This is a genomic window from Paludibacter jiangxiensis, from assembly GCF_001618385.1.
Lineage (GTDB): Bacteria > Bacteroidota > Bacteroidia > Bacteroidales > Paludibacteraceae > Microbacter > Microbacter jiangxiensis.
Window position 1 is genome coordinate 576,716 of the sequence record NZ_BDCR01000004.1, and the last position, 57,671, is coordinate 634,386.

58 protein-coding genes and 1 riboswitch (1 of these 59 cut by a window edge) are annotated in these 57,671 nt (G+C 43.3%); of the genes, 31 read left to right on the plus strand and 27 right to left on the minus strand.

The features are described 5' to 3' along the window. From PJIAN_RS12520 to PJIAN_RS12530, 3 genes are all read right to left on the minus strand, one after another. Positions 1 to 978: the 5' portion of an argininosuccinate synthase gene (locus PJIAN_RS12520; RefSeq protein ID WP_068705557.1), read on the minus strand. It extends 222 nt beyond the left edge of the window; 978 of the gene's 1,200 nt are visible here — the first part of the coding sequence; the start codon lies at positions 976 to 978; its stop codon lies off the left edge, out of view. A gap of 136 nt (positions 979 to 1,114) precedes the next feature. After that, a complete protein-coding gene (locus PJIAN_RS12525; protein ID WP_068705560.1) occupies positions 1,115 to 1,771 on the minus strand; it encodes a GNAT family N-acetyltransferase in 657 nt (218 codons plus the stop codon). A gap of 87 nt (positions 1,772 to 1,858) precedes the next feature. Continuing rightward, the gene (locus tag PJIAN_RS12530; RefSeq protein WP_068705562.1) at positions 1,859 to 2,344 is read right to left on the minus strand and encodes an arginine repressor; all 486 of its coding nucleotides are present in this window, start codon (positions 2,342 to 2,344) and stop codon (positions 1,859 to 1,861) included. Positions 2,345 to 2,587: 243 nt separating this feature from the next. Between PJIAN_RS12530 and PJIAN_RS12535 the strand changes: the two genes are divergently transcribed. From PJIAN_RS12535 to argC, 5 genes are all read left to right on the plus strand, one after another. Then, positions 2,588 to 2,923: a PadR family transcriptional regulator gene (locus PJIAN_RS12535; protein ID WP_068705569.1), complete on the plus strand. Its 336-nt coding sequence runs from the start codon at positions 2,588 to 2,590 to the stop codon at positions 2,921 to 2,923. 73 nt (positions 2,924 to 2,996) lie between these two features. Next, complete coding sequence (locus PJIAN_RS12540; protein ID WP_068705571.1) at positions 2,997 to 4,121, plus strand: PspC domain-containing protein; 1,125 nt, start codon at positions 2,997 to 2,999, stop codon at positions 4,119 to 4,121. Between the two features lie 182 nt (positions 4,122 to 4,303). Further along, positions 4,304 to 4,984, plus strand: a complete 681-nt coding sequence (gene trmD, locus PJIAN_RS12545; protein ID WP_068705573.1) for a tRNA (guanosine(37)-N1)-methyltransferase TrmD — start codon at positions 4,304 to 4,306, stop codon at positions 4,982 to 4,984. Next, entirely contained in the window at positions 4,984 to 5,265 is a 282-nt protein-coding gene (locus PJIAN_RS15090; RefSeq protein ID WP_068705575.1) for a DUF1294 domain-containing protein, read from the plus strand. The genes trmD and PJIAN_RS15090 overlap by 1 nt, the downstream gene beginning before the upstream one ends. Positions 5,266 to 5,275: 10 nt before the next feature. Continuing rightward, positions 5,276 to 6,244 carry an N-acetyl-gamma-glutamyl-phosphate reductase gene (gene argC, locus PJIAN_RS12555; RefSeq protein ID WP_068705577.1) on the plus strand — a complete coding sequence of 323 codons (969 nt, stop codon included), beginning with the start codon at positions 5,276 to 5,278 and terminating at the stop codon, positions 6,242 to 6,244. A gap of 72 nt (positions 6,245 to 6,316) precedes the next feature. Here argC and PJIAN_RS12560 read toward each other — a convergent pair whose 3' ends face one another. Further along, on the minus strand, positions 6,317 to 8,107 hold the full coding sequence (locus tag PJIAN_RS12560; protein ID WP_172795614.1) for an Ig-like domain-containing domain: 1,791 nt from the start codon (positions 8,105 to 8,107) through the stop codon (positions 6,317 to 6,319). A gap of 278 nt (positions 8,108 to 8,385) precedes the next feature. Between PJIAN_RS12560 and PJIAN_RS12565 the strand changes: the two genes are divergently transcribed. The 17 genes from PJIAN_RS12565 to PJIAN_RS12640 all read left to right on the plus strand — a co-directional run bounded on the left by PJIAN_RS12565 (position 8,386) and on the right by PJIAN_RS12640 (position 21,851). Continuing rightward, a complete protein-coding gene (locus tag PJIAN_RS12565) occupies positions 8,386 to 9,177 on the plus strand; it encodes a cell division protein FtsQ/DivIB (RefSeq protein WP_068705579.1) in 792 nt (263 codons plus the stop codon). A 26-nt stretch (positions 9,178 to 9,203) separates the two neighbouring features. Continuing rightward, the gene (gene ftsA, locus PJIAN_RS12570; RefSeq protein ID WP_068705581.1) at positions 9,204 to 10,526 is read left to right on the plus strand and encodes a cell division protein FtsA; all 1,323 of its coding nucleotides are present in this window, start codon (positions 9,204 to 9,206) and stop codon (positions 10,524 to 10,526) included. A 35-nt stretch (positions 10,527 to 10,561) separates the two neighbouring features. Continuing rightward, entirely contained in the window at positions 10,562 to 11,878 is a 1,317-nt protein-coding gene (gene ftsZ, locus PJIAN_RS12575; RefSeq protein ID WP_068705583.1) for a cell division protein FtsZ, read from the plus strand. Between the two features lie 44 nt (positions 11,879 to 11,922). Continuing rightward, a complete protein-coding gene (locus PJIAN_RS12580) occupies positions 11,923 to 12,378 on the plus strand; it encodes a GatB/YqeY domain-containing protein (RefSeq protein ID WP_068705585.1) in 456 nt (151 codons plus the stop codon). Between the two features lie 130 nt (positions 12,379 to 12,508). Then, positions 12,509 to 12,871 carry a MarR family winged helix-turn-helix transcriptional regulator gene (locus PJIAN_RS12585; RefSeq protein ID WP_068705587.1) on the plus strand — a complete coding sequence of 121 codons (363 nt, stop codon included), beginning with the start codon at positions 12,509 to 12,511 and terminating at the stop codon, positions 12,869 to 12,871. 34 nt (positions 12,872 to 12,905) lie between these two features. Continuing rightward, positions 12,906 to 13,145 (plus strand): DUF6132 family protein, encoded by a 240-nt coding sequence (locus PJIAN_RS12590; RefSeq protein ID WP_068705589.1) that lies wholly within the window; start codon positions 12,906 to 12,908, stop codon positions 13,143 to 13,145. A gap of 18 nt (positions 13,146 to 13,163) precedes the next feature. Continuing rightward, positions 13,164 to 13,646, plus strand: a complete 483-nt coding sequence (trxA, locus tag PJIAN_RS12595; protein WP_068705591.1) for a thioredoxin — start codon at positions 13,164 to 13,166, stop codon at positions 13,644 to 13,646. Positions 13,647 to 13,651: 5 nt separating this feature from the next. Beyond that, positions 13,652 to 13,840, plus strand: a complete 189-nt coding sequence (locus PJIAN_RS14815; RefSeq protein ID WP_084252407.1) for a 4Fe-4S binding protein — start codon at positions 13,652 to 13,654, stop codon at positions 13,838 to 13,840. Positions 13,841 to 13,972: 132 nt separating this feature from the next. After that, positions 13,973 to 14,473, plus strand: coding sequence for a DUF4199 domain-containing protein (locus PJIAN_RS12600; protein ID WP_068705594.1), 501 nt, complete (start codon positions 13,973 to 13,975; stop codon positions 14,471 to 14,473). Between the two features lie 36 nt (positions 14,474 to 14,509). Next, positions 14,510 to 15,463 carry a glycosyltransferase family 2 protein gene (locus PJIAN_RS12605; RefSeq protein ID WP_068705596.1) on the plus strand — a complete coding sequence of 318 codons (954 nt, stop codon included), beginning with the start codon at positions 14,510 to 14,512 and terminating at the stop codon, positions 15,461 to 15,463. Between the two features lie 86 nt (positions 15,464 to 15,549). Continuing rightward, entirely contained in the window at positions 15,550 to 16,074 is a 525-nt protein-coding gene (locus PJIAN_RS12610) for a DUF7935 family protein (protein WP_068705598.1), read from the plus strand. A 71-nt stretch (positions 16,075 to 16,145) separates the two neighbouring features. Continuing rightward, positions 16,146 to 18,155 (plus strand): hypothetical protein, encoded by a 2,010-nt coding sequence (locus tag PJIAN_RS12615; protein WP_236714405.1) that lies wholly within the window; start codon positions 16,146 to 16,148, stop codon positions 18,153 to 18,155. Positions 18,156 to 18,221: 66 nt separating this feature from the next. Continuing rightward, the gene (locus PJIAN_RS12620) at positions 18,222 to 18,740 is read left to right on the plus strand and encodes a nitroreductase family protein (RefSeq protein WP_068705602.1); all 519 of its coding nucleotides are present in this window, start codon (positions 18,222 to 18,224) and stop codon (positions 18,738 to 18,740) included. A 4-nt stretch (positions 18,741 to 18,744) separates the two neighbouring features. Further along, complete coding sequence (locus PJIAN_RS12625; RefSeq protein ID WP_068705604.1) at positions 18,745 to 19,215, plus strand: DUF6452 family protein; 471 nt, start codon at positions 18,745 to 18,747, stop codon at positions 19,213 to 19,215. Beyond that, complete coding sequence (locus PJIAN_RS12630; protein ID WP_153802567.1) at positions 19,172 to 19,918, plus strand: DUF6048 family protein; 747 nt, start codon at positions 19,172 to 19,174, stop codon at positions 19,916 to 19,918. The genes PJIAN_RS12625 and PJIAN_RS12630 overlap by 44 nt, the downstream gene beginning before the upstream one ends. Positions 19,919 to 19,932: 14 nt before the next feature. Further along, positions 19,933 to 20,826, plus strand: coding sequence for a lysophospholipid acyltransferase family protein (locus tag PJIAN_RS12635; RefSeq protein WP_068705608.1), 894 nt, complete (start codon positions 19,933 to 19,935; stop codon positions 20,824 to 20,826). Beyond that, positions 20,823 to 21,851 carry a glycosyltransferase family 2 protein gene (locus tag PJIAN_RS12640; protein ID WP_068705610.1) on the plus strand — a complete coding sequence of 343 codons (1,029 nt, stop codon included), beginning with the start codon at positions 20,823 to 20,825 and terminating at the stop codon, positions 21,849 to 21,851. The genes PJIAN_RS12635 and PJIAN_RS12640 overlap by 4 nt, the downstream gene beginning before the upstream one ends. Positions 21,852 to 21,939: 88 nt before the next feature. Here PJIAN_RS12640 and PJIAN_RS12645 read toward each other — a convergent pair whose 3' ends face one another. Then, on the minus strand, positions 21,940 to 24,525 hold the full coding sequence (locus PJIAN_RS12645) for a right-handed parallel beta-helix repeat-containing protein (RefSeq protein ID WP_068705612.1): 2,586 nt from the start codon (positions 24,523 to 24,525) through the stop codon (positions 21,940 to 21,942). Between the two features lie 444 nt (positions 24,526 to 24,969). Next, positions 24,970 to 25,770: a DUF4382 domain-containing protein gene (locus PJIAN_RS12650; protein ID WP_068705614.1), complete on the minus strand. Its 801-nt coding sequence runs from the start codon at positions 25,768 to 25,770 to the stop codon at positions 24,970 to 24,972. Positions 25,771 to 26,042: 272 nt separating this feature from the next. On the opposite strand from PJIAN_RS12650, the gene PJIAN_RS12655 reads away from it, so the two are divergent. After that, on the plus strand, positions 26,043 to 26,879 hold the full coding sequence (locus tag PJIAN_RS12655) for a polysaccharide deacetylase family protein (RefSeq protein ID WP_068705616.1): 837 nt from the start codon (positions 26,043 to 26,045) through the stop codon (positions 26,877 to 26,879). A gap of 509 nt (positions 26,880 to 27,388) precedes the next feature. Here PJIAN_RS12655 and PJIAN_RS12660 read toward each other — a convergent pair. The 4 genes from PJIAN_RS12660 to PJIAN_RS12680 form a co-directional block, all read right to left on the minus strand. Continuing rightward, entirely contained in the window at positions 27,389 to 28,063 is a 675-nt protein-coding gene (locus PJIAN_RS12660) for an NUDIX hydrolase (protein WP_068705618.1), read from the minus strand. A 147-nt stretch (positions 28,064 to 28,210) separates the two neighbouring features. After that, positions 28,211 to 29,233 carry a hypothetical protein gene (locus PJIAN_RS12665; protein ID WP_068705620.1) on the minus strand — a complete coding sequence of 341 codons (1,023 nt, stop codon included), beginning with the start codon at positions 29,231 to 29,233 and terminating at the stop codon, positions 28,211 to 28,213. A 471-nt stretch (positions 29,234 to 29,704) separates the two neighbouring features. Beyond that, a complete protein-coding gene (locus PJIAN_RS12675; protein ID WP_068705624.1) occupies positions 29,705 to 30,334 on the minus strand; it encodes a cytidylate kinase-like family protein in 630 nt (209 codons plus the stop codon). 254 nt (positions 30,335 to 30,588) lie between these two features. Continuing rightward, positions 30,589 to 32,331: an AIPR family protein gene (locus tag PJIAN_RS12680; protein ID WP_068705626.1), complete on the minus strand. Its 1,743-nt coding sequence runs from the start codon at positions 32,329 to 32,331 to the stop codon at positions 30,589 to 30,591. A gap of 525 nt (positions 32,332 to 32,856) precedes the next feature. On the opposite strand from PJIAN_RS12680, the gene nudC reads away from it, so the two are divergent. From nudC to PJIAN_RS12700, 4 genes are all read left to right on the plus strand, one after another. Beyond that, positions 32,857 to 33,690: an NAD(+) diphosphatase gene (gene nudC / locus PJIAN_RS12685; RefSeq protein WP_068705628.1), complete on the plus strand. Its 834-nt coding sequence runs from the start codon at positions 32,857 to 32,859 to the stop codon at positions 33,688 to 33,690. A gap of 138 nt (positions 33,691 to 33,828) precedes the next feature. After that, positions 33,829 to 34,914: a tryptophan--tRNA ligase gene (gene trpS, locus PJIAN_RS12690; protein ID WP_068705630.1), complete on the plus strand. Its 1,086-nt coding sequence runs from the start codon at positions 33,829 to 33,831 to the stop codon at positions 34,912 to 34,914. Positions 34,915 to 35,057: 143 nt separating this feature from the next. Next, entirely contained in the window at positions 35,058 to 35,702 is a 645-nt protein-coding gene (locus PJIAN_RS12695) for an NAD(P)H-binding protein (RefSeq protein ID WP_068705632.1), read from the plus strand. A 257-nt stretch (positions 35,703 to 35,959) separates the two neighbouring features. Next, positions 35,960 to 36,553: a flavodoxin domain-containing protein gene (locus PJIAN_RS12700; protein WP_068705634.1), complete on the plus strand. Its 594-nt coding sequence runs from the start codon at positions 35,960 to 35,962 to the stop codon at positions 36,551 to 36,553. Here the strand turns inward: PJIAN_RS12700 and cbiB are convergent. The 14 genes from cbiB to PJIAN_RS12770 all read right to left on the minus strand — a co-directional run bounded on the left by cbiB (position 36,533) and on the right by PJIAN_RS12770 (position 50,696). Continuing rightward, complete coding sequence (gene cbiB / locus PJIAN_RS12705) at positions 36,533 to 37,450, minus strand: adenosylcobinamide-phosphate synthase CbiB (protein ID WP_068705636.1); 918 nt, start codon at positions 37,448 to 37,450, stop codon at positions 36,533 to 36,535. The two genes, PJIAN_RS12700 and cbiB, sit on opposite strands and share 21 nt — an antisense overlap. A 27-nt stretch (positions 37,451 to 37,477) precedes the next feature. Further along, positions 37,478 to 38,512, minus strand: a complete 1,035-nt coding sequence (locus PJIAN_RS12710; protein WP_068705637.1) for a pyridoxal phosphate-dependent aminotransferase — start codon at positions 38,510 to 38,512, stop codon at positions 37,478 to 37,480. Continuing rightward, positions 38,509 to 39,981: a cobyric acid synthase gene (locus PJIAN_RS12715; protein ID WP_068705639.1), complete on the minus strand. Its 1,473-nt coding sequence runs from the start codon at positions 39,979 to 39,981 to the stop codon at positions 38,509 to 38,511. Before PJIAN_RS12715 ends, PJIAN_RS12710 begins: the two co-directional genes overlap by 4 nt. Positions 39,982 to 40,220: 239 nt before the next feature. Beyond that, entirely contained in the window at positions 40,221 to 41,279 is a 1,059-nt protein-coding gene (gene cobT, locus PJIAN_RS12720; RefSeq protein WP_068705641.1) for a nicotinate-nucleotide--dimethylbenzimidazole phosphoribosyltransferase, read from the minus strand. Further along, positions 41,279 to 41,812, minus strand: a complete 534-nt coding sequence (cobC, locus tag PJIAN_RS12725; protein WP_068705642.1) for an alpha-ribazole phosphatase family protein — start codon at positions 41,810 to 41,812, stop codon at positions 41,279 to 41,281. The genes cobT (PJIAN_RS12720) and cobC overlap by 1 nt, the downstream gene beginning before the upstream one ends. A 198-nt stretch (positions 41,813 to 42,010) precedes the next feature. After that, positions 42,011 to 42,775, minus strand: coding sequence for an adenosylcobinamide-GDP ribazoletransferase (locus tag PJIAN_RS12730; RefSeq protein WP_068705645.1), 765 nt, complete (start codon positions 42,773 to 42,775; stop codon positions 42,011 to 42,013). A gap of 59 nt (positions 42,776 to 42,834) precedes the next feature. After that, complete coding sequence (cobT, locus tag PJIAN_RS12735) at positions 42,835 to 43,839, minus strand: nicotinate-nucleotide--dimethylbenzimidazole phosphoribosyltransferase (RefSeq protein ID WP_068705647.1); 1,005 nt, start codon at positions 43,837 to 43,839, stop codon at positions 42,835 to 42,837. 84 nt (positions 43,840 to 43,923) lie between these two features. Beyond that, positions 43,924 to 44,439 carry a bifunctional adenosylcobinamide kinase/adenosylcobinamide-phosphate guanylyltransferase gene (cobU, locus tag PJIAN_RS12740; RefSeq protein WP_068705649.1) on the minus strand — a complete coding sequence of 172 codons (516 nt, stop codon included), beginning with the start codon at positions 44,437 to 44,439 and terminating at the stop codon, positions 43,924 to 43,926. A gap of 240 nt (positions 44,440 to 44,679) precedes the next feature. Beyond that, positions 44,680 to 45,096: a DUF4430 domain-containing protein gene (locus tag PJIAN_RS12745; protein WP_068705651.1), complete on the minus strand. Its 417-nt coding sequence runs from the start codon at positions 45,094 to 45,096 to the stop codon at positions 44,680 to 44,682. 82 nt (positions 45,097 to 45,178) lie between these two features. After that, on the minus strand, positions 45,179 to 47,311 hold the full coding sequence (locus PJIAN_RS12750; RefSeq protein ID WP_068705653.1) for a TonB-dependent receptor plug domain-containing protein: 2,133 nt from the start codon (positions 47,309 to 47,311) through the stop codon (positions 45,179 to 45,181). 129 nt (positions 47,312 to 47,440) lie between these two features. After that, positions 47,441 to 48,265, minus strand: a complete 825-nt coding sequence (locus tag PJIAN_RS12755; protein WP_068705655.1) for an ABC transporter ATP-binding protein — start codon at positions 48,263 to 48,265, stop codon at positions 47,441 to 47,443. Beyond that, positions 48,253 to 49,263: a FecCD family ABC transporter permease gene (locus PJIAN_RS12760; RefSeq protein WP_068705657.1), complete on the minus strand. Its 1,011-nt coding sequence runs from the start codon at positions 49,261 to 49,263 to the stop codon at positions 48,253 to 48,255. The genes PJIAN_RS12755 and PJIAN_RS12760 overlap by 13 nt, the downstream gene beginning before the upstream one ends. Beyond that, on the minus strand, positions 49,264 to 49,794 hold the full coding sequence (locus PJIAN_RS12765) for a cob(I)yrinic acid a,c-diamide adenosyltransferase (RefSeq protein ID WP_068705659.1): 531 nt from the start codon (positions 49,792 to 49,794) through the stop codon (positions 49,264 to 49,266). A gap of 101 nt (positions 49,795 to 49,895) precedes the next feature. Beyond that, positions 49,896 to 50,696, minus strand: coding sequence for an ABC transporter substrate-binding protein (locus PJIAN_RS12770; RefSeq protein WP_084252409.1), 801 nt, complete (start codon positions 50,694 to 50,696; stop codon positions 49,896 to 49,898). 95 nt (positions 50,697 to 50,791) lie between these two features. Next, positions 50,792 to 51,072, minus strand: a riboswitch (cobalamin riboswitch). A gap of 402 nt (positions 51,073 to 51,474) precedes the next feature. Between PJIAN_RS12770 and PJIAN_RS12775 the strand changes: the two genes are divergently transcribed. The 4 genes from PJIAN_RS12775 to PJIAN_RS12790 all read left to right on the plus strand — a co-directional run bounded on the left by PJIAN_RS12775 (position 51,475) and on the right by PJIAN_RS12790 (position 54,584). Then, positions 51,475 to 52,212, plus strand: coding sequence for a hypothetical protein (locus tag PJIAN_RS12775; RefSeq protein ID WP_068705663.1), 738 nt, complete (start codon positions 51,475 to 51,477; stop codon positions 52,210 to 52,212). A 196-nt stretch (positions 52,213 to 52,408) separates the two neighbouring features. Next, positions 52,409 to 53,122, plus strand: coding sequence for a transposase (locus PJIAN_RS12780; RefSeq protein ID WP_068705666.1), 714 nt, complete (start codon positions 52,409 to 52,411; stop codon positions 53,120 to 53,122). Positions 53,123 to 53,325: 203 nt separating this feature from the next. Then, complete coding sequence (locus tag PJIAN_RS12785; protein ID WP_439951413.1) at positions 53,326 to 54,093, plus strand: threonine/serine exporter family protein; 768 nt, start codon at positions 53,326 to 53,328, stop codon at positions 54,091 to 54,093. Continuing rightward, complete coding sequence (locus PJIAN_RS12790; protein WP_068705672.1) at positions 54,090 to 54,584, plus strand: threonine/serine exporter family protein; 495 nt, start codon at positions 54,090 to 54,092, stop codon at positions 54,582 to 54,584. The genes PJIAN_RS12785 and PJIAN_RS12790 overlap by 4 nt, the downstream gene beginning before the upstream one ends. Before the next feature lie 422 nt (positions 54,585 to 55,006). Here the strand turns inward: PJIAN_RS12790 and PJIAN_RS12795 are convergent, their stop codons facing one another. From PJIAN_RS12795 to PJIAN_RS12805, 3 genes are all read right to left on the minus strand, one after another. Continuing rightward, on the minus strand, positions 55,007 to 55,780 hold the full coding sequence (locus PJIAN_RS12795) for a class I SAM-dependent methyltransferase (protein WP_068705674.1): 774 nt from the start codon (positions 55,778 to 55,780) through the stop codon (positions 55,007 to 55,009). A 528-nt stretch (positions 55,781 to 56,308) separates the two neighbouring features. Further along, positions 56,309 to 56,887, minus strand: a complete 579-nt coding sequence (locus PJIAN_RS12800) for a hypothetical protein (RefSeq protein WP_068705676.1) — start codon at positions 56,885 to 56,887, stop codon at positions 56,309 to 56,311. A gap of 11 nt (positions 56,888 to 56,898) precedes the next feature. Further along, positions 56,899 to 57,378 (minus strand): RNA polymerase sigma factor, encoded by a 480-nt coding sequence (locus tag PJIAN_RS12805; protein WP_068705678.1) that lies wholly within the window; start codon positions 57,376 to 57,378, stop codon positions 56,899 to 56,901. Between the last annotated feature and the right edge of the window lie 293 nt (positions 57,379 to 57,671).

Below are 57,671 nucleotides of genomic sequence, written 5' to 3' on the forward strand. Positions count from 1 at the left end.
TTCCAAAAACTGCTCCATGTCACGCATTACCGGCTCAAGGTATTGAGCTTCATGCAGGAACATGCCGTACCAGGTGCCCAACTGATCTTTCCAATATTGTTGCCATTTGGTCAGAGTGTGCTTTTCCAGCATTTTATGAGCATTAATGATCAAAAGCGCACCCGCTGCTTCAAACCCCACGCGTCCTTTAATACCGATAATTGTATCTCCGATGTGCATGTCACGACCAATTCCATATGCTGCTCCGGCGGTTTCAACAGCACGAATAGCTTCGATTTTATCCTCGAAAGTCACTCCGTTTACACCACAAATTTCGCCTTTTTTGAAATCAATCGTCAGTAATTCACCATCGTTCTTTGTAATCTGACTTGGATAAGCTTCTTCAGGCAAGGTTTGATCCGATTTTAATGTTTCCTTACCTCCTACGCTGGTTCCCCATAAACCTTTGTTTATAGAGTATTCCATCTTTGTAAAATCTGCCTCATAACCGTGATCTTTCAGATAATTAATCTCATATTCACGGGTAAGGGTCATATCGCGAGTCGGAGTAATAATTTCAATTTCAGGGGCTAAAACCTGAAATGTAAGGTCAAAACGAACCTGATCGTTACCTGCACCGGTACTTCCGTGTGCTACATATTTAGCTCCAATTTTCTTTGCATATTCAATAATTGCAATTGCCTGAAAAATGCGCTCAGAACTTACCGAAATAGGATATGTACCATTACGAAGTACATTCCCGAACACCATATATTTGATGCTCTTTTCATAATATTCCTTGGTAACATCAAGCGTAGCATGAGTAGCTGCTCCAAGTTTAAAGGCACGTTCCTCAATAGTTTTCAGTTCCTTTTCAGAAAAACCTCCTGTATTTGCAATCGCAGTGTGAACTTCATAACCTTTTTCTACCGATAAATACTTGGCACAAAAGGAAGTATCCAAACCACCACTAAATGCCAAAACAACTTTTTCTTTCATTTGTTTATAATTTATTTTTTAACGGTCAAATGGAACTCCATGTTACAACATTAACATCTTGTTGGATATGCTTGAAACACGAGCGTTTCATTATAGTAATATTTTTATCGTATATTCGAAAGCGAAGGATAGTTCGTTATTCTTTTGTTTTTACGTTCACCACCTTCTTGTCGGCCTTCTTTTTGGGCTTTGGAAAAAGCTGAGAGAACACTTTTTTCCATGCACTTTGCGTTTTCTTTTCTGTTGCATGCTCTTCCGGATCATACAGCATACCTGTACACAAGCACATTTTATAGTTATTGCGCTTCAGGATATCAAAATTCACGCAAGCTTCACAACCTTTCCAAAAGGCTTCGTCATGGGTGAGTTCTGAAAAAGTCACAGGTCTGTAACCCAATTCGGAATTGATTTTCATAACCGCCAGTCCTGTTGTTAATCCAAACAATTTTGCATTTGGAAATTTTTCTCTCGACAAGTCAAACGATTTTTTCTTAATCGCTTTTGCCAATCCCTGTCCCCTGAATTTTTCAACAACAATAAGACCTGAATTAGCGACAAATTGCTTATCGCCCCAACTTTCGATGTAGCAAAAACCTGCAAACTCACCATCTTCGGTTAATGCAATTATAGCTTTTCCTTCCAATATCTTCTTTTCAATATATTCGGGCGAACGCTTAGCAATACCGGTTCCTCTTTTTGCGGCTGCTGCACTAATAGTATCCAATATAGTATTTACATACTCTAAATGGCTTTCATTGGCAACCACAATTTCAACTTTTGCTCCTTCTGACATTTTGTATTTTACATTTATAGGAATGAAACTTGATAATAACTCAGGCAGCTACAAACTGCCCTCTGTTTTTCAATGAACATTTGCTTTTTACGTCGTTTTTTCTGCTTTTATTTCAGGAAAAAGCTCTGACAATAGGGAAAGCACTTCTCGTCTGGATGATTTCTCATTAAGAGCCAGAAAAATGGTATCGTCACCCGCAATAGTTCCCAAAATCCGGTTGTCTGCATAATTATCAATACTCCAAGCCAAAGCACTGGCAAAACCGGGACTTGTTTTTATCACTCCCATTGTACCTGTAAAGTCAATAGAAAGGATGCCTCCGGGAATACGGCTTGTTGATTTTGTATTACTTTTTGCGCGGCCATACTCAACCACTTTACTCGAAAGAGAGTAACGGTAACCACTTACAGTCGGAATTTTTGCAACTTTCAGCTGCTTCAAATCACGGGACAACGTGGCCTGAGTCAAATCGAAACCACTTGTTTTCAACACATTCAGCAATTCATCCTGACTGCTGATATTGAAAGAAACGATAATCTCCTTGATTTTGTCTAAACGGTCTTTCTTTCCCATTGTGAATTTTTATTCATTTATGGGCGCAAATTTATACATAAAAAACGAGCAAAGCAAGTCCATTTATATGTTTCAAACAACATTTTGCAAAGTTTTACAATTGACCTGTTTTTCCACATAAATGAAAAAATATAGTTCTATGTATTGCAATGTACTATTTTTTGCATTATCTTTGTACTGTAAAAAGAAATCAACGGAGACACATATCACTTTATTCGATTAAAAATCAAACATTAGAACAACATGAACGCAGATAATGTAAAATCTCAAATGAGAAAAGGCATTCTTGAATATTGCATTCTGTTAATTCTGGACAAAAAGCCATCATATGCTTCAGACATTATCACAGCACTCAAAGAAGCCAAAATCATTGTAGTTGAAGGAACCCTTTATCCGTTACTCACGCGATTAAAGAATAGTGATCTGCTAGCTTATCAGTGGGAAGAATCCACGCAGGGGCCTCCCCGAAAATATTACTCACTAACAGAAAAAGGAGAACTATTCTTACTGGAACTGGAAAAAGCATGGGACGAACTATCCGAAACAATTGAGGCCATCCGTAACAATGCGAACGACTAAAGAATATTTTATCAACACAAGAATTAATTTTGCATATATAAAAAGTCAGCAAGACTAAAAAACTACCGCCATTATGAAAAAGACAATTTCTATCAATCTGAACTGTACTGTTTTCCAAATTGATGAGGATGCATATCAGGCTTTAAGTGAATATCTTGATGCTGTATCCAAGCACTTACAGGAAGAAAACGGACAGTCGGAAATTATGACTGACATTGAAGCCAGAATTGCCGAGCTCTTTACAGAACGGCTCAATAAATCAGGACAAGTGGTTACCATCGAACTCGTCAATGATATAATTGGGATAATGGGACGCCCTTCCGATTATGGAGAAGAAGAACCCGGAACGGAAGAAAAGAAAGAGTCAACTTCGACTTATTATCATTCATCCTCGAAACGCATTTACCGGGATCCCGAAAAAGCACTTTTAGGCGGTGTTTTAAGCGGATTTTCCATATACTTAGGAATTGATGTGGTATGGTTGAGAATTATTTTTGCTCTATTGGTTATTTTCGGAGTTGGAACCGTTATTCCTATCTATCTTGTCCTTTGGATTGTTATCCCCAAAGCAGAAACCACTGCTCAACGCATGGAGATGCAAGGCATTGATGTTACAATTGAAAACATAAAAGCTGAAGCCAACAAGGTAAAAGAACGGTTTCAGGATTATGTGAAACCCGAGAATATTGATAAAAAAAAAGAGCAAATCAAAGCTGAAGCCTACCGTGTAAAAGACAATGTTGAAGGATACGTACGATCAAACGAATTTCAGCACGGAGTTCAAGAGGTCGGTTCAACAGCAAACCGTGTTGCCCGGGGATTTTTCAAAGGCTTATTTGCTTTCATCGCAGGAGTTGTTGGCCTTACTGGTGCCATCATAGTTATGGGGCTGGTGATTGCATTAATACTCTCGCTTATTGAACCATCATGGTTTTTTGTCCATTTCCCGAATGAGGCTGTCAGTGCATGTTTTCTGAGTACCGGCAACATTGCTATGGTGCTTGTGGCTCTTCTGGTTTTAATCGGAGTCCCTGTCTACATGCTATTTTACATTGCCATAAAAGTGCTATCGGGCGACGCACATCTATCTTCTACTTCAAAATGGGTAGCTCTGTTGCTTTGGTTGGCCGGTCTGTTTTTATTGGTAAGCCTCAGTTCTCAATTTGCATATCTGCACTGGTTTACCGACTTACTGTAAAACACACTTTTAATCTCTTGCAACAATGCTATAAACGATCAATGAGCATTGTTGCAAGAGATTTATCTTTATAAATCAATTTGGATAGCACGTTACGCTCAAAGGCCGAATTGAAATTGCAAACTATTTAAGCAATTGCTTTCCCGTCAAAAAATCGCTATTTTTGCATCAAAATTGCAGATATGCGCATTGATATTATCACAGTCCTTCCCGAATTATTAGAAAGTCCTCTGAATCATTCTATTGTAAAACGTGCCCAAGACAACGGTTTAGTTGAAATTGTGGTACATAACCTGCGTGATTATTCGCAGGATAAGAAGCATCACCGTGTGGATGATTATGCATTTGGCGGAGGAGCCGGAATGGTAATGCAGGTGGAGCCGATTTTCAGAGCAATCACAGCACTAAAGGAAGAACGCGACTACGCCGAGATAATTTACACTTCGCCGGATGGGGAAAAATTTGCGCAACCACTGGCCAACAGGCTTTCGATGGGAGGCGATTTACTCATCTTGTGCGGACACTATAAAGGCATTGATCAACGCGTAAGAGATCACCTGATTACCAAAGAAATATCCATCGGAGACTATGTATTAACGGGTGGCGAATTGGCAGCTGCGGTGATGACCGACGCTATCGTTCGCTTAATTCCAGGCGCTATCGGAGACGAACAATCTGCCCTTTCTGATTCATTTCAGGACAACTTACTGGCGCCACCGGTTTATACAAGGCCAGCTGACTTTAATGGCTGGAAAGTGCCGGAAATTCTGCTGTCGGGACATGAAAGAAAGATTCATGAATGGCAATTTCAACAGTCCATGGAAAGAACTAAACGCCTCAGACCGGATCTACTCAACGACTAATGAGTCAATATGTTATTCTATATTTAGGGGTCGTCAATGTGCTTAGCGGCATTTTGTTTTTCTGGGATAAAAGAGCTGCAAGAAACGGGTTAAGACGTGTTCCGGAAATCCGGTTACACCTTTTTGAATTAATGGGCGGAGTGTTTATCAACTGGATACTGATGTACACTATTCGTCATAAAAACAAGAAATTCAGCTATTACGCCGTTACATATCTCCTACTCTTTCTTTGGATAGCAGTAATAATGTACCGGAAAAATATTTTTTTTATAAACGCATAATACCAACACTATGATAAAAACTGGAATAATTGGCGGTGCCGGTTACACAGCCGGAGAATTGCTCAGATTACTTATCAATCACCCGGAGGTGGAAATTACGTTTGTGCACAGCGGGAGTAATGCAGGAAATAAAATCACGGCTGTACACAGCGGTTTGCTCGGAGAAACCGATCTTGTTTTTACCGATAGTCTGGAATTGTTATCCGCGATCGACCTGCTCTTTTTCTGCACGGCACACGGTGACACAAAAAAATTCATAGACAGTCATGAATTGCCTGCAAACCTTAGAATCATTGACTTATCAACTGATTACCGGGCAAAAAGAGATGACCACGATTTTGTGTACGGACTCCCTGAACTTAACCGTGAGGCCATTATCAAAGCTCAACACATCGCCAATCCAGGATGCTTTGCTACTGCTATTCAGTTGGCTGTATTACCCTTAGCACAAAACGGCTCTTTGAACGAAGTGCATGTGAACGCCATTACGGGTTCTACAGGAGCCGGGGTTAAACCAGGTTCTACCACACACTTCAGTTGGAGAAACGACAACATTTCAGTTTACAAAGCATTCGAGCACCAACACCTTGCCGAAATAACGCAATCGATAAAGCAATTGCAATCATCATTTGACGCTCCGATTAACTTTATCCCTGTGCGCGGAGACTTTGCCAGAGGAATCTTTGCTACGGTTTATACAGAATGTGATCTTACTATCGAAGAAGCGAAAAAATTGTACAGCGATTATTATCTTGGCCATCCGTTTACCATTATTGCTGACAGCAACCCTGATTTGAAACAAGTAATCAACACCAATAAATGCGTGTTGTACCTGGAAAAGCATGGCAATAAACTGCTTATCATATCCGTAATCGACAATTTGTTGAAAGGAGCTTCAGGACAGGCTGTCCATAACATGAACCTTATTTTCGGGCTTCCCGAAAACACCGGACTTAAGCTCAAACCACTCGCTTTCTGATATTGATTATACCACATCAAAACAAACCCCGAAGAAATTTAGAAAATTCTTCGGGGTTTGTTTTGATATCCATTAGCGACTTCCGCTACTATCTTTTTCAGGCTTCTTTACAAGCTCTCTTGGCTTTTGTTTATCAAGTGGAATTTCTGTTGGATTCCAATCCTGCTCAATATCCCAATTAGCCCGCAACGTGATTTTTGACGGGAAATAATAGACCTGTTCCGGATCACGCTTCAGCTTGTAATTACCGGTATCCCAGTGCCCGTTATCATTTGCGTCGATATACATCCGCAAGTAATAATCGCCAGGGAGTAAATAACTGAATGTATTCTGGGTCGGTTTTGCTTTCAGGGTTTTGATCACTTCATCTTTACTATTCAGAAGTTCTAATACAGCATGCTCAACAAAAGGTATAAGGTTGACAATTAGAGAGGAATATTCCTCCAAAGCCCTCACTCTGAAGGCTTGCTTGTAAGTGTCGTTCACCAGACCTTTCCAGTTGGTAAACATCGCCGAATCCATCTCCAGTTTATAGTGTGTGTCAGGTTTCCATGGATACGTCATAGAATAAACAAGTCCGACATCGTCATTCCGTTTAAGATGAATGACCGCAGGCTTCCAAAGCGTATCCACCTTAACGTAGAAATGAAGCATGGATGAATCGATCTTCACCACCGGCGACTCGAATTTGAAATAAATGCGTTTATCAACATCTACATCCTGCCCCAAATCGGCGTTAATTCTCCACGTTTCAATTTTCTTCTTAGTTTCTTTCCCCGCTTTGCTGTTCGTCGTTACAGAAGTCTTTTTAGGGTGATGAAATTTGAATAAAAGAGTATCTGTGGCAGCAATCAGGTTGCCCACGGAATCCGATTTGTGATAATACAATGCCATTTTAAGCGTATCCATCCTAGCCGCAATTGTATCTTTGATCCAATAAGACAAAGTATCATTTTTTATACTACGTTGCAACAATGGAGGCTGCTTCCATTTAAAATTCAATGGTTTAAGAACCGGAAGCGTGTCATTTTTAGCACCAAAAAAGAGTGTTATCTTATCCTGGGTTAATCGTTCGCTCTTCACTAAGCGCTGACGCGAAAATTCTTCTTTGTAATAGCGCAAAACAAGCGTATCCGGCAAGAAGCGGACATAATTCACTTGCATTATGGTATCTATCTTAGCCGAGTCTGTTCGAATAGTATCGTTCCGCACATCCATTTTAAAAGATGTCTGAACGGGATTGGAATACACCGCCACACCTTCGGCTGGCTGATCAAAGAAGAAATTACCATTCTGATCATTCAAAGCAAATACCCGGTACTTTCCGTTACGAACCCCCTTGATTGAGAAAGTTCCTTTTTCACTGGTTTTTGCAACTCGCAACAATGGAATATGTGTAAACGCAGAATCGTTTACATTTTGATGAATCCCGGCAATAATATTCGCAACAGGATCAAGCGTGTGAGCATCCAGAACCGTACCAGCAATCTGCATCGTGTCAATAGACGCACCTGTTGAAAAACTAAATGCGAAATTTTTTAGGATATTCTTCTCATTATTGTCAGCCAACGATCCTCCGAAATCAATTGTGTACGTTGTATTTGCCTTGAGAGAATCGTTCAAAACAATCGACACTCTTTTGCCAATAGCTTTAATCGTTGCCGGTTCAATCTGCGCCGGAGAAACAACTACCTTTTCAGACGGATTAGTCAATTGAACTATTTCGTCAAAATAAAGATCAATATGCTTCGCTGTCACATTTGTTTGTTGCACAGCAGGGACACTTCTCAGCAAAACCGGAGGCGTAATATCCTTGGGGCCACCGGTAGGTCCCATCCCCCTGTTGGCACAAGCTATCAGCAAAACACTGAAAACTAAAACTATAAAACATCGGAAAGTATGATATCTGAATTCCATCTGAAAGGAAATGCGCATTAAATGAATTAAGACACAAAAGTACGAATGTTTTTCGATTTACGATAGCAAAACTAAAATGGAGACAACGCTCAATTACAAAAGACTTTATCTCCAAACCCGGTTTTATTTAAAATGCACCAACAATAAAAATGAGATCCATGTTGTTTTTTCTTAATATTAACATCTCTCACAATAGACTTTTTTCTATCTTTGTCTTCTATATTATGAAAATTCGCTGGAAAATAGTATTCATTTCAATCGGCTGTTTATTAGTCGTTTCCTACTTGATTTTTGCCGGAATCTCGTTTTCAGGCAGATTATCGACAGAGGTTTGTCATGGCGTACAGGTTACTGTAGAAGACAGTTCTAAAATTGGTTTTATTACCTCTAAAGAAGTATTTCGATTGCTTGAGAGCCGCAACCTAAATCTGGTCGGCCAAACGATGAAGCATATCGATATCGGAAAAATTGAACGGGAAATCAGAAAAAACCCGTACATTGATAAGGTGGATTGCTACAAAACGCTTGACGGAAATGTAAAAATCAGTGTCTGGCAACGACAGCCTATCGTACATGTGATGACGACCGAAAATTACTATTTGGACAACGATTTTCACAAGATGCCTTTTGTACCCGGATATTCAACATATGTACCTATCGTATCGGGAACTGTGAGTCAAGCATATATCCACTACAAGCTATTTCCTTTCATCCGTTTTCTTCAGGGAAATGAGTTTTGGAACGCGCAGGTGGAACAAATTTATGTACAAAACGATTCTACAGTGGAATTAGTACCCAGAGTCGGCGACTACATTATCAACTTAGGATCTGTAGACAGATATGAACAAAAGCTTGGCAAGCTGATGGAGCTTTACAACAAAGCCTTTAACACAATCGGGTGGAACCGATATTCCTATATCGACCTGCAATACAGGGACAAAGTAATTTGTTCGAAAAAATCGGACGAACCGGTACCAGTGAAGCAGGAAGTGGAAGGTAGCGAACCAATACAATAAGAATTAAGGTAAGGAAGAAAAAGAATATGGATACAAACAATATATATGTTGCTCTTAATATCGGAAGTTCCGAAATTACAGCAATGGCCGTTCAGAAAAACGAAGAGGGTCAGCTACGAATCCTGGGTGTCGAAACCGGCAATTCGGAAGGTGTCCGCTATGGGGAAATTATCAACCCCAGTAGTGCCAGCGCTGTTGTAAACCGCCTGCTAAAGCTTCTGGAAAACCGAATCGGACGTGATATCGGGCAGATATATGTAGGATTAAACGGACGTTCTCTTAAAACGCTGAAAGCATCCAACGGACGTCAGTTGAACAGCGGGGCTGAAGTTACAGACGTGCTACTTCACGAAATGATTAGTGAAGTGAAAGACGCAAAAACAGAACAAGGCGCCATTTATGAAGTCTACATGCAGGAAACCAAAGTTGATGATGAAATTGAACCATCACCAATTGGTTGTCTGTGCGAAAAGATAGTGGCAAACTACCGTGTTATATTAGGCAAACCCGAACTCAAAACCAATATTGAGCGCTGTATTGAACGAACAGGATACGGACTGGTCAACACTCCTATTCAAATTGTAACCACAGCCGACGCTCTTTTATCCAACATTGAAAAAGAGCAGGGCTGTGTATTAGTTGATTTCGGTGCTCATTGCACCTCGCTTGCTATTTTCCACCACGGTTACCTGCGTTATTTATCGGTAATTCCATTAGGCGGCAAGAATATCACTAAAGATATTACCAGTCTCGAACTACCGGAAACTATTGCCGAGCAAATAAAAATTCAGTTTGCCAATGCAATACGATCTACTGTAAATCCATCGCAACGCATCACTATAAAATCGGAAATACCAGGAATGGAGCCGAAACGGATTCCGCTTCAAACTCTGGCAATGGTTACCGAAGCACGTGCTGGCGAGATTCTGGATCTGATTTTTGTTCATATTCAAAAATCAGGATTAGCCGGACATTTGGGCGCAGGCATTATTATCACCGGGAATGCATCCAAATTGCAAAATCTGGATGCTCTTATACAACAAAAGACTCAGCTACCGGTTCGTATCGGAACGCACAATCTACATCTGGAAGATGGTACCAACGAACGTTTTTATGACATTCGTTATTCTCCTCTGATCGGAATCTTATTGTCTGCTGACATGGATTGTGCCTATCAGGAAGAAGAGAAAGCTGTTGAGACTGGCAAGCCGGAAAAACCGCAAAAGCCAGCCAAACCGCCAAAAATCAAGCGCAACAACGTTTTCAACAAAATCGGAGGCAAAGTTGCCAATAGCTTAATAAATCTATTCAGTGAAGAAGAGGAATCTTCGAACGAAAACAAAAATTAATTCTAACGAATTGAAAATCATAACTCAACAATACTATGGGACAGGACAACGACTTAATTGATTTCATCCTTCCGATGGAAACCACTTCTATCATTAAAGTAATCGGCGTAGGAGGTGGCGGAGGCAACGCGGTAAACCACATGTTTCACCGCGGCATCACCGACGTAACTTTCATTGTATGCAACACCGACAACCAGGCCCTGCAAAAGTCGCCCGTACCCATTAAGATTCAGCTTGGTGCGGAAATTACCGAAGGATTAGGTGCCGGTGGGCGTCCTGAACGCGCTAAAGATGCTGCTATGGAATCGTTAGCCGACATTGAAAAAGTGCTTAGTTCCAACACCAAAATGGTTTTTATCACTGCCGGGATGGGTGGCGGAACAGGAACCGGAGCTGCGCCAGTTGTTGCAAAGGTTGCTAAAGACATGGGCATCCTGACGGTAGGGATCGTCACTATCCCGTTTGCTTTCGAAGGAAAGAAGAAAATCGCTCAGGCGTTGGACGGTGTGGACGAAATGGCAAAATACGTTGATGCACTGCTTGTAATCAACAATGAAAAGCTCCGTTTGATCTATCCCGATCTTGAACTTTCGAATGCATTTGCTCAGGCCGATGATGTATTGACCAATGCTGCAAAAGGAATTGCCGAAATCATTACTGTTCCCGGATATATCAACGTTGACTTTGCCGACGTTTACACCATCATGAAAGAAGGCGGCGTTGCCATCATGAACACCGGTTTTGCAGAAGGTGAAAACCGTGTAAGCCGTGCAATCGAGGATGCACTTCACTCTCCACTGCTCAACAACAGCGATATACGCGGTGCAAAGAAAATATTGCTGAATGTCTACTGTTCCAACTCGAACCAAATCAAGATGGAAGAAGTGGCCGAAATCAACCGCTTCATGGAATCTACCGGTTCGGATATGGAAGTTATCTGGGGTGCAAGTTTCGAAGACGGACTGGAAGACAAGGTGAAAATTACAATTATAGCTACAGGGTTCGGCATCGATCAGATTCCCGATATGATTGGAGACAAGAATATCGAAGAACTTCATTTTGCAAAGAAATCGAAAGAACCTGAACTGGAAATAGTTCGTCCTGTTATAGCAACTGCACCCGTTGTGGAAGCGCCAAAACCGTCACCCACACCAGCACCTGTTGCAGCTCCGACCCCTACTCCTCAGGCTGAACAACAACCGCAGCCTTCTCACAAACAAATGGACAGATTCTACGGCAATACAGTAAAAAAAGACATGTCACAGTTAAGTTTCATGCTGGAAGATATTGAAAATGACGACACCTTGTCTGAAATTGAAAATACGCCTGCATATCTGCGCAAACAAAAATAATTTTAATCCGTTATACAAGGATAATAACCTGAAAAATAAACATTATGGGACTTTTTGAAAAAGTAAGTGATGACATTAAGGCTGCAATGCTTGCCAAAGAAAAAGTAAAACTGGAAGCTCTCCGTGGAATAAAAAAAGAATTCCTCGAAGCTAAAACAGCCAAAGGATCGGATGGAGAACTTACTGACGAACAGGCAGTGAAAATTCTGCAAAAGATGGTAAAACAGCGTAAGGATTCCGCTTCTATTTACACAGAGCAAGGTCGTCCTGAATTAGCTGAAACCGAACTGGCAGAAGCCACCGTTATCGAAGCTTATCTTCCACAACAAATGAGTGACGAAGAATTGACCGCTGCCATTCAGGCAATTGTAGCTCAGGTCGGTGCTACCGGACCTAAAGAAATGGGCAAAGTAATGGGCGTTGCAAGCAAACAACTGGCAGGCAAAGCTGAAGGCAGATTGATCTCTGAAAAAGTCAAGAGCATTCTCAATTCATTATAATATAAACATCTGAAATAAAACAGAATATCTAACATTGGCTATTCTGTTTTATTTTTTTATAAATATTTTCCACTGGAAATTATTTATTTTGGAAATTATCATATTATCTTTGCATCAAAATAGAAGCAAAATGAACGACACGCAAAGATCAAACTGTATATGCACCCTGCGCAATATTTACAAAGCCATAGGAGAATGTGAACAGCAGCTGATACAAGAGTTCGGATTAAATCTGAACGAAGCGATGACTCTTTGTACACTGAACAAGCAATCATTATGTGCTTCCGAGATTGCGGAAGCCGCTGGGATGCAATGTTCACAAACATCCAAAGTCATTAAGTCTCTTGAAGACAAAGGACTGCTTGAGCGTCAACTTGGTAAATCAGACAAAAGAAATATGTTCTTCGTACTGACCGAAACAGGCGACAAAGTCCAAAAACAAATAACCGGATATCAACTTTGTGTACCGGAAATACTCAAACTACTCATTTAAAGCCAAACCATTGACATTCTAAACAATATACACAATGAGACAAAAAATTCTTCAATTCATAAAAAAGAACATCCTGATAGTTGCAGGCATTGCTGTAGGGGCAATAGGAGGATTTCTTTACTGGAAGTTCGTCGGATGCTCGTCCGGACACTGCCCCATCACCAGCTCGCCGGTCAATAGCACGCTTTACGGAGCACTTATGGGAGGTCTGCTATTCAGCATGGGCAAGCCAGACAAAAAGAAAGGCAAGGAGAAAACTGAGACAACAGAATAATTTCAAACACGAATTCATATGACCCGTACATTATTATTCAGCATCATATTGGCATTCACGACACTATCGTGCAGTGCAAAAAAAGAAACAAAAACAGTAAACAACAAACAAACAGAAAATAAAATGGGAACAATAGAACTAACAAAAGCAGATTTTCTTACCAAAGTAATGGACTTCGAGAAAAATCCTAAAGATTGGGTTTTTCTGGGTAACAAACCGTGTATCATAGACTTTTATGCCAACTGGTGCGGCCCCTGCAAAATGCTTGCACCCATAATGGAAGAGCTTTCGCATGAATACGCCGGCAAAGTCGATTTTTATAAAATCAACACCGAAGAACAACAGGAGCTTGCAGCCCTGTTCGGAATACAAAGCATTCCCAGCATTCTTTTTTGCCCGATGGGAGAAAAACCGCAAATGGCAATGGGTGCGCTCCCCAAAGAGACCTTAAATCAGGCAATTAATGAAGTCTTATTAAAGAAAGCAGAAGCAGTAAAATAGAAAATATGGCGTTGGTAATCGACAGCAATCTATGTCCTCAAAACCATAGATGCCCTTTAATAAATATATGTCCTACAGGAGCCATCACTCAAACCGAATTCGGTTTACCGGTGATTGATCGTTCCAAATGCATTCAATGTGGTAAATGTGTCAGAAAATGCGGCATGGCGGCCATTTATACCGTTGCCGATTAGGATGAACCCTGCTATAACGGATTCAGCCGGCAGACGAGAAAAACCACACATATTGCAAAAAATTTTCCCTACTTTTGTACGTTAAAAAGTAGGGATTTTTTTATTTAAACGACACAGATACTGATTCAATAAATGGAACCAAGCAAAACAAAATATGCCATGCAATATGGCTTATACTTAGGAGTTTATATTTGTTTACGATTCTTTTTAGGATTAACTCACCTCGCCCTGTTCTCGGTTATATCGTTCATCATGCTGTTTGGGATACCCGTATTAATTTATTATGTTATCAAAAATTACAGGGACAAACATCTGAACGGAGCCATTAGCCTCGGCGCTGCCTGGGGGCTCGGCTGCGGACTTTATTTCTTTTCCGGAATGATAGTAGAGCTGGTTCAGTTTGTGTATTTCCGCTTTATTAATCAGGATATTCTCGCTCAAGCCGCGGAAGCTGCGAAAGTGATGTACGAAAAATTCAACGTATCAGCCGAAAACCTTAATATGCTTGACAAAATTATGCAACCTCACTTTTATGTGATAAGCGACTTTTTTGTGTCATTCATTTTGGGTGGTTGCATCATTTCACTCATCATCGCAGGTTTTGTTCAACGCAAAGCAAACCCATTTCAATAACTCATAAAAAATCACACACCATTTCGATTTTAAAATATGGATATTTCAATAATAGTACCGCTTTACAACGAAGAAGAATCGCTTCCGGAGCTGTTTGACTGGATTGCAAAAGTTATGACAAAACATAACTATAGTTACGAAATAATCTTTATCAACGACGGCAGCACCGATCATTCGTGGAAAGTAATCGAACAACTACAAAAGAAGGCACCCGATGTTGTCAAAGGCATCAAATTTCGTCGCAATTATGGCAAATCGCCGGCTCTTTTCTGCGGATTTGACATGGCTCAGGGTGATGTTGTAATCACTATGGATGCTGACTTGCAAGACAGTCCTGAAGAAATCCCCGAACTTTACGATATGATTGTCAATCAGAAATATGACCTCGTATCAGGATGGAAGAAGAAGCGTCATGACGGTACTCTGACTAAAAATATTCCTTCGAAAGTTTACAATGCTACGGCACGCAAGGTAACCGGGCTGAAACTGCACGATATGAACTGCGGTCTCAAAGCTTATCGCAACGAAGTTGTAAAAAACATTGAGGTCTATGGCGAAATGCACCGCTATATTCCTTATCTGGCGAAAGTTGCCGGATTCAAAAAAATCGGAGAAAAAGTAGTTTCACATCAGGCTCGCAAATTCGGCACTTCAAAATTCGGATTGAACCGTTTTGTGAATGGATACCTCGATCTCTTTTCTCTCTGGTTTCTGGCAAAATTCGGCAAACGTCCGATGCACTTTTTCGGCTTTTGGGGCAGCGTAATGTTTCTGCTCGGATTTATTGCAGTATTGGTTGTCGGAGGAATGAAGTGGTACGCTCTTTCAACCGGAACCCGTTCGCCGCTTGTTACTTCAACGCCTTATTTTTATCTGGCACTCACCACCATGATTTTAGGTACTCAGATGTTTCTTGCCGGATTTTTAGGCGAACTCGTATCCAGAAACTCAGCCGAGCGCAACAATTATAATATCGAAAAGACGATTTAAGAATTTGGAGGCGAAAAGCCCGCATCTTGAGGCTCAGTCTGGCCTTTGGAAAATTGTAAATCGTAAATGATTAAATCGTAAATCAGATGGACATTCTTCTCGACATACTAAAATACACTTTACCGGCAGCGCTTGTTGTATTTGCCACATATGTTGTCATTAAGCAAATGCATAACGAAAACGAAAAACATCGTCGTTACGAATTTTTGCGAACTTCGGCACAACTTATTACTCCGGCAAGGTTGCAGGCTTACGAAAGGCTCACCCTTTTCATTGAAAGAATGATTCCGGACAATCTTGTCATGAGACAACCGTGCTCAACTTTGACCGCTACGGCACTTCAAAGTCAGTTGCTCGAAATTATACGCAACGAATACGAGCACAACGTATCTCAACAACTGTATGTCGGTAACGACGTTTGGATTATGGTGAAAAATGCCAAAGAAAGCATGCTGCAACTGGTCAACAGTTGCGCGACGCGTTTGCCGGCCGGATCATCGGGTATCGCATTGGCACAACTTATTATCGAAACTTATAATGCTGCCAGCGGAACCACTCTCGACATCGCTCTCAACATGTTGAAAAAAGAGATGAATGAACGTTTAGGATAATCTTCGACCGGCATTTTAGCCGTCTCCCAAGCCTGAAAAGAATGAAAAAGAACCTGTTTAAACTAACCGTTATGGCACTGCTGACATCTGTTTCTGTAACGTCTATGGCTGCCAACTCTAAAGCTATTTCTCCCCAAACCGTTGAAGCCACAATTACCGGCATGGTTAGCAAATTTGGCAACAATGACCTGATGGTGAAAGGTGTGCGCCAGACTGCATCTTTCTGGACTTCACAGGATGGCTCCGAAGCTGATTTCACACGTTTCTGCAACGATAATTACGCATCCACACCGGAAGCAAAAAAGGCCTTATATTCAAAATTATCAACGGCATTTGAAACGCTGACCGGTGGTTACAGCACGATGGACGTTCACCTAAAGATGCCAGTTCACATTGATGGTCCTACCATTACGCCAGTCGACGAAATTTTTGCCAGCTACGATGTTGCTGCTCATTTCCAGGATGATATGTTTGCCAACAAGATTGCATTCATTACCATGTTGAATTTCCCGTTCTACTCGCTTCAGGAGAAAAATGAAGCAGGCAAGCTATGGAGCCGGGAGCAATGGGGATATGCCCGTATGGGAGACATGTTTATCGAACGTGTACCGGCAGCGTTGAATCAAAATATTTCGGCGGCCTCAATGGCCGGAGAGAACTACATTGCCGAGTACAACATCATGATGGGGCATCTTGTAAACAACAAAGGGGAGAAATTATTCCCGGCCTCGATGAAGCTGCTTAGTCACTGGAACCTGCGTGACGAACTCAAATCGGATTATGCAGACAAGAAACGCGGCCTCGAAAAACAACAAATGATCTACTCTGTAATGAAACACATTGTGGATCAGTCCATACCAGCCGACGTCATCAACAATCCGGCATACGAATGGAATCCTTACCTGAATAAGACCTGGAAAGACGGAAAAGAAGTTACACTGGCAGCTGAAGGCAACCGACGTTACAACATCCTCCTGAACCAGTTCAAGGCTCAGAAAGCAGCAGACGCCTATAGCCCACTCTACCCGACTTACATACAACGCTCATTCGATCACGGAATGGAAATTTCTTCCTCGGAGGTTGAACAGCTTTTCACATCATACCTGTCGTCGCCGCAAGTGAAAGAGGTTGCTGCCGTGATCAGCAAACGACTGGGTCGTAAACTGCAACCGTTCGACATCTGGTACGATGGTTTCAAGGCAAGAAGCGTTATCCCGGAGGATGAACTGACTGCTAAAACGCAAAAGCTATACCCGACGGCACAAGCTTATGGTGCTGACATGGAAAACATTCTGAGAAAACTGGGTTTCAGCGAAAGTGAAGCACACCGCATTGCTCAAAACGTTGCGATTGATCCGGCACGGGGATCGGGACACGCGATGGGTTCGGAATCCAAATCCGAAAAAGTACGGTTGCGTACCCGCGTGGGAGCGAACGGAATGGATTACAAAGGCTACAACATTGCCACGCATGAATTTGGACATAACGTAGAACAAACCATTAGTCTGCACGACGTTGACGATTATATGCTGCATGGCATTCCTAACACAGCTCATACCGAAGCGCTTGCCTTTGTTTTCCAAAAACGCGATTTAGACTTACTGGGGTATTCCGGTAAAGTTGAAAATCTTGAAGTACTTCAAACACTCGACACATTCTGGGATGTCTACGAAATTATGGGCGTTTCGCTTGTCGACTTGCACACATGGCAATGGCTCTATGCACATCCCGATGCTACTGCGACCGAACTGAGAGATGCCGTTGTACAATGCGCCAAAGACGTATGGAACCGATTTTATGCACCGGTACTCGGGGACGAGGACTCTCCCATTCTGGGCATTTATTCGCACATGATCAATGATCCGTTATACCTTTCAAACTATCCTTTCGGTTTCCTTATACAGTTTCAGCTGGAACAACATTTCACAAAAGAAACACTGGCTTCCGAAATAGAGAGAATCTATTCTCAGGGAAGATTTACACCCCAGATATGGATGAAAGGAGCTGTAGGTAAAGAGATTTCGACACAACCCTTACTGGATGCTACCGAAGCTGCGCTTAAAAAAGTAGCCCGTCAATAAATTGTCTTTATCAAACAGGATAAATTTTCTAACTTTGAACTTGCAACTTTTAATTTTGAACATCATATGAGCTTTATAGAATTTGCCCGCAAACGTCATTCTGTGCGTAGTTTCAAGGCACAGTCCGTAGAACAGGAAAAGATTGAATATCTGCTTGAAGCAGCACGTATCGCACCTTCTGCCGTAAATTTCCAACCGTGGAAAATGATTGTAGTAACAGACAAAGCCCTGCTTAACCAATTACAGGATTGTTATCCCCGCGAATGGTTCAGCACTGCGCCTGCATGTATCGTTGTTTGCGGCGACCACAACAGATCGTGGAAACGTTCTTCCGACGAAAAAGACTATTGCGATGTGGATGTAGCCATTGCCATCACACACCTCACTCTTGCTGCTGCCGATCAGGGATTAGGCACTTGCTGGATATGCAATTTTGATGTACGCAAATGCGTAGCCGCGCTGTCTATTCCTAAGCACATGGAACCCATCGCCATAATTCCTGTTGGCTATCCAACTGACCCTGAAGACTTAACGGAAGAAGATAAGCAACGCAAGCCTTTATCTGAATTGGTGGAATATCGTTAAGCGAATGAACAAACTGCTTTCCATAGCCTTATTTTTGCTTTTGGCCGTCGCTTATATAGCCTGTACCAACGACAACAGCTGCCACGAAAATCGTTATGTGGTGATGACTTCTAATTTTTACACAATTAAGAACGACACTACCAAAACGTTTACCGTTGACAGTATTTGGGTCAAAGGTTTGGGAAATGATTCCTTACTGTATTCTAACTCCAAGTCGGTAACGTCAATCAGCATGCCTTTGCAGAAGATGAACGATACCAGCAGGTTTGTTATCCGGTTCAACACCATTTACGATACGCTGACGGTAATTCACGCCAATATTCAGAAGTATCTGTCGCTCGAATGTGGCTGCCTGGTGACGCACAAACTGGATTCCACCAAATTATCTTACACTCAGCACAAAGTAAAACGAATAAAAGTAAAATACGATAATGTCAGCACTACTAAACGGGAAAATCTCCAGATATATTTTTAGCTTGTTGGTGCTGGTCGTTTTCACTTCTGGAGTTATGGGTCAACAAAACAAGGACCGTAAACCTCCGGTAAAGAAAGCAGCTAAAAAACCTGTAGCAAAAAAAGCGGAACCACAGCCTTTTCTAAGGGCGATATCGGTTCAGGCAGACGTTGCAGGTCCCTTTATCAGCAAATTACAAAGCTCGGGGGTATCCTATTTCGAAGCTTCCGCTGACCTGAACCTGCGCAATAAATGGTTTCCTGTATGGGAAATTGGTTATGCCAATATAAATCATGTCGCCGACGAGGGAGGCCAATATATTGCTAAGGGGATATACAACCGTATCGGTATCAACGTCAATCTTCTGAAAACTAACAATCCGAAACAAATTGCACAATCCGCCCTGTTCGTCGGACTGCGTTTTGGTTTTGCTCCCTTCAGCTATGACATCCGCAATCTTCCGATGGCAGACGAATACTGGAAAACCGGCAATGTAACAAATGCCAACGATTTGAAAGCCTCTGCAAAATGGGGTGAATTTGTTGCCGGAGTCAGACTCAATGTTCTCAAGAATATCACAATGGGCTGGAGCGGACGCCTGAAAATGGGATTGTCGACCGGCGGCCAGACCTATTCTCCCTGGTATGTTCCGGGGTATGGCATTACTGGTGGTACCGTTTGGGGCTTCTCTTACAATATCGGATATACAATACCCCTCAAATAAAGCAGAGTTAGCTGATGAAAAAACTTAGCGACACATTAGGTTATTATATTTTCTACGCATTTGCAGGAGTAATTGCCTGTTTGCCGTTGACTGTGCTTTACCTGATTTCGGATATTGCAGCATTCTTCGTTCACAGAGTTGTTCGCTACCGTCTGAACATTGTAAGAATGAATCTTCGCAATTCTTTTCCCGAAAAGAGCGATGCAGAGCTGAAATCTATCGAAAATAAATTCTATCGCCACCTTTGCGATTATGGCGTTGAATTGATAAAGATGACCCGCATTTCAGAAAAAGAGCTAGACAAGCGGATAACAATCGACAATTTCGATCTGTTTTACGAACAACTCGACAAAGGGAAAAACATCATTCTGCTTCTTGGTCATTATGGCAACTGGGACTGGCTCTCAACGCTTGAACGCCGGTTTCGCCCGGGTGTAACACTGGCAGCTGTTTACCGTCCGTTGAAAAACCCCGGCATCGACGAGCTTTTCATTAAAGCGCGGGAACGATTCGGCACACTCAATATTTCGAAGAACAACACTTTAAGAGCGATGATACGGATCAAGCAGAGCAAACAGCCTCACGTTGTGGCCATGGTCTCGGATCAAACGCCTTCCGTTAACAATCTGGAATACTGGACCAACTTTCTCCATCAGGACACCCCTGTACTTACAGGCATGGACAAAATAGCCCGACAACTTGACTTTTCAGTATATTACATTGACTGTCAGGTTGTAAAAAGAGGTTATTACAAAGCAACGTTATCGATTATTGAAAGTGATCCGGCTTCGTTGGAGCCTTATGAAATATGCGAGCGCTTTATTCGCAAAGTAGAACAAACTATACAACGTGATCCGGCATTTTACCTTTGGTCACACAAACGCTGGAAACATAAACGAGAAAAATGAAAATCAGCATTGTTATTCTGAATTATAACGGAAAACGCCACATGGAACGTTTTCTGCCGTCGGTAGTGCAGCACACCACCACCGCCGATACCGAAATTGTAATTGCAGACAATTGTTCTACAGACGATTCTATTCTGTTTTTGAAAAGCACTTACCCGCAGTTACGACTGATTCAGCTCGACAAGAATTATGGTTTTGCCGGAGGCTACAACAAAGCATTAGCTCAGATAGAAGCCGAATACTTTATTTTGCTCAATTCGGATGTGGAAGTAACGCCCGACTGGGTTGAACACTTGGAAAAAGTGATGGATGAACGCCCGGAAGTTGCAGCCTGTCAACCTAAGATAAGAGCTCTGAATGACCGAGCCCGCTTCGAACATGCGGGAGCTTGCGGCGGATTCATCGACCGGTTGGGTTACCCCTTCTGCCGTGGACGGTTATTCTCCTCTCTGGAAGAAGACAAAGGTCAATACGACACCGTACGGGAAGTTTTCTGGGCAACAGGTGCCTGCCTGTTTATTCGCTCCAAAGAATTTTTTGATGCCGGTGGCTTCGACGATACCTTTTTTGCCCACATGGAAGAGATCGACCTGTGCTGGCGTTTGAAAAGTCGCGGACGTTCTATTTTATGTATCCCGCAAAGTACTGTCTATCACCTTGGCGGTGGCAGTATGAGCGCTAAAAACAGCCGCAAAACCTATCTCAATTTTCGCAACAACTGGAGCATGTTATACAAAAACCTGACCGACGAAGAGTTGCAAAAAATTGCTTTCCCCCGCTTTGTACTCGACTATGTAGCTGCAATGCAGATGCTTTTGACAGGACAGTTCAAACACGCTTTGCAGGTTCCTAAAGCCCGAAAAGATTACAAAGCCATCCGAAAAGATCTTGCAGCCAAACGGGAAACCAACCTGCGCCTCGCAACAGTTGCCAAACCGTCGGGGATGCTCACTAAAAGTCTTTTGCGAATGTATTACCTGCAAGGCAAAAAATGCTTCAGTCAGTTGGAAAATCTCATACGGTAACTAACACAAACGCCCCGACAACCAAAAGTTGTTGGGGCGTTTCTTCTTTATTTACTCCTCTTACAGGCATTTTCCTCAATACGGACATTTAGTGAGTATTTAGGATTACTTTCCCTGTTTTTAAAGTTATTGCTCCGCTTACTAATTTATAGATATATAAAGTCTTCGGAAGGTTTGACATATCTACTTCATTGTACACATCATTGATTGGTGATTCTAAAACAACAATTCCAAGAACACTCATAATGGTCATCATTCGGTCTGCTTTGTCCGACATTTTTACGATAAGTTTATCGGCAACAGGATTAGGATAAATTGCCATACTGTCATTGATTGTCCCCGTACCGGAGGCTATGGTATTGGTCGTGTTGCCACTACTTACGTTCACGCTTAACTGAAGCGTCTCTGGTTGTTCTGCAATAGCGTCATCTATTGTCGGCACCCGAATGCTGAGAATTGTCACTCCCGCCGGAATAGTGATTGAACCGCTGCTCCAGGTTGTCCACGTACTTCCTCCGTTGGTGCTGTACTGTATCGGAGTGCCGGTATCGGTGCCAATGATAGCCGTTCCGCTGGTTAATGCGGGGGTAAAAACAACAGCCGTTGAACTGGCTTTGCTTAATGTCACATCAAAAACAAGGGGTGATCCCTCGGTAACTGTCGGACTGCTTACTGCAATGGTCGCAATAGTGGCCACATCATTATCATTGATTGTTCCCGTACCGAAGGCTGTGGTATTGGTCGTGTTGCCGCTACTAACATTCACGCTGAGCTGAAGCGTCTCTGGTTGTTCTACAATAGCGTCATCTATGGTCGGTACCCGAATGCTGAGAATCGTCACTCCCGCCGGAATAGTGATGGAACCGCTGCTCCAGGTTATCCACGTACTTCCTCCGTTGGTGCTGTACTGTATCGGAGTACCGGTATCGGTGCCGACGGTAGCCGTTCCACTGGTTAATGCGGGGGTAAAAACTACAGCAGTTGAACTGGCAATGCTTAATGTCACGTTAAAAACAAGGGGTAATCCCTCGATAGCTGTCGGGCTACTTACTGCTATGGTGGCAATAGTGGCCACATCATTATCATTGATTGTCCCCGTACCGGAGGCTGTGGTATTGGTCGTGTTGCCACTACTAACGTTCACGCTGAGCTGAAACGTTTCTGGTTGTTCGACAATAGTGTCATCTATGGTCGGTACCCGAATGCTGAGACTTGTCACTCCCGCCGGAATAGTAATGGAACCGTTGCTCCAGGTTGTCCACGTACTTCCTCCGTTGGTGCTGTACTGTATCGGAGTGCCGGTATCGGTGCCGACGGTAGCCGTTCCGCTGATTAATGCGGGGGTAAAAACAACAGCAGTTGAACTGGCTATGCTTAATGTCACATTAAAAACAAGAGATGATCCCTCGGTAACTGTCGGACTGTTTACGGCAATGGTAGATATAGCTTGTGTACTATAATATTCGAATGCTCCAATGTCATATCCGGCACCTTGAGGACGAGCGATGCCATCGTAATCATCAATAACCGTTGGAGTAAGATTTGTTCCGGCATTAATGGCTGGCGAAGTACTTTGCAGGTGAAAATTGTATTGTATACTGTCTACAAACAAAGGCGATTTGTTTGTTAAATTAGTGGCCAAAGATGAACCAACACCTATATCATAAATATTGCCGGCTTTATGATTCCAGCTTATATTGTTGGTCACGATAGCGCCAGTACTACCAGAACCGATATCGATTCCAGTGGCATTCTCTATATTGCCGCCATTATTTGCCCAAATAGTATTATTGTACACACCTGTGTTGCTGGCATTATAATCAATTTGAATGCCCCCACTATTTCCCCAAATAAGATTATTGTATGCTATATTATTTGCTCCTGACGAAAGAATTATGCCAGCGCCTCTACTCCCTACTCGGGCATTTTGGTGTATATTGTTATTGCGTACAATATTGTTTGTCGCATTCGCAGGCGCTTGCTCATTAAAAATATGAATGCCCCATCCTGCATTTTGGTATACCTCACATTTTTCAATCAGGTTATTACCGCCTGAGACATACATGCCATGATCAAAATCGGATAAGCCATTATTGTGAATTTTCAAATTGATAAATTCATTACTGCTTGATCCAGAATCTACATAAATACCATTGTTCTGGGCATTTTTCAATTCACAATTTTTTATTCTGATGTGGTTTGCCGTATTATTTGGATCATTCCCCGTATAGGTAATTTCCACCACATTGGTTGCGCCATTTACTCCATCTAAAATCAGGTTATCAAATATCAGATATCGAGTTCCTCCTGTCGGTCCCATGATGCGTATGACTTCAGTTGCACCCGCATTGGGTTGAATTGTAACACTCTCGCCCGGGTATCCTGCAATGGTAGCTGGCATTTGCCAGGAAGTTCCGCTGGGAAGGTTTACATTGTATTCATTTATTGATTCATTGTAGACGCCAGCGCGAATATAAAGTGTATCGCCGGCAGACAAACACTGAATACCTGCGGCAATCGACAATTTGGGAGACGCCTTATTTTTGGCTTGCGTACAGGAGTTTGCATCACTACCCGTCTTTGCAACGTAATAAACCGTTCCAAAAACATTAGTCGACAATAGTGATAAAAGAAAGCTGGAAATAAGTACAAAAGCACCTTTCGGGGAAATCATAATATTTATGCGAAAGAAGGGGCTATTAAAATACAATTAGAAGGGCTATGGAGATTAGCAAGATTAGTTGCTTATTATCAAGCATCTATAATTCTACTGGTTACGCCTAATTTCTAAGAGTCAGACCAACAATTCGAGAAACGCTTAGCTTGTTTTGCTAATAAAAATCTACTCTCATAAATATTTCAAATATAGTATCTTGGGGTTTCTTTTGTCATATAATAAATACATTTAATCTTCAAAGTTAAATAATTGATCATTAAGACTATTTGACAAAACACAATAAATATATTAATAAGTTATCTACTGATAGAAAATATAGTCATTCAAACACTTAGAGCTATTCATTTGGCTTCAAAACAAAAAGACCGGATGATACGTATTGGTCATAAAAAAGCCCTGAATGTGGAAACACTCAGGGCTCATAAAAACATCACCTAACTATCAATGAGTTACTTTCACTTCGCCAAGCATCGCTCTGTTGTGACCCGACAGAGTTACTGTTTTGGACAACGTGACATATCCGCTGTCAACCGGCATAAATTTAACCGTATATGAACCGGGGACAAATCCGCTTAACTTGAAATAATTCATCCGGAGGGTATCCGAAAGAGTGGAAACCGTATCCGTTCCGTTAACCACAAACACCTTGGTGAGCAATTTACGCGGTAAAATAAAACCTTCGATACTTTGCGTACATTCCATAATAAAGCCTCTCATTTTAGGAATCAGAATGTAATTTCCGCTTCTGTCTCTGATGATGGAACGTGCAATATCGAAGTCGAGCATAATACTGTAACTGCCTGTAGGAGCTACTTCTCTTGCTTTCACCACAATAGAACTGTCGCTTTTAGAAGGAATGATTAACTGTTTGGTGGTGCCATCCGACAGAACAACCGAATTACTCTTACCCAGAACAAAACGAATATGGCGTACAATTTCGCCACTTGGAATGTTGATTTTTGAAAGCAGCGCACTGTCGCCATTCGCCAACATTTTGATGTTATAGACAGCTTCGGTAAAAGTCGCATCTTTCCAGATAGAATCCTTGCCGATATACTGAATCGCTTTGACGTCAAGATTTACTGACTTATAGCGGAGCCAGGGCATATCCGGACGATGAAACATAGGATCGTCGGTCAGGTAAACTGACACAATTCTTGAGCCAGGCTCATTTATCGTATTGGTACACGATGTTACGAGCAAAGTGGCCGCAACGGCCATAAAAAATAACAATTTTTTCATACATGCTACTTTTAGATGTGTTTCACTGAAATTAAAAAACGTATCACCGGTAATAGTTTCTTAAATAACGCAGCAAATTGCGCGTGTATTGTCCCGTTTTATTCCTTCCCCATCCTATTTTTATACTATTTCAGAACATTTAGTAACTACGCTATCACTCTACCAATAAACACTTTGCATAAACACCCGGAAATCTCATAAACGAAATAAATGTGACTTTAAAAATTACCGGCAAAATCAGCTATTTTTGTCCTTCTTAAAGTCATCGCCCAATGCATAAAGTAATCCTTTCAGTTATAATAATCCTGTCCGCAGGATGTCCTTTTATCTCCTGCAATCGCAGTGCCGGTAGTAATGCACCTTCCGCTCCCCTGTCGCAGCAAAGTCAGCCGTCTCAAGACAAGACTATCAATAGTGCTTCCGAAATACTTGCAAAACAGGAAGTCCCAGTTCTTTGCTACCACCGCATTGAAGACGGGCGCAAAGATGATTACACGGTTAGTCCGGCTCAATTCGAAGCCCAGATCAGCGCGCTGGCTGACAGCGGTTACCATGCCATTTTGCCCGATCAGCTGTATGAATACCTTGCTCACAACGAAAAATTGCCCTCAAAACCGGTGATGATTACCTTTGACGATTCGCGCGTTGAACATGCCCTAATTGCGGCTCCCGTACTCGAAAAACATGGTTTCCGGGGTGTATTTTTCATCATGACTATCACCTACAACAAGAAGAACTACATGAGTAAGGACCAGATCGCACAACTGGCCAAAGCTGGTCACACGGTAGGTTTGCACACCTGGGATCATACCATGGTGACAAAATACAAGGAAGAGGCTGATTGGAAGAAGGAAGTTGCCGATCCGAAAAAAGGACTGGAAGGAATTACAGGCAAGCCTGTAGAATATTTTGCTTACCCGTATGGAATCTGGAACCATCAGGCTGCCGAAGAGTTGCATAAACAAATGAAGCTCTCGTTTACGCTGATTTCAAAACGTGATTCCGTTTATCCGCTGCAAACGGTCAGAAGAATGGTTGCTCCGGCATGGACGCCGCAGGGCTTGATAAAGGCTATGCATAAGACATTTGAGAAGAAAGAGAAAAAATAATGGCTTTTTTCTCTTTTGATATGCTGAAATTAAGTCATGCTTTGCCTGCGGCAGGCCTTCCTTTTTGGCGCAAAAAGAAAGCAAAAAACATTGACGAAAAGAACTCGTTCGCTCGGCCATGAAACATCTTCTCATCACCTAACCGTCAGTAACTCGCCTACTCTCTCTAACAGCTTTTCGTCAGTTTGGTATTCTTTTTTTATCCTTCGGATCTGGTTTTATCAGAAAATATAAAAAAATAATTCAGTTCGATTTCCATAAGTCTTTCTCATGCAGATTCGAACGGCCTTGTCCGGTGAGCCAACCAACGGTCAGCGTAAGCTAAAAAACAAGTGAAACGACGCAAAAATCGTCCTTGTTTGAAGTTTTCGACAAAAGGAGAAAACAAGTTTGGGCGATTTGCGTCGATGAACGCCAGTTTTTTGAGCGAAGCGGACTAAGCCTTGACTTTTTTGTTTACTTTTTGTGTCAAGACAAAAAGTAAAATAAACACAGCGAACAGCAGGTTATTATTGTTCATTTTTTATCTTTGCTATTTTTCGGGCTACTTCGTGGACAATGCGGGCGGTTATTCCCCAGATTACACCCTGATCGGTTTTGTAAACCAGCACTTTGTAGAGATAGTTTCCCCATGGATTTTTATAGACAGCCGGCAAGCCAAGTTCTTCCACTGGCAAGAGAACTATTTCTTTACCGCTTTTTTCATCGACAGTGGTAGGATGAACCTCGATTTTTACATTATACCGATCCGGTTGATTGTCCAAGAAATAGGTAACGGGAAGAGTAATCACCCGTTCCACCTCGCTCACGTTTACCGCAAGCTCGCCTAAGCTGACATCCGCGATGCCCACAAAGGCATCTACCGTCACACCCATAGGAGCCACCAACGTATTGATCCGACCAATGATTTCAATTTTATCTGCCGGAATCCCCATCTCTTCGTAGGTTTCGCGCAAGGCAACCTGCTCCAGCGAAGTATCGGTTTCGTCTATTTTGCCGCCCGGAAAACAAATTTCGCCGGCCTGACGAATATTGGCGGCACGCTTCTGAAAAACAAAATGATATTCACCGTTTACCGGCATGAGCAGCACCAGCACCACCGAATTGAAGTACTCTTCTTTCCCGTGAATACCTTCTTCGAAGCCCAACTGCTCTTTTATCCTGTTGAAATCTTCAATAACCATATCCGTATCATTATTCCGGTCTGGATAGTAGCTACACAGACCTATTCTTACGCTTCTCCAAATCTAGCTATTTTATGGAAGAATCGTTCCCGATTTCAGCAAAAAGAATGGTTGCCGGATGATTTTTTGGTAATCTCAACCAGTGAATTATTGATACTGAATATAAATCGGCTTGGGTTTCAGGTTGATCAGCTCCGGCGGTGTCAACATGTGATGCGGAGGATTTTTGATGTCGTTTTTGTAGAACAGTTTGAATCCGGTAAACTGAACAGGTTCACGGAAGATATACTGACGATAAGTGTCGTATTTCAGGTAAGGCGCACCCCACCCGTCCATGTTCACTACCATCTGGACTTCCTGATGGTGCTTGATTTGCTTGTAGTTGGTCACCATGCCCTGTGTAAAGCGATGCACAATCAGAATTTTTGGCGGAAGGTTGTATTGTTTGACCAGATCGGCCAGATATTCCGAGCAGTAATTGACATCTTCAGCATCGAACGTGCCAATTTTTTTACCCGGCAGACTACCATCTTTCATGGAAAATTCGGGATCGATAGCCAGATGCACGTGCGACATTTTGAGGTATTTTTCCAACAATGGCACTTCGTCTTTCAACTTACTAAGCGCCACCTGTATATCCAGAAAAACAATGGCGTTGCCCATTTTTGCGATGGTCAGCGCAGAATCAATTTGATGAGCAGGCATCCGCATACGGTATTTCCCATCTTTGCCGGGATTGCCCTGAGCCACTACCGCTATGTAGTGAATGGCCGGTATCACAGGAGTCGACGGATCGACAGCTTCCCAGGCTTTCATCTCTTTACGCAGCATTTCCCACAACGTGTCAGGAGCATATTCGCCCAACACACCCATTCGCTTTGAATAGAGATTACCATAATAAGCAATAATACGTTTATACGGCAAAATAGCTCCTTTCATGGGATAGGCCAAATGTTTCACCGGCCATCTCCCGGTAGTATCGCCATTGGCCAGCACCGCCAGTTTCTTGTTGTAAGCTATGGAGTCAACCGGTTCCTGTTTTTTCGGTGCCGCTTCCGACAAGCTATTCTTATCGGTATGGTCTGCTGCAGGAGTAGATTTACCAGACTGTGTGCATCCGCCCACCACAATTGCCGATGCCATGATAATAGAGAGGAGGTAATTTCGCATAAAAAGAGATATTCTGTTGATTAGAATGAGTGCCGGTAATATGTTCGCCAGACACAACAATACCCGCCGTGTACGCTGAATGCGATTTGCAAGACGGGTATCACTTGTCAACAAAGATAACAAGAAGTTATTTTACCTCCAAACAGGCTACGAATGAAAGAGATTCCGCATTTTAGAATTAGATAAGGGGCTTCCGCCCCTGCAACCCCGACTTCCTTTTTACCTTGACGCAAAAAGGAAGCAAAAACGTCAAGGCTATGCCCGCTTCGCTCAAAAAACCGGCGCTCGTCAAGCTAAATTGTCCAAACTTGCCCCTTCCTTGCGTCAGGAGCTTCAAACAATGGACAATTTTACGCTTGTCTCTCTTGTTTTTTGGCTCACCGGACAAGGCCGTTCCTAATCTGGCATAGCATCCTTTACAAATCCAGCATCTTTTCTTTGCCAAATCCTTAAATGCGGCACCCCCTTTACCTACGAATGAACCATTATTACATAATTGAGGATTAGTTCCACTGCATTGTCCACTCCGGTCTTGCCTGTATCAATGCAAAGATCGAACTGGCGTGCATCATGCCATTTACTACCGGTAAACGTTTCAATGTAATTCCCTCTCTCCTTATCATTTTTTTCAATCATTTCGAGAGCTTCTTTGTCGGTCATGCCGGTCTGACGGGCAATGCGATCCACACGGTAAGCTTTGTCGGCATGGAGATAAACCGTAATTACGTTGGGATGATCTTTCAGGATATAATACCCGCAACGCCCGATAATAACGGCCGCTTGTTCCCTGGCAATGTGTTGGATAATATCACTTTCTACCTTGAAGATTTCTCCCGTGGTTGTGATACGCATATCGGGAGGAAGAGGGGCATCGGATGCCAGAGCATTCAATTGAAAGAATGACTTCCAGAACGATTGAATTTTTTCATCCTTTTCGTCAATCTCTTTTTCCACAACGGAGAGTCGTTGCGCCGCCCGGCTGATAATCTCGCGATCGACATAGCGGATATTCAGCTTTTCGGCCACCTGCTGACCAATGGCTGCACCTCCGCAGCCCAACTGACGGCTAATGGTAATGATTAATGGTGTAGACGCTTTCATGGTGTGTTGCCTCCTTTCGGTTTTGTTGTCAATTTACGGTGAAAATATACAACAAAAAGAGGCAAATTATCATTGCAAACCAAATAATTATAAACGATCACGTCAATTGTCAGCATCAGAATTTACAGAACGATTGAATTAACTCAATTCGTGCATTAGCGGAGATGTTCTCCCTACTGGCGAGTTGGCTTGTTACAACTGTTAGGCTAGCAAAAGAACTCGAGGAAGGACACAGGGCTATCAGATTCCAAAACTTAATTATTAGAAGTAGATTTCTTATCATCCAAACTATCAAACAAAGAAGTTTGGATGACTGATTCGGTTCCTCTTATTTCTAATATTGTCTCTTTAATTTCTCTACAAAGATTAAAATTTTTAAAAGAAGACAAGGGGATTCTATTCACTGAGAACCGTGTATTGTAAACTATAACAAGTTTTTGACATACTTCTTTTATATCATTAGCCAACGTATTATTTATGAATTCGGCAATATTCACATTGGGGTTTAATAATAAATTTCGATGTTTGGCATATATTATATTTGAAATCAAATACATACCATTAAAACAAATATTTCTTGAATTATCATCAATTGTTTTTATATACTTCTCTATTTCGCGAAATACTTTAATTATATTAACTAGAAAAATCACATTTATATCCTTATTAAACAGAGTTTTGTAAAAGTCATCTTCCCATAATTTACCAATCTCTCGTTTTGCATAAGTTGAATAATCAACATTCTCTTGAAAACCCGCTAATGAAACAGTAGCTTCTTCAAAATAATAATTTGTTTCATTCTTTTTTTCAATCAATTCATCTCGCTTAACATGATATACCAAATTATTGAGGAAAAATTCATTTATTAATCTACTTTGTTGTTCATCTAAACTTATAAAATCTCTTTTTTCTATTCTATTCTGAGTATTACTTGCAATTGTTATATGCTTGTCAAAATCTTTCGGAGTATTCTCCAATGAAATTATCTTTACGAACACGCTCGCATTAGTTACTCTCTCCGGTTGTTTGTCAAAAGCATGTTTAATCGAACCAACAGTTTGAGCTCCATTTATAACTGATACGTCAAGAAGTTTGAACTTACCAATATCTCTTTTACCACTATTAAATGGAGACTTATTGATATGCTTACATAAGAGGACAATCCCATTATTCAAATAAAAGAAGTGTTCAGGTGTTTTAATTATTGATTTAACTATATCATAATTTACCGAATTTAACCCAATAAAACTTCTAAGGTTTTTAGAAAAAAGTCTTTTGGGATTATTTTGAGCTAATTCTGCTATACTTCCACAATTAACAGTTCCATAGTATGATTTATAGGGTTCTTCGTTTATTCCCCAATTTGACAAATCCAATTCAATATTGATTGGCTCTCCTGAAACAGAATCCTTTAGAAAATTATAAGCTTCTACAAGGCTAAATTCTTTAAAAAAAATCACTTCATCAGTATCATTTAATAACTCGATCTTATTCAATATTAAGTCTTTTATTTCACAAGCCAACATATTTCCTGAATGTATTAAAACAATCTGAATTCTAATGTTTGCAGAATAAATAGCCAATTCAATATTCTCCTTTAAACTATTCACTTTTGAATTAAACTTTGAGAAATCAAGAGCTAACAAATCATTAATACCCTCGAGAAATTTTAGTATTTCACCTTTATCTACACTGCATGTTCCTCTCTTATTAAATTTTGACTGACATATATATAATGTATTATTTTTCTTTGAATACAAAATAGCATCAATACCATTATCTTTGAAATTGTCAACTATACAATCAGATAATTCTGAATAATCTAAACCTGTTATGCTTTTCAATGCATATAAAAGATATGATTGAGTCAAACAAATATTTTCTAATTCATCTGCTGATATTTTAGGTTTTTCAATTTTAATTTGATCAAGGTTAACATGTTGAAAAACTTGATTTTCCAAAAGCGTTTTTATTCGAGAAATATGTAAAATACTCATTTTATGTTTTTTTAATATTCTATTTTAAATACATTACTTCCGAGTTGAGATTATAAATCTTATGCTACAAACTATATTACTCTCATATAACCATACTCTACCCATCCTATCGCTTAAAACAGCACTATCTATCAATTTACTCCTACTTGACATAAGATTTTAGTTATCTCTTTATCACGATTCAGCTTGTCCATACGCTAAAATTGCACAGGAGCCGAAGTAGATTAATTCAGACATCCTGCTTCTGACATTTGCTAACTACGAACAATCACCAAGCCTGTTCCATTTTCGCTTCAAATCTACAAATTTCCTTTTACAAATATCTATTTTTAGTTAATAATCTTTTCAATAACAATAAGAAACACCGTTTTCCAATCTTATTTCGGATATGCCGGAAATTTGACTTCTGTTCCTGTTAATTTCCGGTTTGCGATTACAAATTGCGCCTGCATCTTTAGAAAATAAAGCGTAAATTTGCACTCTACTCCGGGGCAATTCGTAGCCCCTGCAAATTCTATTATCAGCATGATTCAGGACATATTTCCGCACCGCTTCGATAACCATTTTGTAGCCGGCAAATCGATAGAAGACAAAGACTTCGTTCTTCATTACAAAGACAATACACTGTTACTAAAAAACGACAAAACCGGGCTTGAACTTCCGCAGAAAAAAGATTTCACCAACATCACCGACCAAACGGAAGCTACTTTTTTATTTACGCTTAACGAGGTGTCGTGTTTCCTTGTGTGGGACGCTCCTCTGGCGAAAGAATCGGACATCACCTATCAGGAGATCAATTTCTTCCGTACCGCCAGCCGGAAAGAGGTGGCCTGGGTCGGCGTGGTAGGCTATCACCTGCGCAACTGGTACGCCGAACATCGTTTTTGCGGCAAATGCGGGACAAAAACCATACACAAACCCGACGAACGGGCGATGATGTGCCCCAACTGTCACACGCTCTTCTTCCCGAAGATTTCGCCTGCCATTATCGTTGCTATAACATCCGGTGATAAAATTCTTTTGGCACATAACGCCCATTTCAAGCCCGGATGGTTCTCGCTGATTGCCGGATATGCCGATGTGGGGGAAACGCTGGAAGAGACCGTGCGCCGCGAAGTAAAAGAAGAAGTAGGACTCGATGTGAAGAACATTCGTTATTACACCAGTCAGCCTTGGCCTTTGTCGGGATCGGTAATGGTAGGTTTCACGGCCGAAGCCGACGAAAACCAGCCGATAGTGATCGATCAGAACGAAATTGCCGAAGCTGCCTGGTACACCCGCGGCAACCTGCCCGACCATCCCACCAATGTGAGCGTGGGCGGCGAGTTGATAGAGAAGTTTGAAAAGGGAGAATTGTAAAACTAAGCGGCCATTCTTCTCCGTATTTTCAGAATAATCAGTAAATTTGCCAAAGCATTCGGCAGCGTGCAGAAGCAGCCGGAATAAGACGGAATAAAAATTATAACTTCCTAAAATACAAAGAAAAACAACATCAATATGTCGGATACAGAAAAAATGGAACTGGGAACCTACGAGGCTACCGTTGAGAGAAGCAGAAAACTGGAAGAGGATTTAAGCGTACATCCCGAAAAATACCGTGTACTTACCGGCGACCGTCCTACCGGCCGTCTGCACATCGGTCACCTTTTCGGTTCGCTGCAAAACCGCGTACGCCTGCACAATCTGGGCGTTGAAACCTTTATCGTCATTGCCGATTACCAGGTGCTTACCGACCGCGATTCGTTCGATAAAATTTCCGAAAACGTCCGTCAGTTGACACTTGACTATCTGGCAGCCGGCATCGATCCTACCGACGGCAAGACCTTTATCTTCCCACACAGCTATGTACCCGAACTGAACCAGCTCTTACTTCCGTTCCTTACACTGGTATCCAACGCCGAACTCAACCGTAACCCGACGGTGAAAGAAGAGATTCAGGCTTCGGGCTTAAAGAGCATCAACGCCGGCATGTACACATATCCTGTTCATCAGGCCGCCGATATTCTGTTCTGCAAAGGGAACGTGGTACCTGTTGGAAAAGACCAGTTGCCTCACTTAGAACTGACCCGCGTAATCGCCCGTCGCTTCAACGATAAATTTGCGCCTAACAATCCCGTATTTCCGGAACCGCAACCACTCTTGAGCAAGTCACCGATGATTCTCGGTCTGGACGGCGGACAGAAGATGAGCAAAAGCCGCAACAACGCCATCATGCTGAGCGCCACCGAAGACGAAACGGCGGCTCTCATCAAAAAGGCAAAAACAGATGCAGAACGCTTCATTACCTACGAACCCGAACGTCGTCCCGAGATTGCAAATCTCTTATCGCTGATCTCGATGTGCACGGGCGAAACACCGGAAGCCATCGCAGCAAAAATCGGTAACGGAGGCGGAGGACAGCTCAAAAAAATGCTTACCGAATCGATCAACGAATACCTGCGTCCCTTCCGCCAGAAACGTATAGAACTGGAATCCAACATGGATTATGTACGTCAGGTGATACTCAACGGTGCACAAAAGGCAAGGGAAGTGGGAACCGCCACCCTCGAAGAGGTTCGCGCTGCAATGAATATGAAGATCTGATAAAACAAGATACTCGTAATGAATGCCCGGGATTTGCAAAGATTCCGGGCTTTTTGTTTGTGCGACTGCCAATTAAAAAAGAAAATGTAAATTTGTGTCGATAATTACGAAAATTTACCTCTTCAATAATCCACTCATCACTTATGAAAGCAATAGTAATCGGAGGTTCGGGAGCCACGGGAAAATATTTGGTCAGGCGACTGCTTGCCGATGACCGTTTTGACGAGATTGTGTTACTACTGCGCAAACCAGCCGCAGAGACACATCCCAAAATCAAACAGGTCATTGTCGATTTTGACAAGCTGAATGACTTTGCAGAACAGATCAATGGAGATGTGGCTTTTTCCTGCTTAGGCACCACCTTAAAGGATGCGGGAAGCAAAGAGGCGCAGTGGAAAGTGGATTACGATTACCAATATAACTTTGCTAAAATTGCCCGGCAAAATGGCATCGCAACCTTTGTACTGATGTCGGCTCAGAATGCCGATGCGAAATCGTCGTTCTTCTACAGTCGCATGAAGGGAGAACTGGAACAAAGCATCGAAGCGCTCGGATTCGACAAACTTGTAATCGTACAACCCGGCTTGCTGCTGCGTCCCGGTACAGAGCGCTTAGTGGAAAAACTATCAGTAAAGATGCTATCTGTATTCAACAAAGTTGGAATGCTAAAACAATACGCACCCACTCACGTCGATCAGGTTGCGGCGGCTATGATACAACACGCCTTGTCGGGTAGATCCGGTATCTGCAGAGTGAAGAACAAAGAGATAACAGGCCACAGAGATTAGAAAGATCAATCGTGCTGTGTATATACCAGAATAATAGAATGTCCCCTATCCAAAACAGAGCAGTTGCTCCCATAACTCCGTCCTTCAGGGCGGAGACAAAAGCCAGAGAACGTTCTATTGGCTTTAGCCTTGACGATTATAATTAAAAATACTCAGGGCTAAAGCCCATTCTTCTAGTCCAGTTTGCTACTCCGCCCTGAAGGACGGAGTTATGAATATAAGTCTGAAACAATATATTGATATAAAACCTTTACCACATGAAAAAACGCGATTTTTTAAAAGGCAGCCTGCTCACAATGGGAGCCTTGTTGCTGCCCCGAAAGATATGGGCAATGGACTTTTACCCCACAACGTCAAAAGCCGAATGGGCCGTTCTTTACGGTACCTGGTGCGGTTCATCACGCGATGCCGCCGCCTGGATTTCGGAAGGGATGAATGGCATTGCAAAAGTATTCGACGTGAGAGAAAATCCAGACTTATCGGGCTACAAATACGTGATTGTGGGCGGATCGATACGCGCCGGTAAAACCACTCCCGAACTGCAACGCTACCTGACGGAGCACAATGAACAGCTGAAAGGTAAGATAAAAGGATTGTTTGCCGTATGCGGTAATATGAAACAGCCCGTAACTCAGGTGCAGTACCAGCAACTAATCGACAACCACCTTTCCAAGTTGACGGGCGTAAGCAATGTAGCATCCAAGGTATTTCTCGGGCGCATCACCTGGGGACTGATGGATCCCGATGCGCGCAAACAGTTACAGGCTTTTAATATGGACGAATACGACAACCTGAAACGCAGCGAATGTATGGCATTCGGCAAAGAGGTGTTACGTTCCGTAGCTCCGTAACAAGACGATAACTAGCACAGCTACCGTTGCCACGGCAAAGTTGACGGCACACGCCATGCGGATATCTTTAGCCGTAATTTCGCGCTGGTTTTCGCCGATAAACGGCTTCTCCACCAAGACGCCGTGATACACGTTCGGTCCGCCGAAACGGCACTTCAGAATCCCCGCCATGGCCGATTCGGGATAACCCGAATTGGGACTGGCGTGTTTCGGTCCATACTTCAGCACAAAGGGAACTACATTCCACCGGAAGGTAACCAACAGCATCAACAGGGCGGTGATGCGCGCCGGAATAAAGTTGAACACGTCGTCGGTACGGGCGGCAAAACTGCCAAACTGCCGGTAACGCTCGCTTTTGTAGCCAATCATCGAATCGAGGGTATTCACCATCTTGTAGGCAAACATCAATGGTACGCCACCTATGGCAAAATAAAAGAGGGGCGCCACCACACCATCGCTCAGGTTTTCGGCCAGTGTTTCGAGTACAGCGGTACGAATCTGCGTAGCATTGAGTTGCGAGGTATCCCGCCCTACAATCCAGCTCAACCGTTTGCGACCAGCTTCGAGACCTTCGATACTCAGCACCTTTTCCACCTCCAACGCTTCGCCGATTAGGCTGCGGTTGGCCAACCCGTAAAAGATAAAAACGACGGCAAAAAGATAAGCCGCTACCGGATAGGGTCTCAACAATTGCTCGGCCGCATAAAAGATTGCCCACGCACCACAGACCAATAAAATAGTCAGCAAAGCTCCCTTCTGAAAGCGATACTGCCCACGATTCCAACGTTGCTCAAAAAAAGCAATGATATTTCCAAACAAACGGATGGGATGCGGCAACCGTCGCGGATCGCCCAGCAGGGCATCGAGTAGAAAAGCGGGTAAGAGAGGAGAAAGCATCAGTGAATAATGGTTAGTGGTCAATGGTTAATGATTGGCTCCTGATTCTAAAATATTCTTCATCGACCGAAACAGCTGTTCGTTCTCTTCGTCCGTTTGCACCGAAATTCGGATAGCATGATTGTCCAAACCGCGGAAGTTGGAGGCATCGCGTATCAGCAGTCCAAAATCGTTCATCAACCGTTCCTTTACTACCGCAGCTTCCAACTGTTCAGTTCGCAATAGAAAGAAGTTGCAAGGCGAAGGTGTCACGGTGATTCCCGAAAGAGATGAAAACCGTTTTTGCAGTCCTGTTGAATTGCGAAGAATATTTTCTTTGTTTTGAAAATACAAATCTTCGCGACTCGTTAAATAGATACCAACTTTCTGAGCCAGTGCATTTACCGTCCACGGAACGGAGAAGGATCGCAAGCGGGTGGCCAGTGATCGTCTCGTCACCATATATCCCAGTCGCAAGCCGGGTAAAACGTACTGCTTGGTCATCGAATGCACCACAATCAGGTTGTCAAACCGATTCACCAACCCCACTACCGACTCAAAGCCGGAACATAGTTCGCCGTAGGCTTCGTCTACCACAAAAACGGTATCGGAATTTTGCCGCAATTGCTCCTCAATTTCCTTCGCGGCATACAAACGGCCGTCGGGATTATTGGGATTACCCAGCCACACTAACTGCGGACGGACATTGCCTGCGTCATGCAACAGTTCATTGCTTTTGTAAAAAATCGTGTGATCGTGCATCCGGCAGGCATCCTCGTACTCGGCAAAAGAGGGAACCAGCACAAGTGACCGGCTCTGACGAAACGCGGCGGCAATGGTGTAAAATGCTTCCACCGAACCGTTAGTCACAAACACCTGATTTTCATCAACCTGAAGCCGTTTACCTAAAGCAATTCGCAACGTTTCCGAATCGGGTTCGGGATAGGTCGCGATCGCCTCCAACTGTGTTGCCAGAAACGACAGCAGAGCCTCCGGCACCCGACGCGCCGCGACATTCGAACTGAAATCGCTCTTTACCTTATCGCCGTAACGATGCAAATCATTACCGTGTCCCTCAATCATTCGCGCATCGTTTTATAAATGTACTCCATATCGACACAACTGCGCACATGCGCCGCCAGCTTGTCGTACTGCTCGTTTTTGAACGTAGTATAATCGGTTGTGGTTGCTTCTTTCCTTCTATACTCCGGCACCTGACGCAAAATGTAGTCGATGGTGCGGGCATTATCAAAAAAGCCGTGCAGATAGGTTCCAAAACTCCTCTCCGAAAGAAAATAGCCGTCGGCAATCCCTTTATCGGTCGTGCAAAGCGGACTGGGTATTTCAGCCTTCGTTTCGCCCATATGAATCTCGTAACCATCGCAATCGGCTTCGCTTCCCAGAAACGAGAAACGACACGCTTCGGTCTTTTTCTCTTCCGTCAACACCGTGCGCACCGGCAAAATGCCAAGACCCGGCACGGCAACAATATCACCCTCCATGCCCATCGGATCTTCAACCGAAAGACCCATCATTTGGTAACCACCACAAATACCATACACTGCTTTTCCGGCTTCGTGATGTTGCAGTACGGCCTTCGCCATTCCCGAGCGACGCAGATAACGCAAGTCGTCGATGGTGTTTTTAGAACCCGGCAACAGCACGATATCGGCCTCGTTCAATTCGTCCGGGTGCGCCGCGTAAAAGAGATTCACCTCCGGATGCAACTCCAAACGGTTGAAATCAGTAAAATTGGACATGTGACGCAATAAAACCACCGCAATATTCACCTTGCCGCCAATCTGCTTCTCTTTGCGATGTTCCAGCACCACCGAATCCTCCTGTTCGATGTGAATATCGTCAAAATAAGGAATCACGCCCACCACCGGCACCCCACTGATCTCCTCCAGCATTTTTCGTCCATCTTCAAACAAGGCAATATCACCCCTGAATTTATTGATTATAACGCCTTTAATCAGCTTGCGCTGGGCTTCGGGCAGGAGCTTGATGCTGCCGTAGACACTGGCAAACACCCCACCCCGGTCGATATCGGCAATCAGATAGGTAGGCGCGTCCAGCGTCTCGGCAACCCGCATGTTGGTAATGTCGCGATCCCAGAGATTCATCTCCGAAATACTCCCCGCACCTTCAATTACCAACGGATTGTACTCCGCCAAAAGCTGGTTACAGGCGGCCATCGCTTGGTCGAAAAGCTCCAGACGGTCGGTTTTGTTGAAATATTGAAAAGCCGACTGATTTCCAATTGGTTTACCGTTCAATACCACCTGCGAAGAGGTATGGTTGGTAGGCTTGAGAAGTACCGGATTCATATCGGCACGACAGGGAATACCGCATGCTTCAGCCTGCACCGCCTGTGCCCGACCGATCTCCAAACCTTCGGGCGTGGCATAACTATTGAGCGACATATTCTGTGCCTTGAACGGTGCGGGCTGATAACCGTCCTGCAAAAAGATGCGGCAAAAGGCCGCGTTAATCACGCTCTTGCCCACATCCGAACCGGTACCCACAAACATCACGGGACGCAACTTCATTAATTATTAATGGTTAATGGTTAGTGATTAATGAGAATCTGGAGTTGAAATAATTACTAAACATTCGATCGTCAACTTGACCGTAGGTCATACATATCAAACAACGTTCAGCAAAGCTAATAGAAAATGTAATTCCCGCATTAATGCAACCCCGTATGGGGTTGAACTTTGGGAACAATATTTATTTTCTATTGATATATAAGTCCTAACGGACTATTTTCAACTCATGATTCGTATGATTAATTAAATCTGATGTGGCTGGTATTGATGACCTGTGCTTCTTCGAACGAAGTCATCTCCGACAGTACCGCCACAGCGCCTTTCAACACGCCATAGGCAACTGCCGAACCGGTTCCTTCTCCTAAGCGGAGTCCCAACTGAAGCACTGCCGAAGCATTCATGTGACGCAACATCTTGCGATGCCCCTGCTCTTCGCCTTCGTGGGCAAAAACAGCGTAATTGAGTACAGCAGGATTGATCTCTTTTGCCACCAGCATAGCCGCAGTCGTGATGAAGCCATCGACCAGAATCACCATACGGTTTACCGCCGCTTCGATCATTCCTCCTGCGATGGTTGCAATTTCGTAGCCCCCGAAACGCGCCATATTCTCGAAAATATTTTCCGAAACACCATGCCTCTCGATAGCCGCTTTAATCACATTGGCTTTATGACGAACCCCTTCGCTGTTCAATCCTGCACCCGGACCCACACATTCATCAACAGGAAGATTGCAAATAATCGACATCAAGGCAGAGGCAGGCGTGGTATTGCCGATTCCCATCTCGCCGAAACCTACCACATTGCTACCCTCTTTGGCAAAACGCCGTACGATGTCACGCCCATTGTTGAAAGCCTGCATACACTGTTCCTGACTCATTGCGGGTTGATGCAAAAAGTTTTCAGAACCCATCGCCACCTTGGCCTCAATCAGACGCGGATGCGGTGCAAAACGGTAATTAACCCCCGCATCGACCACCCACAACTCCATGCCATAAACACGGGAAAGCAGTCCGATGCCACCACCGCCACTCAGAAAATTGTGTACCTGTTGCCAGGTAATCTCTACCGGACAGGGACTTACCCCTTCGGCGGTTATGCCATGATCGGCAGCTACAGTCAGCATCACCGGTTTGGAAAGTACCGGAGTGAGGGTGTTTTGAATCATTCCCACCTGCAGAGCCATCGATTCCAGCCGGCCAAGCGATCCGACCGGTTTGGCTTTATTGTCGAGCTTATGCTGAATTTTCGCACGCAAAGACTCGTCGGGTAATGGAATGTTTATTTGATTGTTCTTCATTAAATATTGAATGTGAAAATTCCGCCAAAAGCCACCGGTACGTCAAATATCTCCAGTGGACTTCTTTGATGGGTTAAACTCATCAAGACTCTGATAATGCCCGCATGAGCAACAATCAGAACATGATCATATTTTTGTTGTTGAAGCTCATGAATAAATGACTTCAATTCATTCGCCATATCCAGATACGACTGTCCGTTGGGGCATGAAAGGTAAATATAGTTATCAAACCATTTCTTTCCGTATTCCAATTCATATATCTGTTGCCAGGGCATCATCTCCCAGTCTCCGAAATTAAGCTCCAGCAAGCGATGATCGATAATCAGCTCTTGTGCGGGTCGGATTGCTTCTGCCAACAAGCGACACCGGCTCAACGGGCTGGTAAATACGGCATCAAATTGTTCTTTTTGCAGCTCTCTGGTTATACGCTCTATTTCATCAGGCGCCGAATTCGCCAAAGGCACATCAGTCACCCCGTAACAAATTCCTTTAGGAACATCTACTTTAGTGTGTCTTACAACTGTCAGTTTCATTGAAAATAAATCAAGTTTTAAAAATCAAATAAAATCCGCAAGAACCGGGAATATTCATTCCTGTCAGAAGTTCACGAATTCTGCTTATTTTATCTATCATTGGTTAGCTAAATCGTATATATTTTCCTCTCTAAACGGGTATTCTAAGTCAAATATTGCTAAACCCCTTTGTTGGTATTCTGAAGCAACAACGACATTTTATTTTATCAGCGTTTGAAATACAACAAATCCGAGATAAAATTCAACTTCGGTGATTTGCTGAAGTGCTCCCAGACAATCGCCTGTATAACCGCCTATCTTTTTTGTGATATACCGTCTGAAAATAAAGGTGGTGAGTAGCATGAACGGTAAGATACAAGCCACAAAAGAGAGCGGCATCAACCATTGCAAGCCCAAACCAAAAAGTAACGCCATCACAAAATCATAATCTTTCCCTTTCTTGCCAATAGGTTTGGTTTTGCTGGTAGCATCTTCTCTGGAATATTTAGAGGTATAAATCACGATTACAGGCATTAAGCGACTCAACGAATGACCAGCTAACAGCACGAATGGAATTGAAAAATCATGAATGGAAAACAAGGCTGTAAATTTTGTAGCCAACATGCCCAACAATCCTATGCTGCCGTAAGTACCAATACGGCTATCTTTCATAATAGTCAGGATCTTTTCCCGTGTATAACCACCACCCATTCCGTCGCAAAAGTCCGCAAACCCATCCTCATGGAAAGCTCCTGTCACGAAGATGGTTGCCAGCATGCTCAGCAAAATAGACAATGCATCCGGCATCACAAAGCTCAACGCCCAATAAACACAAGCTCCGATACCTCCGACAACCCAACCCACAAAAGGAAAATAACGGGTCGAACGGTTAAGTATTTCATCAGAATACTGCACGTTCACCGGAACCGGAATACGCGTATAAAACATTATCGCATTGAGAAATATATGTAATTGTTTTTTCATCAAATATTATACAGTTTGACCTCTTACTCCCAAGAAAAGGGCTGGTAAGAGGTTTTTTTTTACTCTTTATTCGATACCCCGGCATCTTCGAAACTGGCCATCTCGTTCAGGAAATTGACTGCCGCCTGCACCAAAGGATAAGCCAGTGCTGCGCCGGTTCCTTCTCCTAACCGAAGATTAAGATGCAATACCGGGTCGGCCCGCATTCCGTCAAGCATCATCTGATGTCCGCGCTCGTCTGACGAGTGGCAGAAAATCATTTTTTGACGCGCTTCCGGCTGAATATTTACCGCCGACAATGCGGCTGCGGAAGCAATAAAACCATCCACCAGCACAATCATATTCCGATCGGCAGCCTCAAGCATAGCACCCGCCATCATAGCTATTTCCAACCCACCAAAAACAGCCAGCGTTTCTTCTGGTGTCTGCGGATTATACTTCTCCGACACTTCTTTCAGAATTTCCGTTTTCTTTGCAAAATGTTCACCCTGCGAACCGGTACCGGCACCAATACATTCTTCGATCGGGATATTGAGAAAACGGTGCATCAGCAACGAAGAAGCCGAAGTATTTCCGATACCCATCTCTCCGAACCCAATCACGTTACAGCCTTTTGCCGCTTCAGTGCTCACAAGGTCACGTCCCTTTTGGATGGCCGCACGACATTCATCCGCAGTCATGGCAGGTTCGCGACGCATATTGCGACTCCCTTTAGCCACTTTAGCATTCACAACAGGGATTCCTGCCGGAAAATCGTAATCGACACCAGCATCAACCACCTTCAGGTTTATATTGTTTTGCCGGCAAAAAACATTGATTGCCGCGCCTCCGGCAACGAAATTCATCACCATTTGCCAGGTGACATCTTTGGGATAAGGACTTACGCCCTCGTCGGAAAGTCCGTGGTCGGCAGCGAAAACGAGCAGAGATGGATTATTCAGTGAGGGAGTCAGCGTGTCCTGAATCAAACCGATTTGTAATGCAAGCTGTTCAAGCGTACCCAAAGCCCCCACCGGTTTGGTTTTGAGGTCAATTTTGTGTTGAAGTTGTTCCTGTAAAGTCATTTTATGTTGTTTATTTCAAACACGAAGTCACTAAGACACAAAAAATAATGATTGTCTCTTCGTGACTTTGCGTCTTTGTGTTTATTATTGTTTTTTTATTTTGACCGGAATGCCCGACACCATCAGGTAAACCTCGTCGGCCATGGCGGCAATATGCTGATTGATCCATCCCTGCAAATCGGCAAACTTACGCGCCGACTCCTCCACCGGATGTATGCCCATTCCCAATTCGTTGCTCACCACAATCAGATCCATCTCTTTGGCGGCAAAACGTCCCCACTCCGCTTTAGCCTCCGCCAGCGATTTCTCCATATCAAAACCGTTATCGAAAAAAATATTCGTCAGCCAAAGGGTAACACAGTCAAGCAATACTGTTTTGCCATCTACGGGTGTAGAAGAGAGTTGCTTCTCCTCTTCTATATTGATCCAGTGCGGTCCGCGATCGTTCTGATGACGTTCGATCCGTTTGCGGAAATCATCATCCCACACGCGAGCCGTAGCTAGGTAAACGGGATGTTCACTACGCTGTTCGGCCAGCTCCTGCGCAAAGCGGCTTTTACCCGATCGGGCACCTCCGGTGATAAATGTGATATGAGACATGTTTGTTAGATAAAAGAACAAAGAATCAAGAACAAAGACAATCTGACTTCTGTAGATTAACTTGTTTACTTGTCAACTTGTTAGTTTGTTTCCTATTTTAGATTTAAACGGCAAATTTGCGCTCCCGAATCCTTTTCTCCAAAACACACTCACAATCTGTCGATTGCCGCATTTCGAAGCCAAGTACCGGAAGCGCAAACTCTCTATAGTTTTGTAATCGCTTTCTGCGTAATAAAAAGCCTACTGTCCTTTTGACGGATTGTCCACTTTCCACGAGCAGACATCCTCCACATATCGCCAGCTAACGGTATCGCCGGGTTTCAGCATTTGGTACAATGCCAGCTTTTTCGGTGCTTTACCGTTGATCCGATAATACCAGGCCATTTTGCCCCGTTCACCCTTTACCTGATCGATCGCCGTCACAAAAACATACGACCCGACCGGATGTGTTTCCGTTTCGGCTGCTTCCTGCAAAGCGCCGAGCACCGCGATGCCGGGAAACCACGCCACTTTCACCGTTTTCGGGGACTGAGCTTTTCCATAATCGATCTCCACGGTGATCTCCTTTTTCGTCTGCTGCACTTTATTATTTCCTCCGAATGAAACGGCCGGCATAACAAGCAACAGAAAGAAAAGAATGTATATTTTTGCTCTCATCCGTAAATAATTTGGTCAGGACAAAGACATCTTCTGTTTTTCTCAGATTGTCTTTGTTCTTTGTTCTTTACTCTTTGTTTCCTTAAAACGCATACGACAGTTTTGCCACAATACTACGGCCCGGCATGTTATACCCGTCTTTTTCGGTATAGTTTTCATCCAACAGGTTCGAAGCGGTAATTCCGAAATTGACTTTCTGCGAATAGGCATATCCAATAGAATAATCGAAAACCATATAAGCCGGCAACTGCAACATTTTGTCGGAAGCTGCATATCCTCCCTGAGTATAATAATCGGTCGATTTGATGCCCGGACGAAGGTAACTGAAGTTATCCTTCTCGAGACGTGTGCCGATTAAACGTCCGTTCAGGCGCATATTTACTTTACCGTATTGATAGTTCAATCCGAAGTTACCGTTGGTATTACGGGCAAACTGCATATCATAGGTTTTTACCACACCGCTTACCGTTTGAGTAAAGTCATTTTTCAGCATCCAGGTAAAGTTGGCATACGCTTCGAGCAACAGTTTCGGACTGATAAATTTACCGAAATTAAATGCAGAAACCAGCTCCAGACCGTTCATCGTCGATTGATTGGCATTCGTAAACGTAGTACCGGCAGCAACGTATTGGTTCACAATTTTGTTGTCGTACAAAGTATGAAAATAGGTAACGTCAAGTTTCAAACCGGCATCCGCAGAGGTATAGCTCAATCCGAAATCGGTAGTACGCGATTTTTCCGGTTTCAGATTGGGATTGCCTATATAATCGGTCGAATAGGTCACACCGCCATAAGTATATTTCATGGTGTATTTACCTGACATCTGATAAGCATCAGGCACATAGAAAGCCGTTCCGTACGAAGCGTGAGCCTTGAAATTCCAGAAAGCATATTGCGCACCTACCGACGGATTGACGGTATTGTAATGGGCATTTGCATCCGGGGCATTCAACGCTGCATTGGCATCGATATGGTAATTGAACCGATCGTAGCGCAAACCTGCATTCACGTTCAAATCATTCCAGTTGTAAACGGCCTGACCGAACAACGCAATGTTGGTAAAGCGATTATCTGGTTTGTAGGGAGCTGTTTCAACGCCTTTGGCTGAATAGTTATTCGAGGTATAATCGTACACCTTAATATCCTGACCTACTGTAAAATTGAGGTTACCAAACTTATAGCCGTCCTGCAACTGATAACCGTACTCTTTGGTGGAACTGGTAAAATTGATAAATCCAGCGTCGGTGTTGTCCGAATAATTTGGATTCTTATCGTTGGTGTAGTAAGGCGCAAAACGAAAATGATTCACCGCGTTTTGCTGTTCCAACGAAGCATAGAGATTAAAACGATTTACGTCTTTCTTGCTTTGTCCGTACGAACTCCAGTAATTACCGGCAGTCTCCACATCGTAAGCATAAGTATAGCTACCTTCGGCACGCACTTTCCACTGCGGATTCATTTTATAGTCGGCAAAAGCATTGGCTACGTTCAACTCGTACTGAGTGTTGTCCATTGCATCGCCATACGAAGCCTTGTCAAGGATCAATTTATCGGCTTCGGTCATATTCAGCAAGTTGTGCTGACCGATGCGGTAATCTTTCGTCTGTTGTTGGCGACTGTAGCTCAAACCGTAGCTGAACTTATCGTTCGCCACACCAGTAAAGTTAGCGCCCAGCTTGTTATAACCGAAACTACCTGCTTCGACAGAGGCGCTACCCTGAGATTTTTTACCTGCTTTTTTGGTGATGATATTAATAACACCACCCATGGCATCCGAACCGTACAACACTGCATACGGGCCTTTGATCACCTCGATGCGTTCCACATTATCGACAGCAATAGTCGCCAGATTGGTGGTACCTGCCGATTCGCCGTTGATAAGCACAAGCACTACACTGCGGTTGTGAGCGCTGGGCGAAAAGCCACGCATAGCAACCTGAGCCGACAACCCGGGGTATTGGATAATATCCAGATTAGTAGCTCGTTTCAACACCTCAGCAAGATTGTCGTTCGGAAGTGCTTTGAGTGTACTTCCCGATATGATTTCCACTTTTTGAGGAATACTTTTCAGTAAATTTCCGGAACGTGAAGCGTTTACAACCACTTCATTCATTTGATATGAGCGAATGGAATCGCCGTCCTGTGGTTTAAGTCCTGCAGCAAAAACCGAAGTTCCTGCCGTCAAAACCGCAACCGATAGTAACAGTTTTCTCATTTGTTTTTAATTATTTGTTGAATTGAATGTGGTTCCTCTCAGCACTATCCGGAATGGCTGGTTGGAACGGGTTTATCGTTTAATTCGATTATTTTCAACTTTTCTAAAGTTCCAAACTTTAGAAAAGGTTTATTCTCTTTCTTTTTTCAATTTTTCTATCTGATGACGCGGCACCAGAAAAACGGTCGGGCGTCCCGTAACGGGATTTGGGCGGGTTACCACCACCGTTCTGTATACTTCTTCGATGATGGAGAACTGCAATACCTCATCGGGCATGCCCTGCGTATGGAGTTTTCCGCCATTCAGCAGCAACAACTTATTGCAGTACGAGCTGGCCAGATTCAGGTCGTGAATAATCATCAGCACCGTCAATCCCAGTTCGCAATTGAGTTCCCGCACCAGATCGAGCACCTGCACCTGATGGCTGATGTCGAGTTGCGAGGTCGGTTCATCGAGCAACAAGAGCTTCGGCTCCTGCGTAAGCGCCCGGGCCATCGCCGCCAGTTGCCGTTCACCGCCGCTGAGCGACGAGAGCGGCTGATCGCGGTATTTCAGAATACCCGTGAGCTCCATATATTTTTCGGCTTTCGCCACATCTTCTCTCTTTTCAAAAAACTGAAACAGTTCGCGATAAGGCAAACGCCCCAGCAATACATATTCCAATACCGACATCGAGGTATCCTCAATATGCTGAGTCACCACGGCAATAGTCTGCGCTTTCTGTCGCACCGGCATCGCACTCAACTCTTTTCCTTCGAGCAGCATGCTTCCCGATGATCTTTTCAGGTCGCCAAGCAGCATCTTCACCAGCGTACTTTTGCCCGACCCGTTCGGCCCGATAATGCCGGCAAAATCACCTTTATCGAGCGTAAAGCCGATCTGTTGCAAGTTGAAGCTTTTATATCCGCCACACAAGGCGTCTATCTGCAATAAAGGATTCTTTATTTCTTCCATGCCGAACCCTTTCTACTTAAAAGAATGATAAACAACACGCCTCCGGTAATTCCCGTCAGTACGCCCACCGGCAATTCGTTGGGTGCAATGAGCGTGCGGGCCAGTACGTCGCAGACGATCAGAAACAGACCGCCACCCAGAAAACTTGCCGAGAGCAGAATGCGGTAGTCCGATCCTACGGCACGCCGCATCAGGTGCGGAATGACCAGACCAACAAAACCGATAATACCGGCAATGGAGACGCACAAACCTGTCAGCAACGATGCTAGTACAAACAGCACCCGGATCGTCAGCTTTACATTGATGCCCAGATGTATTGCTTCGTCTTCGCCCAAACGCAGGGCATTCAGTGCATGTGCAAACAAATGCGTCAGCAGAAATACTCCAATACTACCGAACAACATCAGGCGAATGAGTCGCACATCGGGCTGTTCCAGCGATCCCATTGTCCAGAAGATAATATTGTGCATATCTTCGGCTGTCGATATCGACAGTAAAAACATCAGCAACGACGAGCAGACAAAACTAATCATTACGCCCGTGAGCAACATCCGGTTGATATTGGCGGCACTCTTGCCCATTCCCAGCACATACACCAGAAAGATGGTAACGAAAGCCCCGGCAAAACCGGCCACCGGAAGAAGCAATCCTCCCAGCGAGAAAGCGGTTCCCAGAACGATCATCAACGCCACGCCGAGCGAAGCGCCTCCCGATATTCCGAGTGTAAAGGGCTCCACCAGCGGATTGCGGTAAATGCCCTGTAAAATAACGCCCGACAAACTCAACGACGCTCCCACGGCAAACGCCAGCAACAGGCGCGGAACGCGCAGGTTCATCAATACGGAATACTCCATGCTGTCGGCATGTTGCAACACGTAGGGCAACTGCTTCCACGAGATATTGATGTCGCCCGAAAGCAGCGACCAGACTGATGCCACTACCAGCAACACCAGCAGTAACACCAAAAATCCGACGCGATATAGTTTGAATATTTTCATTTAAAACTCTATTCCCTCCCGGCTACGAATCTTCTTATCGTAGGGATGTTTTATCTTTTTAATTTCGCTCACGTAATCGGCCAGGCCTATCACAGCTTCGGTGGCTCCCCGACCGGTAATGACCAGTTCCAGCGTTGCCGGCTTCGATTTGATCAGGTCGAGCAGCAGCTCCTCTTCCAGATAATTATCACGTACCGAGATATTCAGTTCGTCGAGAATCATCAGGTCGTAACCGGCGGCAAAAAACTCACTTTTGATCTTGTCTACCGCATCGTATGTCTCCTGCCTAATTACATTCTCGTCCAGCGAACGATTCAGATGCGGGTGCCCCTTGGCAAAATTGAACACCTCGGCGCCCAGTTTACGCAGACTCTGCATCTCGTTATAACCGTATTTCTCCGGGTCTTTGCAAAAGGAGCAGTAGCACACCTTCTGACCGTGACCCAGCGCGCGGGTCGCCAGTCCGATAGCAGCTGTGGTTTTCCCCTTGCCGTCGCCCGTATATATATGTATCAAACCGTTATTTTTCATTGACAATTTTATCATTTACGATTTACGATTCCCATAACTCCGTCCGTTATGCCAGATTACTGTTTACTGAGTACTGTTTACTGTCTACTGAGTACTGCCTACTATCTCAACGCCTTCATCATCACCTCCAGCGTTTCGGCAAAAGTGACGGGAGTGGGCACGCAAGCCATATTGGAATCGATCACAATGACCTTCTTTTTGCGGACAGCCTCCAGATTGGAGAATTTCTCCCATCGCTGCTTCTCCTCCCGATCGATATTGCCCATGGTAACAATAAAGATCACCGACGGATTTTTGAGCAACACTGCTTCGCGGGTGATGGAACCCGAAGTCATTCCTTCGGCAATGTTCCGGCCACCGGCCAGCGAAATATAATCGTTCAGAAAAGTATTGGGAATTACTGCAAAAAGAGGATCGACACCAAGTTGGATAAATATCTTGCGTCCATCGGCTTTGCGGGCTTTCACACGGTCGATGCGCTGCTGTACCGACTGCAACACCTTGTCGGCAACGGCTTCGCGCCCCACCAACCGACTCAGTTGCCTGAACTGCGCACAGATTTCGGCATACGACTTCGGCATAGGGAACATCACAACCTGAATACCAAACTTTTTCAGTTGCGCAACGGTTTCGGGAGGAGTCATCGAGGAAGCAACCACCAGATCGGGCTTAAGCGACACCACTTTTTCTACGTTCACCTTGACAGCCGTGGCTACCACGTTCACCTTGCGGGTGGTTTTACAGTAACTGGTACAACCCACCAGCTCCTGTTCATCGCCGAGATATTGCAGGTTTTTTGTCAATGAGGGAGATAGAGAGATGATTCGTTTGGCAGGTGCTGCCAATAGCATAGCACATCCGAATGAAAGGACGAATCCGAGGAGCAATAAACGTTTAAGCATTGTGTAAACAGTAAATAAATGCTCGGGAAACTGCTCGGAGTATGACTACAAATGGAAGTAAGAGACATGCCCATAGAACCTTTTTCCCGAAGTTCCGGTTGATAAAAGCACTGGCAGGTCTTCTGGCTCATCCCCGTATCTGAGGCCTTCCCATTTTAGTAATGAGTAATGAGTAATGAGTATCGAGTGTTAGAACTGCGTACTTTTTACTGCATACTGCTTACCGAAAACAGTGGCAATGGTATTTCAGATACGTTTATGGGATTTACAGCTGCGGGTACAGCTCCGGAATAGTTCGTCAGCGACAAACGCACCGGATTCCCTTTTGGATCGTTTCCAGCACAGGAAACAATCACCAAATGCGGCGGCAAAGGTAAGGAAAGGTTTGAAAACTGCAAACGGATACAATCAAAATAATTTCTCCAAAACAATGACACAGCGAGGCAGACAACCAATTACAATATTGATATACAAACCAATACATATTAACCATTAAAGCATTAAGAAAAATGAAGAAACACGTCAAGCACCTTATATTTCCTAGTTTCATAAAATTAATTTTAACCTAAAAGCTGTTTTACGAGATGTTTTTTGTAGTTTTGAAGCCAGATAACAAGCAAAGAAAGCAATGGCTGGAAGCGGATTAACAGCAAAACAGTCTTAACCACGATTAACGCAGAGAACAGGATTACACAGAGGGAAATCAGAAACGAAAGCCGAGAGATACTAACAGGTAGATTGCATATATCAGCGTTAAACATAATTTTAAAAAAGAGCCATGAAACATGTAATCTTTATTATTGGAGTATTAATCAGTTTGCAGTTTTGCCTCGCTAATTCACTATTAATCAAAACTAGTGATTTATCAGCACAGCAGATAGCCTCAACAGATAACTCATCAAACGACACAACAAAAAATATCAAAAAACTGAGTATTAATACATCAACAAATGACAAAGAAAAAAAAGGCTTTGATTGGTATAATCTTTTGAGTGTGATTTTAGGAGGTCTTATTGGTTTATCCCCTGTAATAATTAACTTCTTTAGAAAACCCAAAATAAAAGGAAGAGTAATTAGCCAGTACGCTAATGTATGTTTGAATGAAAAAGGCGATAAGTATTCCACAATTCTACAGAAAATCTCTATTTTCTCGGAAAACAAAAATTTTTTTCTTAAAGATATTGAAATATTTGTAAAGTTACCTGGTCATTCTGAATTAAACTGCAAGAATTGGACATGGCGACAATTGACTTTTACCTTTGTTGAGAACGGAAACAATATTCAGAAAAAACTTATCATAGACCCCAAAGAATACTTACTCCACTTTACAGTTTTCCCTAAAGAGCAACCAATTATTGGCTATATTTCATTTACTTATGATTCAACAAAGGATGTAAAATTCGAATATGTCAAATATTTATTCAAGGATTATAAAGGCAATATTAAGGAATTAAGAATTAATGAATCTGAGATGGTTGACAACACTCAGATATTTGATGATTCTATATGGAAATAACACATATACTTTCGTGCATTCTGAAAGCCTGACCCGTGCTCTTCGCCTTAGCCGTTAGTAGTTATTTCGACCCCTCTTGGAGCAAGAATGTAGAGACAGCGGATCCTCGTTCAAGCTTAACGAAGTGTAGCTTGGACGCAAAATAAAATCGTTTGTAACTGATTAGTTTCCTTGTGCTATTAATTACCCATTAACCATGCACCGTTACAAACCCGAAATACACCATCGCCGTTCCATCCGGCTGAAAGGATACGATTATTCGCAGGCCGGATTATATTTTATCACGATATGCGTACAGGATAGAACGTGTTTGTTTGGAACGGTGGTCAACGGGAAAATGGCATTGAACGAGGCGGGTAAAATCGCCGTCAGTTGTTGGTTGGATATTCCCGCCCATTTTCCAAACGTAACGTTACACGAATACGTGGTAATGCCCAACCACATTCACGGCATCATCGAATTATCCGGAACGTCCGTAGGGGCGAAAAACATTTCGACCGAAAAAACGACCGAAAATATTTCGTCCGACGAAACGACCGGTTCCGGGACGGAAAACGAAACGGCCGGGATAGGAACGAAAAATATTTCAACCGATTCGTCCGAAACCGGTACGCCGGATAACTGGGCGAAAAATTTTTCGCCCCAACGAACCGAATCGCCCCAACGGACGGAACCGTCGGAATCCGAACCGTCGAATCCGCGCGGGACGTCACAAACCATCGGGTCGGTAGTACGGGGATTCAAAATCGGGGTAACAAAATGGATGCGTCAAAATTCGAACGTACACCACGTTTGGCAACGCAATTATTACGAACACATTATCCGCGACGAATTGTCGTATATCCGCATTGCCCGTTACATCAACGAAAACCCCGCAAAATGGCAAGGCGATAAATTTTATGGCGTCTGAATTAACCGATGTTCTTCCGCAACGATGATCAACCATTCAGAAATACATTCGGTCGTCATTTTCGCCATTCCTTCCATCGCCCCGGAAAACGCCCATCCAGCCCTATCTACTTTTTATAAAAAACTCACATAATTAATAATTTTGGTAAAAATATACTGTTTCAAGGGATTTCCGGTATTAATTTTGCAGTCTGAAATCACCTTATTACAACCAAGACATTTTCAATGGATCAAGTAAAATTTGTCGCTGAATATGCCGCTCACCTAATGGGTTGTGGCATACACACTTCCAGAGTGATCCGGAATACAAAGCGATTGGGCGACGCGTTGAATTTTGATGTAAATATCAGCGTATTCCAAAAGAGCATTATTCTGACTATTCAAAAAAACGAAACCCAACAGATTTTTAGTGAAGTAATTGAGATTCCGGCGCTACCCATCAGCTTTGAGCACAACTCCGAACTCAGCGGTCTGAGCTGGGAAGCGGTGGACAGAAAACTCTCATTCGAGGAGATCAAGGCGAAATACGAAAAGATTGTTTCCGCACCCAGAATGAACCAGTGGCTGGTTTTACTGCTGGTAGGTCTTGCCAACGCCTCTTTCTGCCGCCTGTTCGGTGGCGACTGGCTTTCGATGCTCATTGTATGCATTGCCACATTTGCAGGCTTCTACACCCGGCTGTTTCTTCAAGCACGCAAGATAAACCATTACATCATCTTTATCGTTTCGGCCTTTATCGCCTCCATGCTGTCGTCGACCGCTCTGCTGTTCAACACCACTTCCGACATTGCGCTTGCCACCAGCGTGTTGTATCTCATTCCAGGCGTTCCCCTAATCAACGGCGTGATCGACATTATTGAAGGGCATACCCTTACCGGCATCAGTCGGCTTACGAATGCCTTTTTGCTTATCATCTGCATTGCCATCGGCCTTTCTTTCACGTTATTCCTCTTTACCAATCGCTTAGTATGATAATTTTCGATATACTCTCAGACGGATTATTCGGCGCCATCGCAGCCATCGGTTTCGGCGCCATCTCCAATCCCCCGAAACGGGCCTTCAAGTTTATTGCTCTACTGGGCGCTATCGGTCATGCCTGTCGCTTTTGCCTGATGACGTACCTGCATGTGGACATTGCTTCGGCTTCGCTTGTCAGCGGATTGATTATTGGTTTCGGCAGTCTTTTGCTCGGCAAACCGATCTATTGTCCTACAACCGTGATTTTTATTCCGGCGCTGTTGCCCATGATTCCGGGAAAATATGCCTATAACACCATCTTTTCTCAGATCATGTTTTTGCAAAATATCAATCAACCCGATTTAAAGGCGAAATACATGGAAATGTTTTTCTCAAATGGTATGGTTACCCTGACGGTTATCTTTTTGCTGGCCATCGGAGCCACCCTGCCAATGTTTATTTTCCACTCCCGTTCGCATTCATTGACCCGACGGGCGTATAAATAAATATATGATCATCTGGGGCATTGTACCTAAACAAAAAGAATGACACATTATTCAGTTTCCTTAGCTCTCTTTGCAGTAAACAAATCTGAGATTAACCACAAAGAACGCAAAGCATGCGCAAAGTACACAAAGAAGTCATCTTGACTTTTCTAAAACAAAATAATTTCGCTCCTATGGAGCTCTAAAAAAGATTGTTCAACGATTTTCTACCATAATGTCGCTTCTCTGAAGCTTAATAAAAGCTCCTTTAGGAGCAATATTATGGTAGAAATTATCATTCTTTACGAATCAAAAGCTCCGTAGGAGTGACATTATAAAAAGTCAAGATGACTTCAAAGAGTAGACTTTAGGTAAATAATCCAATAGTCATTAAAAAAATCAAAGGATTGCCTCCTCAATGGAAGCAATCCTTTTTCGTTGCGTCAGATCTTCCGACCGATATAAAATACGTAACCGTAATAGGCCTTGTATTTACGATAGAGCTCTGCTTCGTGTCGCTGATAGGCAACCAACTCTTCGGCAGTAGCGTTACCGGCATATTTAGTCAGAAAATTGTCCTGCACGGCAGCCTGCTGCACATAAAAGTGATCGGTCCAGCATTCCTCGGGCAGGATAAACGTAGCCACAGGTACGTAACCAGCCTTCTGAAGCTGAGCCGTCTTCACCGCAATGGTATCGATTTCGGGATATGCATTCTTCCAGAAGGAATCAATCTCTTCCGGGCGTTCGTCGGTAAACCATGATGCCTCGGTAACGGCAAGATAACCCCCACTCTTCAGGAAACGACGCCATTCGTTCACGCCCCGCTCGAAACCAATGTTGTAAATGGCACCTTCCGACCAAATCAGATCCAGCTCTTCATCCTGAAAAGGCAGATTATCCATCGAGCCGACGATACCTTTCACCCGATGCTGCAAATTCAGCGCCGCAGCATTGGTATTGAACAGGTTGATAAAGCGCGGGAAGAGGTCGATACCGGTAGTCTCTCCGGGAGCATGTTGTGCCAGCACCATTGTCTGACCTCCCGTTCCGCAACCGATGTCGGCAATGCGCGAATGTTCGGTCAGGTTATCTACAAAACTGAGCGCTTTCAGGGTCACTTCGGGGCTGCCCGGCCCCTGACGGTCGATACTCGCAAAATATTCACAGATTAAATCGAAGTCGAAGTCGTGGATAGAACTATTTTCGTTACTCATGATGTTTAAATGATTTGAATGACTGCAACAACGGGAGAAATGAACGGTTTCATCTCATTCGAGCAGTCAGGTTTATAAATAAACAGATACGATAAAGTTTCCCGGCCAGGTGAGAGTCCGGGAGAATTCGAGGGGATAACCGCGGAGTTTCAGTCCGGGGTTATTTACTTTACAATGTCCGTAGTCGATTTAAACATCCAACGATTTTAGTAATGCAAAGATACGGTTTTTCATAAGCAATTATTTATAAATCAGGCTAAAAATTAAGGCCGAATACCTAATCCGGCTAATTCATAACCCCGACTTTTAAGTCGGGAATAAAACCAGATCAAATATGATTGGCTTTAGCCTTGATGTTTGACGCGTTCTTTGTTTCATCTATCTCTTTTCATGGCTAAAGCCGGGAAGCACTCAATTCCAAGCCTGCTCCGCCCTAAAGTGGCGGAGTTATAGTAGCGGCTTTACGCAAAAAAAGCCCATCGTTGACCACTAAGAGCAAACGACGGGCTTTTACGTCAAGCAAGACAATTATTCGTTATCAAAATCTTTCAGATCCTTGTAACTTTTTATCAATGAGTCGATATCTTTCATTTTCTTAAAGAAGAGCAATAAACCAATACTTAATCCAACACCTGCTCCCACAATAAAGCCCGTCATCTCAGCTGTATTGTGCAAACCTTTATTAAAGAGCACAAACAACACCAATATCGGAATAATGGCAATCAAACCGACCACTGTTCTCATACGAGTAAGTACCTTATAACGGATCGCCTTTTGAAGTAGCTCAGTCGTTGAGCAGGTATCAATTTGCATCCGGTTCAATAAATAAATTTTATACACCTGCCAAATTCCGCACAATATAAATACTGCTTCCATCAGTATTACCATCGAAACTGAATATACGCCTGTAAAGAACAATGTCATTACAAAGCCGGAAAACACAATGCAGAGAATAAGGAAAGCCACTTCGAAACGCATCAATTTATCCTTTGCCGATTGATGACGCGTATTCAACATTTCATTAATTAATCGTTTGTTCAGCACCTCTGTTTTTTCGAGACGCTGGTTCAGTTCATTCCATGAGTTTTTTATTTCGTCAAGTTCCATAGTAGTTATTTTTAACAATTCGACATTTGAGACAATTTCTCTTTGATACGATTGATGCGCACGCCAACATTATTGCGGGTAATCCCCACTATCTGAGCAATTTCATCATACGAACGTTCTTCGAGATAGAGCAATACGATCGCTTTCTCTATTTCGTTCAGGCGGTTAATCAGGGTGTAGAGCTCCTTTATTTGCGAGGCATCGGTTGCATCGTCGTACACGATCAGATCCTCCGACAAAGCGGTAGTTTTGGGCCTAGAACCGGATTTCCGCATAAATGTCACGCAGGTATTCAGCGCAATACGATATATCCAGGTCTGCACCTTGCAATCGCCCCGAAACGTCGGGTATCCCTTCCACAAATTGATTATCACCTCCTGAAAAAGATCTTGCGGAGTATCGGCTTCGTTGGCGTACATATAGCAAAACTTGTATATCAACGCTTTGTTTTGCTCAATCAGTGACACAAAATGTTGTTGTTGATCTTCCATTCAAATAATAGTTGTTTTATGAGTTGAACCGTTGGATTCGAGCTGGCCCGGCTACGAACTCCGGCACGGTTGCATGCATGCTAACTCTTGTATTTGTTCTATTAGTCGCATAAACGGCTGCAATATTACAGCTTTTCAGAAAATAATTAACATAAGCCAGCATTTTCTTTCTACCCTGTCATGTATCTAATTAAAATTCAAAGAATAACGACTGTGACCATTGCTATTCTATTTACACAAAAAATGCTGCAAAAGACACTCTCTTGCAGCATTTTAATCCAATCAATCAACTT

Bases quoted from the DNA above. Each gene is read 5' to 3' on its own strand.
- PJIAN_RS12525 (WP_068705560.1), bottom strand. From the start codon at position 1,771: ATGTCAGAAGGAGCAAAAGTTGAAATTGTGGTTGCCAATGAAAGCCAT.
- PJIAN_RS12530 (WP_068705562.1), bottom strand. From the start codon at position 2,344: ATGGGAAAGAAAGACCGTTTAGACAAAATCAAGGAGATTATCGTTTCT.
- PJIAN_RS12535 (WP_068705569.1), top strand. From the start codon at position 2,588: ATGAACGCAGATAATGTAAAATCTCAAATGAGAAAAGGCATTCTTGAA.
- PJIAN_RS12540 (WP_068705571.1), top strand. From the start codon at position 2,997: ATGAAAAAGACAATTTCTATCAATCTGAACTGTACTGTTTTCCAAATT.
- trmD (WP_068705573.1), top strand. From the start codon at position 4,304: ATGCGCATTGATATTATCACAGTCCTTCCCGAATTATTAGAAAGTCCT.
- PJIAN_RS15090 (WP_068705575.1), top strand. From the start codon at position 4,984: ATGAGTCAATATGTTATTCTATATTTAGGGGTCGTCAATGTGCTTAGC.
- argC (WP_068705577.1), top strand. From the start codon at position 5,276: ATGATAAAAACTGGAATAATTGGCGGTGCCGGTTACACAGCCGGAGAA.
- PJIAN_RS12565 (WP_068705579.1), top strand. From the start codon at position 8,386: ATGAAAATTCGCTGGAAAATAGTATTCATTTCAATCGGCTGTTTATTA.
- ftsA (WP_068705581.1), top strand. From the start codon at position 9,204: ATGGATACAAACAATATATATGTTGCTCTTAATATCGGAAGTTCCGAA.
- ftsZ (WP_068705583.1), top strand. From the start codon at position 10,562: ATGGGACAGGACAACGACTTAATTGATTTCATCCTTCCGATGGAAACC.
- PJIAN_RS12580 (WP_068705585.1), top strand. From the start codon at position 11,923: ATGGGACTTTTTGAAAAAGTAAGTGATGACATTAAGGCTGCAATGCTT.
- PJIAN_RS12585 (WP_068705587.1), top strand. From the start codon at position 12,509: ATGAACGACACGCAAAGATCAAACTGTATATGCACCCTGCGCAATATT.
- PJIAN_RS12590 (WP_068705589.1), top strand. From the start codon at position 12,906: ATGAGACAAAAAATTCTTCAATTCATAAAAAAGAACATCCTGATAGTT.
- trxA (WP_068705591.1), top strand. From the start codon at position 13,164: ATGACCCGTACATTATTATTCAGCATCATATTGGCATTCACGACACTA.
- PJIAN_RS14815 (WP_084252407.1), top strand. From the start codon at position 13,652: ATGGCGTTGGTAATCGACAGCAATCTATGTCCTCAAAACCATAGATGC.
- PJIAN_RS12600 (WP_068705594.1), top strand. From the start codon at position 13,973: ATGGAACCAAGCAAAACAAAATATGCCATGCAATATGGCTTATACTTA.
- PJIAN_RS12605 (WP_068705596.1), top strand. From the start codon at position 14,510: ATGGATATTTCAATAATAGTACCGCTTTACAACGAAGAAGAATCGCTT.
- PJIAN_RS12610 (WP_068705598.1), top strand. From the start codon at position 15,550: ATGGACATTCTTCTCGACATACTAAAATACACTTTACCGGCAGCGCTT.
- PJIAN_RS12615 (WP_236714405.1), top strand. From the start codon at position 16,146: ATGGCACTGCTGACATCTGTTTCTGTAACGTCTATGGCTGCCAACTCT.
- PJIAN_RS12620 (WP_068705602.1), top strand. From the start codon at position 18,222: ATGAGCTTTATAGAATTTGCCCGCAAACGTCATTCTGTGCGTAGTTTC.
- PJIAN_RS12625 (WP_068705604.1), top strand. From the start codon at position 18,745: ATGAACAAACTGCTTTCCATAGCCTTATTTTTGCTTTTGGCCGTCGCT.
- PJIAN_RS12630 (WP_153802567.1), top strand. From the start codon at position 19,172: ATGTCAGCACTACTAAACGGGAAAATCTCCAGATATATTTTTAGCTTG.
- PJIAN_RS12635 (WP_068705608.1), top strand. From the start codon at position 19,933: ATGAAAAAACTTAGCGACACATTAGGTTATTATATTTTCTACGCATTT.
- PJIAN_RS12640 (WP_068705610.1), top strand. From the start codon at position 20,823: ATGAAAATCAGCATTGTTATTCTGAATTATAACGGAAAACGCCACATG.
- PJIAN_RS12645 (WP_068705612.1), bottom strand. From the start codon at position 24,525: ATGATTTCCCCGAAAGGTGCTTTTGTACTTATTTCCAGCTTTCTTTTA.
- PJIAN_RS12650 (WP_068705614.1), bottom strand. From the start codon at position 25,770: ATGAAAAAATTGTTATTTTTTATGGCCGTTGCGGCCACTTTGCTCGTA.
- PJIAN_RS12655 (WP_068705616.1), top strand. From the start codon at position 26,043: ATGCATAAAGTAATCCTTTCAGTTATAATAATCCTGTCCGCAGGATGT.
- PJIAN_RS12660 (WP_068705618.1), bottom strand. From the start codon at position 28,063: ATGGTTATTGAAGATTTCAACAGGATAAAAGAGCAGTTGGGCTTCGAA.
- PJIAN_RS12665 (WP_068705620.1), bottom strand. From the start codon at position 29,233: ATGCGAAATTACCTCCTCTCTATTATCATGGCATCGGCAATTGTGGTG.
- PJIAN_RS12675 (WP_068705624.1), bottom strand. From the start codon at position 30,334: ATGAAAGCGTCTACACCATTAATCATTACCATTAGCCGTCAGTTGGGC.
- PJIAN_RS12680 (WP_068705626.1), bottom strand. From the start codon at position 32,331: ATGAGTATTTTACATATTTCTCGAATAAAAACGCTTTTGGAAAATCAA.
- nudC (WP_068705628.1), top strand. From the start codon at position 32,857: ATGATTCAGGACATATTTCCGCACCGCTTCGATAACCATTTTGTAGCC.
- trpS (WP_068705630.1), top strand. From the start codon at position 33,829: ATGTCGGATACAGAAAAAATGGAACTGGGAACCTACGAGGCTACCGTT.
- PJIAN_RS12695 (WP_068705632.1), top strand. From the start codon at position 35,058: ATGAAAGCAATAGTAATCGGAGGTTCGGGAGCCACGGGAAAATATTTG.
- PJIAN_RS12700 (WP_068705634.1), top strand. From the start codon at position 35,960: ATGAAAAAACGCGATTTTTTAAAAGGCAGCCTGCTCACAATGGGAGCC.
- cbiB (WP_068705636.1), bottom strand. From the start codon at position 37,450: ATGCTTTCTCCTCTCTTACCCGCTTTTCTACTCGATGCCCTGCTGGGC.
- PJIAN_RS12710 (WP_068705637.1), bottom strand. From the start codon at position 38,512: ATGATTGAGGGACACGGTAATGATTTGCATCGTTACGGCGATAAGGTA.
- PJIAN_RS12715 (WP_068705639.1), bottom strand. From the start codon at position 39,981: ATGAAGTTGCGTCCCGTGATGTTTGTGGGTACCGGTTCGGATGTGGGC.
- cobT (WP_068705641.1), bottom strand. From the start codon at position 41,279: ATGAAGAACAATCAAATAAACATTCCATTACCCGACGAGTCTTTGCGT.
- cobC (WP_068705642.1), bottom strand. From the start codon at position 41,812: ATGAAACTGACAGTTGTAAGACACACTAAAGTAGATGTTCCTAAAGGA.
- PJIAN_RS12730 (WP_068705645.1), bottom strand. From the start codon at position 42,775: ATGAAAAAACAATTACATATATTTCTCAATGCGATAATGTTTTATACG.
- cobT (WP_068705647.1), bottom strand. From the start codon at position 43,839: ATGACTTTACAGGAACAACTTCAACACAAAATTGACCTCAAAACCAAA.
- cobU (WP_068705649.1), bottom strand. From the start codon at position 44,439: ATGTCTCATATCACATTTATCACCGGAGGTGCCCGATCGGGTAAAAGC.
- PJIAN_RS12745 (WP_068705651.1), bottom strand. From the start codon at position 45,096: ATGAGAGCAAAAATATACATTCTTTTCTTTCTGTTGCTTGTTATGCCG.
- PJIAN_RS12750 (WP_068705653.1), bottom strand. From the start codon at position 47,311: ATGAGAAAACTGTTACTATCGGTTGCGGTTTTGACGGCAGGAACTTCG.
- PJIAN_RS12755 (WP_068705655.1), bottom strand. From the start codon at position 48,265: ATGGAAGAAATAAAGAATCCTTTATTGCAGATAGACGCCTTGTGTGGC.
- PJIAN_RS12760 (WP_068705657.1), bottom strand. From the start codon at position 49,263: ATGAAAATATTCAAACTATATCGCGTCGGATTTTTGGTGTTACTGCTG.
- PJIAN_RS12765 (WP_068705659.1), bottom strand. From the start codon at position 49,794: ATGAAAAATAACGGTTTGATACATATATATACGGGCGACGGCAAGGGG.
- PJIAN_RS12770 (WP_084252409.1), bottom strand. From the start codon at position 50,696: ATGCTTAAACGTTTATTGCTCCTCGGATTCGTCCTTTCATTCGGATGT.
- PJIAN_RS12775 (WP_068705663.1), top strand. From the start codon at position 51,475: ATGAAACATGTAATCTTTATTATTGGAGTATTAATCAGTTTGCAGTTT.
- PJIAN_RS12780 (WP_068705666.1), top strand. From the start codon at position 52,409: ATGCACCGTTACAAACCCGAAATACACCATCGCCGTTCCATCCGGCTG.
- PJIAN_RS12790 (WP_068705672.1), top strand. From the start codon at position 54,090: ATGATAATTTTCGATATACTCTCAGACGGATTATTCGGCGCCATCGCA.
- PJIAN_RS12795 (WP_068705674.1), bottom strand. From the start codon at position 55,780: ATGAGTAACGAAAATAGTTCTATCCACGACTTCGACTTCGATTTAATC.
- PJIAN_RS12800 (WP_068705676.1), bottom strand. From the start codon at position 56,887: ATGGAACTTGACGAAATAAAAAACTCATGGAATGAACTGAACCAGCGT.
- PJIAN_RS12805 (WP_068705678.1), bottom strand. From the start codon at position 57,378: ATGGAAGATCAACAACAACATTTTGTGTCACTGATTGAGCAAAACAAA.